General features: G+C 64.4%; 49 protein-coding genes, 1 tRNA gene and 1 pseudogene (1 of these 51 running past the window's edge). 23 read left to right on the forward strand and 28 right to left on the reverse strand.

Annotated elements, in window-relative coordinates; all coding sequences use genetic code 11:
- Positions 1 to 1,518: HNH endonuclease signature motif containing protein (locus tag RY1_RS30325; protein ID WP_245819934.1), on the reverse strand; the 1,518-nt coding region annotated here is incomplete at its 3' end.
- 823 nt (positions 1,519 to 2,341) lie between these two features.
- Between RY1_RS30325 and RY1_RS24460 the strand changes: the two genes are divergently transcribed.
- Positions 2,342 to 3,985, forward strand: a complete 1,644-nt coding sequence (locus RY1_RS24460) for an acyl-CoA synthetase (RefSeq protein WP_072806732.1) — start codon at positions 2,342 to 2,344, stop codon at positions 3,983 to 3,985.
- 95 nt (positions 3,986 to 4,080) lie between these two features.
- Positions 4,081 to 4,233: a hypothetical protein gene (locus tag RY1_RS30230; RefSeq protein ID WP_169914824.1), complete on the forward strand. Its 153-nt coding sequence runs from the start codon at positions 4,081 to 4,083 to the stop codon at positions 4,231 to 4,233.
- A gap of 174 nt (positions 4,234 to 4,407) precedes the next feature.
- On the opposite strand, the gene RY1_RS24465 is transcribed toward RY1_RS30230, so the two are convergent.
- From RY1_RS24465 to RY1_RS24475, 3 genes are all read right to left on the reverse strand, one after another.
- Positions 4,408 to 4,767, reverse strand: coding sequence for an ArsR/SmtB family transcription factor (locus RY1_RS24465; protein WP_072806659.1), 360 nt, complete (start codon positions 4,765 to 4,767; stop codon positions 4,408 to 4,410).
- On the reverse strand, positions 4,685 to 5,980 hold the full coding sequence (locus RY1_RS24470) for an MFS transporter (RefSeq protein ID WP_072806660.1): 1,296 nt from the start codon (positions 5,978 to 5,980) through the stop codon (positions 4,685 to 4,687). The genes RY1_RS24465 and RY1_RS24470 overlap by 83 nt, the downstream gene beginning before the upstream one ends.
- Before the next feature lie 92 nt (positions 5,981 to 6,072).
- Positions 6,073 to 6,146 (reverse strand) — tRNA-Met (locus tag RY1_RS24475).
- Positions 6,147 to 6,737: 591 nt separating this feature from the next.
- On the opposite strand from RY1_RS24475, the gene RY1_RS24480 reads away from it, so the two are divergent.
- Positions 6,738 to 7,379, forward strand: coding sequence for a transglycosylase family protein (locus RY1_RS24480; protein ID WP_072806661.1), 642 nt, complete (start codon positions 6,738 to 6,740; stop codon positions 7,377 to 7,379).
- Positions 7,380 to 7,549: 170 nt separating this feature from the next.
- On the opposite strand, the gene RY1_RS24485 is transcribed toward RY1_RS24480, so the two are convergent.
- The gene (locus tag RY1_RS24485; RefSeq protein WP_174565466.1) at positions 7,550 to 10,525 is read right to left on the reverse strand and encodes a UPF0182 family protein; all 2,976 of its coding nucleotides are present in this window, start codon (positions 10,523 to 10,525) and stop codon (positions 7,550 to 7,552) included.
- A gap of 202 nt (positions 10,526 to 10,727) precedes the next feature.
- Between RY1_RS24485 and RY1_RS24490 the strand changes: the two genes are divergently transcribed.
- Entirely contained in the window at positions 10,728 to 11,348 is a 621-nt protein-coding gene (locus tag RY1_RS24490) for a PPA1309 family protein (RefSeq protein WP_174565471.1), read from the forward strand.
- Between the two features lie 47 nt (positions 11,349 to 11,395).
- Here the strand turns inward: RY1_RS24490 and RY1_RS24495 are convergent, their stop codons facing one another.
- Positions 11,396 to 12,418 (reverse strand): YlbL family protein, encoded by a 1,023-nt coding sequence (locus RY1_RS24495; protein ID WP_072806663.1) that lies wholly within the window; start codon positions 12,416 to 12,418, stop codon positions 11,396 to 11,398.
- Between the two features lie 136 nt (positions 12,419 to 12,554).
- Here RY1_RS24495 and RY1_RS24500 point away from each other — a divergent pair, with 136 nt between their 5' ends.
- The 3 genes from RY1_RS24500 (at position 12,555) to RY1_RS24510 (ending at position 16,334) form a co-directional block, all read left to right on the forward strand.
- A complete protein-coding gene (locus tag RY1_RS24500) occupies positions 12,555 to 13,943 on the forward strand; it encodes a zinc-dependent metalloprotease (protein WP_072806664.1) in 1,389 nt (462 codons plus the stop codon).
- A gap of 142 nt (positions 13,944 to 14,085) precedes the next feature.
- Complete coding sequence (locus tag RY1_RS24505; RefSeq protein ID WP_072806734.1) at positions 14,086 to 14,955, forward strand: hypothetical protein; 870 nt, start codon at positions 14,086 to 14,088, stop codon at positions 14,953 to 14,955.
- Positions 14,956 to 15,017: 62 nt separating this feature from the next.
- On the forward strand, positions 15,018 to 16,334 hold the full coding sequence (locus RY1_RS24510; RefSeq protein ID WP_072806665.1) for an ABC1 kinase family protein: 1,317 nt from the start codon (positions 15,018 to 15,020) through the stop codon (positions 16,332 to 16,334).
- 62 nt (positions 16,335 to 16,396) lie between these two features.
- Here the strand turns inward: RY1_RS24510 and RY1_RS24515 are convergent, their stop codons facing one another.
- The 3 genes from RY1_RS24515 to RY1_RS24520 form a co-directional block, all read right to left on the reverse strand.
- Positions 16,397 to 16,696 (reverse strand): WhiB family transcriptional regulator, encoded by a 300-nt coding sequence (locus RY1_RS24515; RefSeq protein ID WP_371829507.1) that lies wholly within the window; start codon positions 16,694 to 16,696, stop codon positions 16,397 to 16,399.
- Positions 16,697 to 16,928: 232 nt separating this feature from the next.
- Positions 16,929 to 17,207 carry a hypothetical protein gene (locus RY1_RS29840; protein WP_139279978.1) on the reverse strand — a complete coding sequence of 93 codons (279 nt, stop codon included), beginning with the start codon at positions 17,205 to 17,207 and terminating at the stop codon, positions 16,929 to 16,931.
- A 149-nt stretch (positions 17,208 to 17,356) separates the two neighbouring features.
- Positions 17,357 to 19,483 carry an ATP-dependent DNA helicase UvrD2 gene (locus tag RY1_RS24520; RefSeq protein WP_072806736.1) on the reverse strand — a complete coding sequence of 709 codons (2,127 nt, stop codon included), beginning with the start codon at positions 19,481 to 19,483 and terminating at the stop codon, positions 17,357 to 17,359.
- A gap of 91 nt (positions 19,484 to 19,574) precedes the next feature.
- On the opposite strand from RY1_RS24520, the gene RY1_RS24525 reads away from it, so the two are divergent.
- On the forward strand, positions 19,575 to 19,847 hold the full coding sequence (locus RY1_RS24525) for a mycoredoxin (RefSeq protein WP_281250013.1): 273 nt from the start codon (positions 19,575 to 19,577) through the stop codon (positions 19,845 to 19,847).
- Positions 19,848 to 19,890: 43 nt separating this feature from the next.
- Here the strand turns inward: RY1_RS24525 and nudC are convergent, their stop codons facing one another.
- Together nudC and RY1_RS24535 are read right to left on the reverse strand one after the other, a co-directional pair.
- The gene (gene nudC, locus RY1_RS24530; protein ID WP_072806738.1) at positions 19,891 to 20,793 is read right to left on the reverse strand and encodes an NAD(+) diphosphatase; all 903 of its coding nucleotides are present in this window, start codon (positions 20,791 to 20,793) and stop codon (positions 19,891 to 19,893) included.
- Between the two features lie 47 nt (positions 20,794 to 20,840).
- Positions 20,841 to 21,908: a potassium channel family protein gene (locus RY1_RS24535; protein WP_072806666.1), complete on the reverse strand. Its 1,068-nt coding sequence runs from the start codon at positions 21,906 to 21,908 to the stop codon at positions 20,841 to 20,843.
- Positions 21,909 to 22,060: 152 nt separating this feature from the next.
- On the opposite strand from RY1_RS24535, the gene RY1_RS24540 reads away from it, so the two are divergent.
- Positions 22,061 to 22,447 (forward strand): DoxX family protein, encoded by a 387-nt coding sequence (locus RY1_RS24540; RefSeq protein WP_072806667.1) that lies wholly within the window; start codon positions 22,061 to 22,063, stop codon positions 22,445 to 22,447.
- On the opposite strand, the gene RY1_RS24545 is transcribed toward RY1_RS24540, so the two are convergent.
- Together RY1_RS24545 and RY1_RS24550 are read right to left on the reverse strand one after the other, a co-directional pair.
- On the reverse strand, positions 22,396 to 25,896 hold the full coding sequence (locus tag RY1_RS24545) for an ATP-dependent helicase (RefSeq protein ID WP_139279979.1): 3,501 nt from the start codon (positions 25,894 to 25,896) through the stop codon (positions 22,396 to 22,398). The two genes, RY1_RS24540 and RY1_RS24545, sit on opposite strands and share 52 nt — an antisense overlap.
- Entirely contained in the window at positions 25,893 to 29,246 is a 3,354-nt protein-coding gene (locus RY1_RS24550; protein ID WP_072806668.1) for an ATP-dependent helicase, read from the reverse strand. The genes RY1_RS24545 and RY1_RS24550 overlap by 4 nt, the downstream gene beginning before the upstream one ends.
- Positions 29,247 to 29,324: 78 nt before the next feature.
- Here RY1_RS24550 and RY1_RS24555 point away from each other — a divergent pair, with 78 nt between their 5' ends.
- On the forward strand, positions 29,325 to 30,101 hold the full coding sequence (locus RY1_RS24555) for an alpha/beta fold hydrolase (protein WP_084727819.1): 777 nt from the start codon (positions 29,325 to 29,327) through the stop codon (positions 30,099 to 30,101).
- The gene (locus RY1_RS24560) at positions 30,102 to 30,407 is read left to right on the forward strand and encodes an MGMT family protein (RefSeq protein ID WP_072806669.1); all 306 of its coding nucleotides are present in this window, start codon (positions 30,102 to 30,104) and stop codon (positions 30,405 to 30,407) included.
- A 13-nt stretch (positions 30,408 to 30,420) separates the two neighbouring features.
- On the opposite strand, the gene RY1_RS24565 is transcribed toward RY1_RS24560, so the two are convergent.
- The gene (locus tag RY1_RS24565; protein WP_245819930.1) at positions 30,421 to 31,866 is read right to left on the reverse strand and encodes an aminotransferase-like domain-containing protein; all 1,446 of its coding nucleotides are present in this window, start codon (positions 31,864 to 31,866) and stop codon (positions 30,421 to 30,423) included.
- 210 nt (positions 31,867 to 32,076) lie between these two features.
- Here RY1_RS24565 and RY1_RS24570 point away from each other — a divergent pair, with 210 nt between their 5' ends.
- Both RY1_RS24570 and RY1_RS24575 read left to right on the forward strand, forming a co-directional pair.
- The gene (locus RY1_RS24570) at positions 32,077 to 32,511 is read left to right on the forward strand and encodes a PaaI family thioesterase (RefSeq protein ID WP_072806671.1); all 435 of its coding nucleotides are present in this window, start codon (positions 32,077 to 32,079) and stop codon (positions 32,509 to 32,511) included.
- Positions 32,512 to 32,525: 14 nt separating this feature from the next.
- Positions 32,526 to 34,247, forward strand: coding sequence for an NTP transferase domain-containing protein (locus tag RY1_RS24575; protein WP_072806672.1), 1,722 nt, complete (start codon positions 32,526 to 32,528; stop codon positions 34,245 to 34,247).
- Here RY1_RS24575 and RY1_RS24580 read toward each other — a convergent pair.
- The 6 genes from RY1_RS24580 to RY1_RS24605 form a co-directional block, all read right to left on the reverse strand.
- Positions 34,204 to 34,956, reverse strand: a complete 753-nt coding sequence (locus RY1_RS24580) for a sirohydrochlorin chelatase (protein WP_072806673.1) — start codon at positions 34,954 to 34,956, stop codon at positions 34,204 to 34,206. The genes RY1_RS24575 and RY1_RS24580 overlap by 44 nt on opposite strands.
- Positions 34,957 to 36,177, reverse strand: a complete 1,221-nt coding sequence (locus tag RY1_RS24585) for a uroporphyrinogen-III synthase (RefSeq protein WP_072806674.1) — start codon at positions 36,175 to 36,177, stop codon at positions 34,957 to 34,959.
- The gene (nirD, locus tag RY1_RS24590) at positions 36,174 to 36,566 is read right to left on the reverse strand and encodes a nitrite reductase small subunit NirD (RefSeq protein ID WP_072806675.1); all 393 of its coding nucleotides are present in this window, start codon (positions 36,564 to 36,566) and stop codon (positions 36,174 to 36,176) included. The genes RY1_RS24585 and nirD overlap by 4 nt, the downstream gene beginning before the upstream one ends.
- Positions 36,567 to 36,678: 112 nt before the next feature.
- Positions 36,679 to 39,174 carry a nitrite reductase large subunit NirB gene (nirB, locus tag RY1_RS24595; protein ID WP_072806676.1) on the reverse strand — a complete coding sequence of 832 codons (2,496 nt, stop codon included), beginning with the start codon at positions 39,172 to 39,174 and terminating at the stop codon, positions 36,679 to 36,681.
- Between the two features lie 92 nt (positions 39,175 to 39,266).
- Entirely contained in the window at positions 39,267 to 40,667 is a 1,401-nt protein-coding gene (locus RY1_RS24600) for a nitrate/nitrite transporter (RefSeq protein WP_072806740.1), read from the reverse strand.
- A 236-nt stretch (positions 40,668 to 40,903) separates the two neighbouring features.
- Positions 40,904 to 42,169: an MFS transporter gene (locus RY1_RS24605; protein ID WP_072806741.1), complete on the reverse strand. Its 1,266-nt coding sequence runs from the start codon at positions 42,167 to 42,169 to the stop codon at positions 40,904 to 40,906.
- Between the two features lie 126 nt (positions 42,170 to 42,295).
- Here RY1_RS24605 and RY1_RS24610 point away from each other — a divergent pair, with 126 nt between their 5' ends.
- Positions 42,296 to 42,973: a FadR/GntR family transcriptional regulator gene (locus RY1_RS24610; RefSeq protein WP_072806677.1), complete on the forward strand. Its 678-nt coding sequence runs from the start codon at positions 42,296 to 42,298 to the stop codon at positions 42,971 to 42,973.
- Here the strand turns inward: RY1_RS24610 and RY1_RS24615 are convergent.
- From RY1_RS24615 to RY1_RS24625, 3 genes are all read right to left on the reverse strand, one after another.
- Positions 42,970 to 43,824: a TIGR02569 family protein gene (locus RY1_RS24615; protein WP_072806742.1), complete on the reverse strand. Its 855-nt coding sequence runs from the start codon at positions 43,822 to 43,824 to the stop codon at positions 42,970 to 42,972. The genes RY1_RS24610 and RY1_RS24615 overlap by 4 nt on opposite strands.
- 113 nt (positions 43,825 to 43,937) lie before the next feature.
- The gene (gene moeZ / locus RY1_RS24620) at positions 43,938 to 45,110 is read right to left on the reverse strand and encodes an adenylyltransferase/sulfurtransferase MoeZ (RefSeq protein WP_072806678.1); all 1,173 of its coding nucleotides are present in this window, start codon (positions 45,108 to 45,110) and stop codon (positions 43,938 to 43,940) included.
- A gap of 79 nt (positions 45,111 to 45,189) precedes the next feature.
- Positions 45,190 to 46,155, reverse strand: coding sequence for a DUF3152 domain-containing protein (locus tag RY1_RS24625; protein ID WP_371829508.1), 966 nt, complete (start codon positions 46,153 to 46,155; stop codon positions 45,190 to 45,192).
- A 431-nt stretch (positions 46,156 to 46,586) separates the two neighbouring features.
- On the opposite strand from RY1_RS24625, the gene fasR reads away from it, so the two are divergent.
- A complete protein-coding gene (gene fasR / locus RY1_RS24630) occupies positions 46,587 to 47,240 on the forward strand; it encodes an HTH-type transcriptional activator FasR (RefSeq protein ID WP_072806680.1) in 654 nt (217 codons plus the stop codon).
- A 73-nt stretch (positions 47,241 to 47,313) separates the two neighbouring features.
- On the opposite strand, the gene RY1_RS24635 is transcribed toward fasR, so the two are convergent.
- Positions 47,314 to 47,538 carry a DUF3107 domain-containing protein gene (locus tag RY1_RS24635; protein ID WP_174565469.1) on the reverse strand — a complete coding sequence of 75 codons (225 nt, stop codon included), beginning with the start codon at positions 47,536 to 47,538 and terminating at the stop codon, positions 47,314 to 47,316.
- 121 nt (positions 47,539 to 47,659) lie between these two features.
- On the reverse strand, positions 47,660 to 48,409 hold the full coding sequence (locus tag RY1_RS24640) for a ferritin-like fold-containing protein (RefSeq protein ID WP_084727827.1): 750 nt from the start codon (positions 48,407 to 48,409) through the stop codon (positions 47,660 to 47,662).
- Between the two features lie 375 nt (positions 48,410 to 48,784).
- On the opposite strand from RY1_RS24640, the gene RY1_RS24645 reads away from it, so the two are divergent.
- Positions 48,785 to 50,482 carry a DEAD/DEAH box helicase gene (locus RY1_RS24645; protein ID WP_218019855.1) on the forward strand — a complete coding sequence of 566 codons (1,698 nt, stop codon included), beginning with the start codon at positions 48,785 to 48,787 and terminating at the stop codon, positions 50,480 to 50,482.
- An 11-nt stretch (positions 50,483 to 50,493) separates the two neighbouring features.
- The gene (locus RY1_RS24650) at positions 50,494 to 51,768 is read left to right on the forward strand and encodes an Rv3212 family protein (protein ID WP_072806683.1); all 1,275 of its coding nucleotides are present in this window, start codon (positions 50,494 to 50,496) and stop codon (positions 51,766 to 51,768) included.
- Here the strand turns inward: RY1_RS24650 and RY1_RS24655 are convergent.
- Together RY1_RS24655 and RY1_RS24660 are read right to left on the reverse strand one after the other, a co-directional pair.
- Complete coding sequence (locus RY1_RS24655) at positions 51,738 to 52,544, reverse strand: ParA family protein (protein ID WP_072806684.1); 807 nt, start codon at positions 52,542 to 52,544, stop codon at positions 51,738 to 51,740. The genes RY1_RS24650 and RY1_RS24655 overlap by 31 nt on opposite strands.
- 108 nt (positions 52,545 to 52,652) lie before the next feature.
- Positions 52,653 to 54,131, reverse strand: a complete 1,479-nt coding sequence (locus RY1_RS24660; RefSeq protein WP_072806685.1) for a DHA2 family efflux MFS transporter permease subunit — start codon at positions 54,129 to 54,131, stop codon at positions 52,653 to 52,655.
- A 282-nt stretch (positions 54,132 to 54,413) separates the two neighbouring features.
- Here RY1_RS24660 and RY1_RS24670 point away from each other — a divergent pair, with 282 nt between their 5' ends.
- From RY1_RS24670 to RY1_RS24690, 6 genes and pseudogenes are all read left to right on the forward strand, one after another.
- Complete coding sequence (locus RY1_RS24670) at positions 54,414 to 55,046, forward strand: acid phosphatase (protein ID WP_371829506.1); 633 nt, start codon at positions 54,414 to 54,416, stop codon at positions 55,044 to 55,046.
- A pseudogene (locus tag RY1_RS30785) lies at positions 55,043 to 55,237 on the forward strand (GNAT family N-acetyltransferase); the annotation flags it as partial. The gene RY1_RS24670 and the pseudogene RY1_RS30785, both read left to right, overlap by 4 nt.
- Positions 55,238 to 55,295: 58 nt before the next feature.
- Positions 55,296 to 55,652 (forward strand): hypothetical protein, encoded by a 357-nt coding sequence (locus RY1_RS30235; RefSeq protein ID WP_169914822.1) that lies wholly within the window; start codon positions 55,296 to 55,298, stop codon positions 55,650 to 55,652.
- A gap of 681 nt (positions 55,653 to 56,333) precedes the next feature.
- The gene (locus tag RY1_RS24680) at positions 56,334 to 56,540 is read left to right on the forward strand and encodes a hypothetical protein (RefSeq protein WP_072806688.1); all 207 of its coding nucleotides are present in this window, start codon (positions 56,334 to 56,336) and stop codon (positions 56,538 to 56,540) included.
- A complete protein-coding gene (locus tag RY1_RS24685; protein ID WP_072806689.1) occupies positions 56,537 to 57,079 on the forward strand; it encodes a hypothetical protein in 543 nt (180 codons plus the stop codon). The genes RY1_RS24680 and RY1_RS24685 overlap by 4 nt, the downstream gene beginning before the upstream one ends.
- Positions 57,076 to 57,411, forward strand: a complete 336-nt coding sequence (locus tag RY1_RS24690) for a hypothetical protein (RefSeq protein WP_072806690.1) — start codon at positions 57,076 to 57,078, stop codon at positions 57,409 to 57,411. Before RY1_RS24685 ends, RY1_RS24690 begins: the two co-directional genes overlap by 4 nt.
- Positions 57,412 to 57,471: 60 nt before the next feature.
- Here the strand turns inward: RY1_RS24690 and RY1_RS24695 are convergent, their stop codons facing one another.
- Positions 57,472 to 57,671 carry the 3' portion of a recombinase family protein gene (locus RY1_RS24695; RefSeq protein ID WP_072806691.1) on the reverse strand. It continues 370 nt past the right edge of the window, so 200 of the gene's 570 nt are visible here — the last part of the coding sequence; its start codon lies off the right edge, out of view; the stop codon is at positions 57,472 to 57,474.

A 57,671-nucleotide genomic window follows, 5' to 3' on the forward strand; every position in this document is an offset into this window, starting at 1 on the left:
CCCACCCCCCACCCACTCATCGATGTGATGCACCTGCGACCACGACGCCGGCCGAGAACACCCCGGAAAACTGCACCCCCGATCCGAAGCAATCAACACCAACCGCTGATCCGCCGACGCAATCCGCTTCGACCGCCCCAAATACAACGGCCGACCATCATCATCGAAAATCACCAAATAATGATGCGCATGCGAGGCCATCCGAATCGCATCCCGCATCCGCACCAACGACCCCGTCGCCGTCACCGCATGCCCCGACGCCGACTCCAACTCCCTCAACGTCATCGACACCACCGCCGTCACCGGCAACCCCCGATGCTGCCCCAACCGACCCGACGCCAACATCGCCCGCACAATCACCTTCAACGCATCATGCTGACGCCGCCCCTGCCCCCGCCGATCCCGCCCCGCCCGCACCACAGCATCATCACCGGAACCGCCACTGTCTGGATCACCACCAGCCGAACCATCCGAACCATCACCACCTGAGCCACCACCAGCCGAACCACCACCGCCAGGACTGTCACTGCCAGGACCGGCGTCTGGGTCGTCATTGCCTGGGTCGTCGGGGTCGTCTGGGCCGGGACTGTCGTCGGGGTCGTCAGGGCCGGGACTGTCGTCGGGGTCGTCAGGGCCGGGACTGTCGTCGGGGTCGTCGAACAAGGTCGGCCCACCCCGACCGCCACCACCCGAGCCACCGCTACCACTGCTGCTGGTATCGCTGCTACTGGTCCTGCTGGTGTCGCTATTTCTACTGCTACCGCTACTGCTGCTGTCGGTATCGGTGTCGGGTTCGTCGACGACCGGCGACGCATCCGCCGGATTACACATCCCAGGCTTGGCGAACTTCGCGAACGCCGCATCCAAATACGACCGCAACTCCGCATCCACCCGACCAGAAACCCTCGACAACCCATTCTCATCCTGATCACCGAACCGAAAATACGTCTGATCAGCAACCTGATCCTCCGACAACGACCCATCCGGATCCAACGTGTCATACAACCGACGAGCCGCCACCTTGAAATGATCCGGCAACAAATCCCGCGCCAACTGCGCCAACTGCCGCTCCGCACTCTCCAGCGTCTCGACATCGACCTTCGACCCCAACCGCTGAAAAAACTTCCGAACAATATCCTGATGCTCCTCATCGAGCACACCCTCCGACGCCGCAGCCGCCGTCGCCGACGACACCGGACCCAACCGCTCCCCCGTCAACGCCGACCGCGCCCCGAACTGATTCGCATACCGAATCCGCTGCCGCGCACGCTGCTGCGACACACCCAACACCACCGCCACCGCAACCGGCATCGACCCATAAATATCATCGAGACCACGCTGACCCATCAAATCCGCAAGCCAGGTATGCGACAACGCGAACAACGACCGCTGCGCCGCCTCCAACCGCACCACCAACCCCCGACGATCCTCATTGCTCAACCCCACCGAATCCAACCCCCGCAACACCGCCACCCGCTCCTCGATCCCACACACCGCCCCCAACACATCCACATCCACAATCGGCAACACCGCATGATCACGCACCCTCAAACCCAACTTGTCCACATACGACTCAGACTCACCCGACTCGCCCCCACCAGACCCCGAACCACCAGACCCCGAACCACCAGACCCCGACCCAGAATCATCAGGTGCCGCATCATCAGACACAGCATCATCAGACGCGAAGCCATCCGACATCCCATCACCAGGCCCAGCATCACCAGACGCAGCAGCATCGGACCCGGCCAGCACCGACCCATCCGGTGCCGACTCGCTCGGCATCGGATCATTCTCCCCTGCAACGCTATCCCCCGAAAGCATGCACCAAGTCTAACCCAGAAACTGCCACTTGTCGAACACTAGTTCGAATAGAAACTAGAGGATGAATTGACGGTCGACGTACCCATCAGCTCGGCGAGCACCGCTGGACACGCTGTCCCTCAGTCACTTTCGACGAGGCTTTCGCCCGACTGAGAGCCTCAGGTCTCGTCGGCACCTTGCGCACCCGAGCGAGCTCTATCCGGCCCCGTTCGAAAACCCTCGCCTCACCCCAACCCCTACAACCCAGCATGCCGACTCGTTCCTCGCCGAGATGGTCGGGCAACGTTAATCAACCCCCTCGTCGAAACCTTCAGGATTTCGACAAATGAATCGAACAACAGTTCGGTGGTTGGAATTTGCAGCTTTCGCCCCGCCCCTGCTGCACGCCCCATTAGTATCGGACCTCGTACAACGCAGCGTCCGCACGACCGACGCTTCACCGCAAGCACATTCGGCAACACCCGATCGCAGTACTGGCTTCAACCGCTACGACCGAATAGATCTCAGGGGGATGATCATGTCGGTACGGCGAAGCGTCAGTCGCCACAGAACGTTGTCTCACATCATCGATACCGTCGGGGCGGTGCGGGTGATGAACCGCTCGGGACTCATCCCGTTTCCGCGTCTCGATCATGGTGTCGCTTCGATACGGGCGGTGGGAAAGTACGGGCCGTTCGCAGGACCGGTACATGCCCACGCAACTACTCCCGAGGGGGCGTCGACTCCGGCTCTGGTCGATGAAGTGGGAACGTTGACGTATCTGGAGCTGGAGCAGAAGTCCAACGCGCTTGTCCGAGGATGGCTCGACGACGGGCTGGGTGCCGGATCGGTGATGGGGGTGATGGCGCGCAACCATCGATGGCTCGTGCTCACGATGTTGGCTGCCGCCAAAGCCGGCATACGGCTCGTCATGATGAACACAGGATTCGCTCCCCCGCAATTGGCCGACGTCGCAGCCAGGGAACAAGTCGTGTCGTTCGTCTACGACGACGAGTTCGCCGGTGTTGCAGCAGCATTGTCGGCAGGTGTGAAGCGATACATCGCGTGGACGGACAGCCCCGAACCGGAGGTGCCGACTCTGGCGTCGGTCATCGACAATCGCTCCGTCGACACCGTTCCCGTGCCGTCGACCCACGGCGGTTTCGTACTCCTGACCAGCGGAACGACCGGAAGTCCCAAAGGCGCGCCTCGCGATCACACGTCACCTCTGGCGTCGGCTCAATTTCTCGATCGGGTTCCGCTTCGACGCGGTCGGACGATGGTCATGGCTGCGCCCATCTTCCACGGAACGGGTGTGTCGCAATTCGCGCTGGCCTTGGCACTGGGGAACCACGTCGTCATGCATCGGCGATTCGATGCCGAGAACACGGTCGTGCTGATCGAAAAGCATCGCGCGGACGCGCTCGTCCTGGTTCCGACGATGTTGCAGCGGATAGTCGACCTGGGACCGGAGGTGCTCTCTCGCTACGACACTTCCTCTCTGAGCATCATTTTCGCGGCCGGATCGTCCATCTCACCCGATCTGAGTCGTCGTACAGCACTCGCATTCGGCCCAGTGCTGCACAATCTCTACGGATCCACCGAAGTCGCCGTCGCGACGGTCGCGACCCCGGAAGAACTTGCACTCGCGCCCGGCACGGCTGGTCGGCCACCGGTGACATGCCGCGTCGAACTGTTCGACCACGACGGCAACCCGGTCACGGAGACAGGGTCCGTCGGCCGCATCTTCGTCTCCAGTGGTCTCAGCTTCTCCGGATACACCGATGGCCGTGACAAGGAGCGAATCGACGGGATGTTGTCGACCGGCGACGTGGGGCATTTCGACCGAAACGGGTTGCTCTTCGTCGACGGCAGGGACGACGACATGATCGTCTCCGGTGGCGAGAACGTCTATCCACTCGAGGTGGAGAACTTGTTGGCGGACCGAGACGACATCGTGGAGGCTGCCGTCGTCGGCGTAGCCGACCCCGAGTTCGGTCATCGGTTGAAGGCATTCGTGGTTCCGACGCGGTCGTCCGATCGAAGCGTCGCCGATATCAAGACATATGTGAAGGCGAATCTTGCGCGCTTCAAGGTTCCGCGCGACATCGTGTTCGTCGAGGAGTTACCTCGCAACGCCACTGGAAAGGTACTGAGGCGAGCGCTGACCGATCTCACCTAGTCGCCGATTCGCACCGATACCGCATCGGCGCTCCACTCGGCTCGAAGACCTGGTAGAGAAGTGAGGTACACGTCGAAGCGGAGGAGAGTCGAAATATGTCCGATTGGGCGAAGAAGATCAAGGACGAGGCCAAGGGTTTGATTGCGGAGGCCGAGCAGGAACTTACCGTTCTCGAAGGCGGAGACACCGTCGATCTCACGGCAGAGGAGTCCGACGGCGACGCCGCCGAGACCGAGCAGCGCACCTAGCCTTTCGCGACGGCAACGTGGGCAGCCGAGGCGTCGACGACCATCCGATGGTCGTCCGCCTCGGCCAGGCCGGAACCCGACCACACCGGCGAGCGGGCCCGACACACGAATAAGCGCAGCACCGCATGATGCAGAAAACGTATACGTCCTGACGAACTCACCGAGAACGCCGCGTCACAGATGCGGCGGTTCTCCGGTCACTCGGTGGTCGGCGTAGTTGAAGCCCTCACGAATGAGGCGAGAAAGGTGCCCATCGACGATCCGGTAGACGATGCGTCGCCCATCCCTACTGGTATCGACCATCCCCGTGAATCGCAATTTCGCGAGATGTTGGCTGACAGCCGTCCGCGACGCTCCGCTGGCCTCGGTCAGAGCCGAGACGTCCGACGGCCCATGGCTCAGAAGCCACAGAAGCAGTAGTCGTGTCGGGTCCGACAGCATCCGGAACGTCTCACTGGCGGACTCGACCCGAGCGCGGTCCGGCTCCGACGAATGCTCCAGGCTCGGCGAACGAGTCGGAATCGACTCCACCATCCCCGCCTCCTTCATTCGACCTCCACAGCAACAGCGCCGCAATCGTGCCCAGTGTAGCGAGCGCTGCGAGAAGTCCGATCGACAACGGAAGTCCCCAAGTCGCCCCGACCCATCCGGCGATCGGATAGGTCAGCAGAAAGCACGCGTGCGACAGCGAGAACTGCGCGGTGAACAACGGGGACAGTTCTGCCTTCCGCGCGTGACGACGCACGACGCGTGCGGACGGAGTTCCCATCGCCGACGCGGCCACCCCGGCCGATACCCACAGTGCGCCTGCACACAGCCATCCCGCGCCACCCGAGGGCGCCACCAGCGCAAGCACCGTGAACAGGACGAGCACAAGGCAAGCGAAGGCGCATCCGGCCAGCATCACCGTCCGATCCTCGATCCGGTTCAGCAGTCGAGGGAGACCGATTGCGACCGAGATCGAACCGGTTCCGAAGCCGAGCAGCAGCATCGCCACTGCTCCGTCGGCTCCACCGAGCATGTCGCGTGCGAACACCACCGAGTCGACGACCACCACGCTGGTCACCGCCGCTACGACCATGTTGACAGCAGCAAGCCCCCGGAGGCCCGGATGCAGACCGAACGTACGCACTCCCGATGTGACCCGGGATCGAAAGGACGCCGACTCGGTCGTTGTCACGTCCGAAAGATCCGTTCTCGCAACGAGAATCATGGAAACGAGAAATCCCACCGCGGTTCCGGCAAACAACACGTGATAAGAGAGAACGGTCAGCAACGCCGCTGCAACCAACGGGCTGACGATCGATTCCAGGTCGTACGCGAGCCGGGACATGGACACTGCCTTGGTGTACGCACGGTCGCCGGGAAGCACAGCGGGGATGGTCGATTGGAACGCCGGGGTGAATGTCGCCGATGCCGCCTGCAGGATGAACACGAGGACGTAGATCTGCCACGCATGATCGACGAACGGTAGAACCACCGCCACCCCGGCCCGAATCACGTCGGCCGAGACGAGCACCGCCTTGCGGGACAGCCTCGCCGTCACCGCTGCAACCACGGGCGACAACCCGACGTACGCGACCATCTTGATCGCGAGCGCTGTTCCCAGCACCGCGCCGGCGTCACTACCCGCGATATCGAAGGCAGCCAGACTCAACGCCACCGTCAGCAAGCCGGTGCCGACCAGAGCAACGACCTGAGCCGCGAACAGCCGTCGGAACCGCGTCTCGGCGAAAGGACTCGACATACATCGAGCATAGCCGTATATGTGCGCACTAGTGAACATATATCGACAAAAAAACAGGGCCGGCACCTTCCGATGCCGACCCTGTTCTTCAGTAGCGGGGACAGGATTTGAACCTGCGACCTCTGGGTTATGAGCCCAGCGAGCTACCGAGCTGCTCCACCCCGCGTTGCAGGAGCAAAGCTACCGGACGATGTCGAGCAATGGCAAATCAGGTGAACACCCCACGGAGAATGGTCAGCCGCGCACCCGCCGGCTGCCCGGAGAATGCATCGGCCCGGCCACGTGCGACGAATCCCGTCGTGGACCGTTTCGAATCCGATGGAAACCGGGTTCGGGTACTGACAACGACGGAATTACACCCCCATCCTCACGAAATCCAGTGCCATGGGTCACTAAACCAACGTGATCTATGTCACATAACAGCCTAGTAACGAAGCGGATACGAACGCATCGCAACGGACCTCAACCAGCGCGAACAACGTTCTCCATCTCACTATGTGGACAACCGAGCCACCAAACTTTTGTGTGACGTCACGAAAATCCTCGACTACCTTCGCTCTCGGTCCTACAAAACAGGGCCGAAACCGCCTCCGCCGCTGCGACGCTCTGCCCCGCGGAGACCGGTTCCCCGATTTGCACGGGGGCAGAGCCGCGACACGTACGAATTCGTGATCATTCGTACACATCACCGAGAGACATCACGATTCGAGTCTCGCACGGAGAGTTGCGCAGGCAAGCGCGGAGAGGATTCACCCGCATGACCACACACACAACATTCGGCAAGCGTGCACTGGGATGGGCCGCAGTCACCGGCGCCGTCGTTGCGATTCCCCTCGGCCTTTCCATGGGCACCGCCAATGCGGCCGAGCACAACTGGGACGGCGTCGCGCAGTGCGAGAGCGGCGGCAACTGGGGCATCAACACCGGTAACGGCTACTACGGCGGTCTGCAGTTCACGCAGAGCACCTGGGCAGCCAACGGTGGCTCCGGGTCGCCGGAGGGCGCATCCAAGGCCGAGCAGATCCGCGTCGCCGAGAACGTGCTGCAGACCCAAGGTGTCGGCGCATGGCCCGTATGCGGCCAGCACCTCACAAGCGGTGCATCGGCGTCCGAGGCTCCCGCCGCGGCAGCTCCCGTCCAGGAAGCGCCTGCACCGGCCGCTCCCGTGATCGAAGCTCCCGTCACCGAGGCCCCCGCGGTCGTCGCTCCCGTAGCACCGGAACTTCCGGCCGCACCGGAGTACCAGGCCACCGCTCAGCAGTACCTCGACCAGGCCTCGACCGTTGCTCAGCAGGGCCTCGACCAGGCCTCCGCGTTGGCCGGCCAGTACGGACTCAGCGCACAGTTCGAGCAGCTCGTCGCGGCCGGCGCGCCGTTCCTCGCAGCCATCGGTCGCTAGAGCACACGCAGTAGAGTTCCCAGATCGCTGCGCGATCTGCGAAAAACGAAGCGGCGCCATCACTTACGGAAGAGAGTGATGGCGCCGCTTCGTTGCTTCTTCAGTTGTTCACATGCGAGCTGTTCACATGCGAGCTGTTCACATGCGAGCTGTTCACATGCGAGCCGAGATCAGCCACCACCGCTCTGGTACGCGTTGATTGCCTGCTGTAGCGCATCGAACGCTGAACCGAGTCGACCCAGATCACCGCTCTGCTGAGCAGCCTTCACATCGGCCAGCGCGGTGTTCAAGCGTTGCACCGCAGCCTGACTCGGCTGCCCCTGCGTCGATCCGGTTGCAGGCGGTGTGGTCGCCTCCGTGTTGTTCTCGGTGCCCGGTGTCTCGGTGGACGGCTGTGGATCTGCAGCGTCACCGCCGGGTGCAGTGGCTGCATTGCCGGTACCGGAACCGAAGACTTGATCGAGTGCTTCGGACAGCGTCGCCGCATATCCAACTCGGACTCCGCCCCCCGCTCCCGGTTCGCGGTAGCTCACGAGGACCTTCGTCAACTGCGGGAACGTAGAGGTCGACGCCGTACTTCGCTCCGTGTACAGCGGCTCGACATACAGAATGCCGCCGTCGGCAATAGGCAATGTCAGCAAGTTTCCGTACTGAATCGTGTTGGACTGCTGCAACAGAGTTCGGTCCGACGCCACACGTGAGTCCGACGTCATCGAGTTCTGCGCCTGCTGCGGGCCCTGAGTCTGCGTGGCCGTCGGCAACTGCAGCACAGTGAACTTTCCGTAATTCTCCGGATCCGACCTGACCGAAATGTACGCGGACAGCAGTTCACGGTTGAAGCCCACCATGGCGCTGGTGAGTCGGAACGACGGTTTGCCCGTGTCCGGATCACCGATGAGCACGTAGTACGGAGGCTGGTTCAGATCCGTTCCACCGTCGACGGTCGGGTCGCTCGGTACCGACCAGAACGCGTTGTTGGTGAAGAACTCGTTGGGATCGTCGACGTGGTACTTGGCCAACATCTCGCGCTGGACCTTGAACAGATCCTCCGGGTAACGGAAGTGCGAACGAAGATCATCGGAGATGTCCGACGACGGCTTCACGGAGTCCGGGAAGACCCCCATCCACGCGTTGAGTACGGGGTCGTTGTCATCGATCTGGTACAGCGTCACCGTTCCGTCGTATGCATCGACGGTCGCCTTCACCGAGTTTCGGATGTACGAGACCTCTTCCTTCGGAAGGGGACGTCCCGTCGTCGACTCCAGACTGTCCACGGTGAGACCATCGAGCGAGGCACGCTGCGCGTACGGGTAGTCCTTCAGTGTGGTGTAGGCGTCGACGATCCAGACGATCTTGCCGTCGACCACGGCCGGGTACGAATCGCTGTCGGTCGTCAACCACGGCGCAACCTTCTGAACACGCTCACGCGGATCACGGTTGAACAGGATCTTCGAGTTGTCACCGATCGCACCGGAGAACAGAATGTTCCGCTCGGCGTACTTGGCAGCGAAGGCAAGGCGGTTGAACCAGTTGCCCACGGACACACCACCGGCACCGGTGTAGGTGTACCGGGAGTTGTCGGTGTCGTACTCCCGATCCTCGGTCGCTCCCCCGGTTCCGACGATCGCGTAGTCGGGATCTGCCTGAGAGATGACCTCGCCGTAGTAGATGCGTGGCTGATCGACAGGAATGACCTGCTCGGACCCCTGCGATGCGATGTCACTGACTGCGTAGATCGGATAGCCGCTGTTGCTGTTCGCGCCCTCGGCGGTCGGATCCTGTACCGCTTGATTGACGCGGTTGGCGGGAGCCGCGACGAAACCGTTGCCATGTGTGTAGACGGTATGTTTGTTGATCCAGTCGGTCTGGTTACCGGTGAGACTCTCCGGCGACAATTCACGCGCTGCGACGATGTAGTCCTGCAGTTGCCCGTCGATCTCGTAACGATCGACATCGAGAGACTGCGGGAAACCGAAGAAGTTCTTCAGCTGCTGCTGCTGGGTGAACGTTCGCGAGAGAACGTTCGGGTCCAGCAAGCGTGTATTGGCAATCGTCGTGATGTCGGCCGGGCTTTCACGCGGGGACTGCGATCCTTCACCCGAATAGTCCTGATATTCGACGACGTCATCACCGATGCCGTACGCATCGCGCGTGGCAGCGATGTTCCTCTCGATGTACGTCCGCTCCTTCTCGGCAGCATTGGGACGAACCGAGAACTGCTCCATCAGAAGCGGGAAGACCGCGCCGACGAGAATCGACGACAGCACGAGCAGTGCCGTCGCCAACGCGGGAACGCGGAGGTCACGAAGGAATATCGCCGCGAAGAACGCTGCGGCACAGATCAATGCGATCGCAAGCAGGATCAGTTTCGCCGGAAGCACTGCGTTGATGTCGGTGAAGCCTGCACCGGTGAAAGTGGGTTCCTTCCGGCTACTCGACAGCAGCGAGTAACGATCGAGCCAATACGCGATCGCCTTGAACAGCACGAACGACCCGGCCAGCACCGCGAGCTGGATCCGGGCGGCACGCGTGAGCGCCCCTTCGCGGCCGGCAAGCCGTATTCCTCCGAATACGTAGTGCGTCAACAGATTGGCGAAGAACGCGATGAGCGTCGAGACGAACAGCCAGTTGAGAACGAACCGGTAGAACGGAAGGTCGAACGAATAGAATCCGACGTCGAGGCCGAACTGCGGATCCACCTTTCCGAAGTCCTGGCCGTGCAGGAAAAGCTGAACGGTGACCCAGTTGGTCTGCGCGATCAGGCCCGAGATGATGGCGAACACGGCAGGAATGCCGATGCCGAACAGGCGCAGCCTGCTCATGACGGTCGTCCGGTACCGCGCGATCGGATCGTTCGGTCCCGCAACGGGAACGAACACGGGCCGGTTTCGATATGCCAGCAGCAGTGACAGGAACACCACTCCGCCGACGAGCAGACCGACCACGAGGAAGATGACCAGTCGCGTCACCAAGGTCGTCGTGAAGACCTGGCGAAATCCGACTTCGCCGAACCACAACCAGTTCGTGTAGGTATCGATAAGGCGCGGACCGACAAGCAGCAGAGCTGCGAGGACCAATGCCAATACGAGCAGAATCCGACTCCGCCGCGACAGCGACGGTAGACCGGTGGGGGCCCTCATGCCCACGTGCCACACTCCAACTTCGGGCGATACCGTTCGGTATCGCAGATGGCTTCTCCAGCGCACAGCGTGCACTGCATGTCCGATTTGGGAACCACTGTACGGAACGGTTCGACGACTCGGCCACACCCGTCGGGTCCGAGTGACCCCTCGCGCTGTGTTTCGACGTCGATGGGAAGATGAGCACGTGAGCGATTTCAACGACGACCTGTTCGGCGACGGCACGGACCACGACTCGAATGTCGAGGAACTCAGCGCGGCACTGGCACGGTGCGCGAGAGAGGTTGCCGACTTCGTCGACGCCGAAGGCTGGGGTCAGGCACCGCAGATCTTCGCACTCGTGCCCACCTCCGTTCTCGCGGCGGCAGAGCCTGGACTGCTGGAGGAACTCGCCGACGGTTCCACGCTGACACCGATCCAGCAGCACTCGCTCCCCGAGGACATCAGTGGCGGATCACCGGCGCTCGACGAGTTTCTTGCGACCACGAGTTGGCCGGAGGGCGTGGTGGGATGCACTCTCGTCCAGGAGATCGTCGTGCTCCCGCCTGCCGCCGAGTCCGATCTCGACGACGCTCTCGTGCCGCTGCTCGCCGATCGCGATGCCGCCGACGAGGCCGGCAGACTGGCCGCTCGGTCGCATCCCGAGCGTAAGGACGGACGACTGATCGCGGCCGTCATCAAGGACGGTCCGTCGCTCACCCTGCTTCAGATGCAGCCGGACGAGGACACCGACCCGTTCGCCCCGATCGAGTTGCTGATCTACGAGGATCTGGCCCCGAACGTCGTGCACGCCCTGTACGCGACCTTCGACAACGTCGACGAGGACTGAGCCGGCCGGAATCGGGGCGACCGGGGCCTGAACGGCAGCTCGTGCCGTCAGCAGGACGGCGCGTCGCCCCCGGTGCCGATCGACTGCAGTGAGTCGATCGCGCCATCGAGCGTTTCCACCTTCACCAGGCGGAGCCCGTCCGGGGTGTTCGCTTTCGCCTCGTCGCAGTTCTGCGACGGCACGAGAAACGTCGTCGCGCCTGCTTCCCTGGCCGCGATCAGCTTGTACGGGATGCCTCCGATGGGTCCGACCGTGCCTTCCGCGTCGATCGTGCCCGTACCGGCGACGAAGTCACCGTTGCTCAACTCGCCCGGGCTGAGCTTGTCGACGACGGCGAGGCTGAACATCAGTCCGGCGGAGGGTCCGCCGACATCGGCCAGGTTGAACGTGACGGTGAACGGTACGTCCGGCTCCTCGGCTGGTGTCACGCCCAGGTATCCCTTCTCGGCGTCGTCCGGTCGAGCGCCCAACGTCACGGCTTCGTCACGATCCACGCCGTCCTCGGTCACGGTGACGACTATGACGTCTCCGGGTGCCTTGGAGCTGACGACGTCCCGGACACCGGTCACGGTGTCGATGGGCACGCCGTCGATCGCGACGAGTCGGTCACCCTCGTTGAGTAGGCCGGCCGCAGGACCGTCGGGAGCCACCGTGCCGACCGTCAGTACCGCCGGGAATCCCAGATGACGGAGAGCAGCGAGTTCCGCACTGTCCTCGGACTGCTCGAAATCTGCCTGATTGCCCTCCTGGACCTCCTCTTTCGTCTTGTCCGGCGGGTATACCTCCTCACGCGGAACGAGACCCTGCCTGCCGCTGGCCCAGAAGCCGAACGCCTCGAAGATGTTCAACTGATCTCGCACTGCCACCGTCGTCATGTTGAGGTGACCCGTGGTGGGGTCGACGTCGGTGCCGTCGATCTGCACGACCGGTCTTCCGTCGGCATCTCCGAGAGTGTTGTAGGTCGGTCCTGGCCCCAACGCAGCGAACGGAACTGTGATGACGGTCCCTGCCACACCGAGCACGACAACGGGCACGAGGGCTGCAACGAGAGTGGCGATCCTACGATTCACCCGACAAACACTAGAACCGACGCCTGTGGAGCGGATGTGAGACCCCTCTTCAGCGGCGGACGGCGCCTCGATCGTGTTCGCCGTCAGCGTGACGACCAGCGATGCTCGGAGCGCCTGGGCCTTGTACCGTTGAGCTATGAGCAATTTTGGTTTCCAGGGCTCCGACGAGGATCCGGACAAGAAGAAGGACCAGGGCGGAGACGGCACCCCCGGTGGGTTCGGCTTCGGCGGGGAGGGTTTCGATCCCGCCGCGCTCGGCCAGATGCTCACGCAATTCGGCCAGATGCTCAGCGGCATGGGAACTGCAGGCGCCGGCGGCGCCAACGCAGGCCCGGTCAACTACGAACTTGCCACCCAGCTGGCACGCCAGCAGATCGGCACCATCTCCCCGATCTCGTCCGGTAAGAGTGAAGCAGTCGCTGATGCCGCGCACCTCGCCGAACTCTGGCTCGACGGATCGACGACGCTTCCCGCCGGCGCATCGAAGACGGTGGCGTGGACTCCCGGCGACTGGCTGGACAACACGATCGACAGATGGAAGAGGCTGTGCGACCCGGTCGCCGAGCAGATCTCCAGCATGTGGACCGCGGGCCTTCCGCCGGAAGCTCAGCAGGTCGCCGGGCCGATGATGGGCATGCTGACGCAGATGGGCGGGATGGCGTTCGGCTCGCAGCTCGGCCAAGCACTGGGTCAACTGTCCAAGGAGGTTCTCACCTCCACCGACATCGGGATCCCACTCGGGCCGAGCGGGGTTGCCGCGCTTCTGCCCGACGCGATCGCCGGATTCAGCGAAGGCCTCGAACAGCCGGAGCGCGAAGTGCTCGTATTCCTCGCCGCGCGAGAGGCCGCGCACCAGCGTTTGTACAGCCACGTCCCGTGGCTCCGCCAGCGCGTGCTCGCCACCGTCGAGGAATACGCTCGCGGAATTCGGATGGACTTCTCCGCGATCGAAGAAGCAGCGTCCGGCCTCGATCCTGCATCTCTGACCGATCCGTCCAAGATCGAAGAAATCCTGCAGCAGGGCGCGTTCGAGCCGCAGACCACTCCTGAGCAGAAGTTCGCGCTCGAACGGCTGGAGACGCTGCTTGCACTCGTCGAGGGCTGGGTCGAAACCGTCGTCACCGATGCACTCGGTGAACGGCTCCCCGGTGCGGGAGCTCTCAGCGAGACGATTCGTCGTCGCCGCGCATCCGGTGGACCCGCCGAGCAGACGTTCGCGACGCTCGTCGGTCTGGAACTGCGTCCGCGCAAGGTCCGCGAAGCGAGCGAGTTGTGGCGGCGTCTGACCACTGCAGCGGGCATCGACGGACGAGACGGCGTGTGGGCGCACCCGGACCTGTTGCCCGTCTCCTCCGATCTCGACGATCCAGCGTCGTTCATCGACGGAATCGTCGGCGGAGGATCGAGTGACTTCGACGATCCCATGGCCCAGCTGGAAGCAACCGAGGCGCAAGAGCGATCGGACCGAGAGAACAAGCGTCAGGACGGCGAGAACAAGCGTCAGGACGGCGAGGACAAGGCTTGATCCACCGAGAACGGGGGTGAATCGATCGATTTCGATTCGCCCCCGTTTTCTGTCGAAACCGCTGCTGGAGCGACGTGCGCGGGTTGTGGATAACCTCGAATTCTCGGCCGAGGCCGGAGTGGAGATGTGCCACCGTGTGCGCATGCATTCCTTTCCGCTGCGACGACCGAAGCTTCGTGTGTCTGCCTTCGCGCAGCGCGACGGAACCGTTCGACTCGGGTGGGATCCCGACGTGTCGTTCGTCGTCGCAGGACCACCCGACATGGATGCCGAGGTCTTGCTGAACGTTCTTCGGCAACTGGACGGTACGTCCTCGAGAGCCCACATCATCTGGTTCGCCGGCACCCTGGGCGTGAGCGCGAATACGATGTCGACGCTTCTGTCCGAACTCGACGAGTCCGATCTGCTCGTCGAGGGCAGTACTCCGAACGAGACGTCATCTTCCGACAAACTCGCACGTCCGGCGGCGGTGCACCTAGTGGGACGTGGACCTCTCGGTGACGCGATCCGATCGGGCATCACGACGTCGTCGGCTCTCGAACTCCGACACTCGAACTACCCACCCGTCGAACTGCTCCGTCACAACGAAGGCCACTGGCAGAGCGACCTGACAGTTCTCTCCGACGATCTCGTTCCCGATCCACTAGTGGTCACCGCGCTGGTGATGACGAAGACTCCGCATCTCCAGGTTCGTCTGCGCGAAGGAAAAGGCATCGTCGGGCCACTGGTCATCCCCGGAGAGTCCAGCTGCCTTCGGTGCCTGGAACTCGAACGCTGCACGATGGATCCGCAGTGGCCTCACGTGTCGGCCCAGCTGCTCGGACGAGTCGGCGAGGCGGACAGACCGACGGTTCTTGCCACGGCTGCGGTTGTGCTCGCCCAGATCGAGGGCTTCGTGCACCGACGTGCCACGCAGCTGACCGACTCGACCCTGGAGATAGACCTGGATCGACATCGCATGGACACTCGGAGATGGGCCAGGCATGCGCTGTGCGACTGCGCGTTCGTGTGAGTAGCCGGGTGCTCTCACCTGCACTGTGGGCAAGAAGTTGTTCGGTCAGCCATGATGGGGAGGTGTCAGACATTCCGCGTCGGGGATCAGCCCGGACTGCCAAGCTCGCTCGGATCCCCATCGGCATCGCCGGACGGGCAGCGGTCGGCTTCGGCAAGAAGCTTGCCGGGGGCAATCGCACCGAGATCGACTCCGACCTCGCCGCCAAAGCGGCTGAGCAACTGTTCTCGGTTCTGGGTGAACTCAAAGGCGGCGCAATGAAGTTCGGGCAAGCCCTGAGCGTCATGGAAGCCGCAGTACCGGAGGAATTCGCCGAACCGTATCGCGAGGCTCTGACCAAGCTTCAGTCGGCAGCCCCGCCGCTCCCCGCCGCCAAGGTCCACCGCATGCTCGATCGGCAGCTGGGCACCGCATGGCGATCCCGATTCACCTCCTTCGACGACACTCCTGTCGCCTCGGCGAGTATCGGACAGGTCCACAGGGCGGTATGGACCGATGGGCGCGATGTCGCGGTCAAGGTCCAGTACCCCGGCGCCGACGAGGCTCTGCGGGCCGACCTCAAGACGATGTCGCGCTTCGCCAACACCTTCAGCTCGATCTTCACCGGCGCGGATGTCAAGCCTGTGCTCGACGAGCTGATCGCCCGAACCGAGGATGAACTCGACTACCGCATCGAAGCGAGAAATCAACGCGCCTTCGCACAGGAATTCGCCGACGACCCGCAGTTCGCGGTGCCCCGAGTGGTCGCAAGTGCTCCCAAAGTCCTCGTGTCCGAATGGATGACGGGTACACCGCTGTCGTCGATCATCGCCAGCGGGACACCCGATGAGCGTAACAACGCGGGCGCACTTCTTGCCCTGTTCGCGTTTGCCGCACCCGCGCGCGCTGGCTTCCTCCACGCCGACCCGCATCCCGGCAATTTCATGCTCCTACCCGATGGCCGCCTCGGCGTGATCGACTTCGGGGCCACCGCACCGATGCCGAATGGGCTTCCCGCGGTTCTGGGTCGTATGGTGCGGCTGGCTCGAGAAGAACGCTTCGACGAGCTGGTGGCGCTCTGCGTCGACAACGGATTCGTCATTCCAGGGCGGACCGTCACGGCCAAGGAGATCTCGGACTACCTGCGCCCGTTCACCGACCCGATTCGCACCGACTCGTTTCATTTCACCCGGGCCTGGCTCCAGAAGGCCGCGGGCACCGCCGCTGAATTCGACAGTGCACAGTTCCGGACGGTGCGGGCATTGAACATGCCTGCCGAATACGTGATGATCTTCCGCGTTCTCGGAGGGCTCGTGGGAATCTGCGCCCAACTCGACGCCTACGCCCCTTACATGTCCATTCTGACGGAGTGGCTGCCCGGCTTCACCGACGACGTCTGATCTCTCGGCGTCGGTGAAGCCGTGCGCCACACTGGGTTCGGGCCGGCTGTCCACGCGTGTACTCACGCGACCTGCTGGCCTGTGTCCTTTCGCGGACGACCACGCGGCCGCTTCCTGGCGATGACGACTCCTTGGTCGAGGATCTCGCCGCCCCACACGCCCCAGGGTTCGGCGCGGTCGAGAGCTGCGCTCAAACATGTGCGCCGGATCGGACATTCGGCACACAACGCCTTTGCCTGCTCCAGATCGCCAGGGCTGTCCGCGAACCACAGATCGGGATCCGCCGCTCGGCAGGGCACTGCCAAACCTGACACCCCGCTCGCTCCGGCATGTGCAGTTCCGGTATGCGCAGCGGCGGGCACGCCGGCCAGCGATGTTGTTGTGATGGTGGTTTTTTCAGCCTCGTATCGGCATGTCGTCCGGACCGTGACGGTTGACACGTCGGTCTCCTCTACTTTTCGTGCGGCGTGTTTACGGTTCTTGAAGCTGTTGCGAACCAAGGGCCGAACGTTCGAATCCGAGGGGACTCATCGAACGAGAAAGGCCACGGTCCGCGTCTGCGGGTCCGTGGCCTTCGAGGCTGTATCGAAATCTCTACCGAGAGGGTTCTCGATATCGATCTACGATCACGGACGCGCGTGATGCGCGGCGGAAGCGTGTAGCTGGGGATGCCGTCTTGGCTGCCCAGGCCTGCGCCTGAACGGCCCGTTCGCCGCATTTACCTGCGGCAGCAATGAGGTTGTTGGCAGAATCCTGAGCTGCAGACATGCTTGCTGCAGGCATATGTGCAGCGGACATGCTGGGAACGGACAAGCGACCTCGTGCAACGACGACATCAGCGCCGATGTACTGGGCGACAAGTTGATTCTTCACGATTCTCCACCTCCTCATCTGAACTCGCTCCGGACACAATGCTCGCTCGCGGTCTCCCGTGAGCGGTGAAAACAGACTAAACCCCACTGTCTGAACTGCACAAGTTATTTTCTACCTGGGGTTTCTCCGACATGTTCGATCCATCTCGGCTAATTGCTCGACGAATCGCGAACGACAGCCAAGACGTCCTCGCCGAACCGTTCGAGCTTCTTCGCGCCGATTCCGGGAATCGCGACGAGCCCACGATCGTCCTGAGGCTGCTGCTCGGCGATCGCCGTGAGAGTCGTATCGCTGAACACGACGTACGCAGGAACTTTCAGCTCGCGCGACTTGTCCAGTCGCCACGACTTCAACGCGTCGAGAAGGGCAACGTCGACGTCCGACGGGTGGCTCTCACATCGCCCCAACATGGTCGCTGCGGTGCCGATCAACGGCTTGCCGCACAGACGGCACTTCGGTGCGGACTTCTTCGTCGTCGGCGTCGCAATGCGAGAAGCTGGGGAATCCTCCGGGATCAGACCGTTGAGGAACCTCGACCGCCGCCGCGACTTCCGGCCGCCTTCGTTTCGAGCGAGCGCCCACGACAGATGCAAGTGTTCACGAGCCCGCGTCACACCGACGTAGAGCAGACGACGCTCTTCTTCCACTGCGGCGTCGTTGTCGGCGCTCGGATCGTTGCTGAGCGCATGCGAAATCGGCAGGGTTCCGTCGGCGAGGCCGACTATGAACACCGCATCCCACTCGAGACCCTTCGCTGCGTGCAGTGACGCCAGCGTCACTCCCTGGACGACCGGAGGGTGCCGCGCCTCGGCGCGCGCGGCCAGTTCACTCAATAGTCGATCGAGATCGAGGTCCGGATCCTGCCCGACCAATTCCTCGGCGACCTGTACCAGTCCACCGAGCGACGCCCACTTCTCACGGGCCTGTGCACCTGCCGGTTCGGTCGCGGTCAGACCGAGAGGCGCGAGCACAGCGCGCACGAGCGACGGAAGACCAACGCCCGATCTGGACTCCTCGGGGAGGTCGTCGCGCCCGGAAGCAGAACGCAGAGCCGAGATGCCCTGACGCACTTCGGGTCTGTTGAAGAATCCCTCACCTCCGCGGACCTGGTACGGAATCCCCGCATCCGTCAACGCCTTCTCGTGAACTTCGGACTGAGCGTTGATGCGGTAGAGCACAGCGATCTCCGCAGGTTCGACACCCTTGGATATCAGCCGCTTGATCGCCCGCGCCACCCCGTCAGCCTCTGCCGGTTCATCGTCGTACTCGAAGAAATCAGGCTCCGGTCCTGGCTGCCGCTGGCCGATCAACTGCAGCCGCGTGCCTGCGATTCTGCCGCGCGCGGCACCGATGACTCGGTTGGCCAGTGAGACGACTTCGGGCGTCGAACGGTAGTCACGTTCGAGCCGGACGACCGTTGCATCAGGAAAGCGGCGGGAGAAGTCGAGGAGGTAGCGCGGAGTCGCACCGGTGAACGAGTAGATCGTCTGATTCGCGTCTCCGACCACCGTCAGATCGTCTCGCTCGCCCAGCCACGCATCGAGAACGCGCTGCTGCAGAGGCGTCACGTCCTGATACTCGTCCACGACGAAACAGCGGTACCGCTCGCGGAACTCGTCCGCGACTGCCGAATGTTCCTCGAGGGCTGCGGCTGTGTGGAGCAGCAGATCGTCGAAGTCCAGCAGCATTCCATCACCGCCGTGCGTCTTGAGCTCTTCGTAGCCCGCGTACACGGACGCGACCTTGGCAGCATCCATGGGAACTTCACGGCGAATCCGAGCCGTGACGGCCGGATAGTCCTCGGGTGCAACGAGCGAGCCCTTTGCCCATTCGATCTCACCGGCGAGATCGCGGACCGAATCGGTGGACGTGGATACACCCGCTCGGTGAGCCGACTGGCTGACCAGAGCGAATTTTCGATCGAGAAGTTGCCAACCGGTGTCTCCGACGACCTGTGGCCAGAAATACTTGAGCTGCCTCAGAGCCGCGGCGTGGAACGTGCGAGCCTGCACCGGAGGACCTTCACCGCCCACTCCGAGCTCACGCAGACGACCACGCATCTCCCCTGCTGCACGCGCAGTGAAGGTTACTGCCAACACCTGCCCTGCCGAGACGTGACCTGCGGAAACGAGGTGGGCGATGCGTCGAGTGATGGTACGTGTCTTGCCAGTTCCTGCGCCCGCGAGCACACACACGGGCCCACGCGGCGCAGAGACGGCAGCGGACTGTTCGGGATCCAACCCGGCGATTGCGGAGTCCACTGGCATGCGGACCATCATGTCAGCACCTACCGACACTGCCGGAGGCCGGCCACACGGGGCGAGATCACCCGGAACAAGTGGCGAGCGAAGGGTGTTGAATGCGATCGTGACCACACCCGAGAACGCCGCAGCCCTGAACGCCGCAGCCCTGACCATCTACTCCACCACATGGTGCGGGTACTGCCGACGGCTGAAGACTCAGCTCGACGAGGCGGGCATCACCTACGCCGAGATCGACATCGAACAGCATCCCGAGGCTGCCGAGTTCGTCGGCAGCGTGAACGGCGGTAACCACGTGGTACCGACGGTGCTCTACGCGGACGGCTCGACGGCAACCAATCCAACGCTGGCGGCGGTCAAGAGCGCACTGTCGCTCTGAGACCGTGATCGGCCGCGGCCAGGACGTGTCCGGGCCGTGGCCGTCACGCGCCTGCGGCCCAGGCCTCCAACATTCCACGAGCAATGGAGATGGAGCCGGGTAGCAGTAGCCGCGCGTCCGAATCCACGGCCCAGTCCCCCAGCTTCAACGCGGACTGTACGTCGGCGCGGTCGAACCAGTGCGCCTCCGCGATCTCCCCGTCGAGGAATTGCAGCGGGGCTTCGGGATCTGCGGTCGCCGAGAATCCGAGCATGATCGAACGAGGGAACGGCCACGGCTGGCTACCGAGGTAGGTGATGTCGGACACCGAGATGCCGACTTCCTCCTTGATCTCACGCGCGACGCACGTTTCCAGCGACTCGCCTGCCTCGACGAAACCGGCGAGCACCGAGAATCGACGCTCCGGCCAGGCGGGTGCCCGTGCCAACAGCACGCGGTCGCCGCCGTCGTGCACCAAGCAGATCACCGCGGGGTCGGTTCGCGGAAACTCCTCGTGTCCGTTCGACGTACTCGTCCGCGACCAACCTGCCGACGTCGGCGTGGTCGCTGCCCCGTCGATCGCGCTGAAACTCGCCCCCGCATGCCAATTCAGAATCGCGAGAGCACTGGTCAGGATGGACAGCTCGGTCTCGTCGAGGAATTCTGCAAAAGTGCGTAAGTCGGCTAATTTTCCGGTGAGTACACCGACACGTTTGGTCCACAGGTGGCGGCCCTCGTGAACACCGAGGAACACCGCGTCCAGCGCGGGTTCGGCAGCGATATCGGTGGCCGATACGTACACGATTCCGGAATCGTCGACGCGAAGCTGACCGCGATGGTCGATTTCGAGGACGCGCGCAGTGGGCCACCCCGCACGCAACGCCTCGGAGTCCTTACGCAATTCCTCGGCTCGGTGCAACGGAGACCTGGACAGCAGAGGCGGTGAAGAAAGCTCGAATCGTGGCACGTTCAAGACACTATCGCGGCCGGGACCGAAGTCCGATTCTCGTGTGGTCACTCGCCGACCCGACGGATGTACAGCAGCCTGTCGGTGGCCTCGACGGCGTCGACCTCGGGAGAACCGACCCGGAAGAGTTTGCCCCCTCGAACGACACCGAGAACGATGTCGGTCAGGTGTCTGGGTGATCCCCCGACCTCGTCGCGTTCGACTTCCCGTTCGGCGATCGCAAATCCCGCTTCGGGTGTCAGAAGGTCCTCGATCATCTCCACGACGCTCGGAGTCGAAGTCGCGATGCCCAGCAACCGACCAGCGGTCTCCGAGGACACCACCACCGAATCCGCGCCCGACTGCCGCAGCAGATGAGTGTTCTCGGCCTCCCTGATCGCGGCGACGATCTTCGCCTTCGGTGCAATCTCTCGTGCGGTCAGCGTCACGAGGACCGCGGTGTCGTCGCGATTGGTCGCGACGATGATCGCTGCCGCATGCTGGGCGCCCGTGAGCCTGAGAACGTCGGACTTCGTGGCCGATCCGTGCACGGTGACCAACCCCATGTTCGACGCCGTGTCCAACACGGTCTGGTCGGTGTCCACGACGACGATCTCCGATGCCGGAACGCCGTCCCCGAGCATCGCATCGACGGCGGTGCGGCCTTTGGTTCCGAAACCTATGACCACGGTGTGATTGCGCACGCTGCGCCTCCATCGCTGAATTTTGAATGCCTGCCGCGACCGCTCGGTGAGTACCGCGAGCGTCGTCCCGACCAACAAGATGAGGAAAAAGATTCGAAGTGGAGTGATGACGAGGATGTTCACCAGACGTGCGGACGGCGCGATGGGTGTGATGTCGCCGTATCCGGTGGTCGACAGCGAGACCGTCGCGTAGTACAGCGCATCCAGGAACGACAACTCGTTGTCCTGCGCGTCGCGGTAACCGTCGCGGTCGATGTAGACGATGAGGGCGGCAAGCAACAGAGCGCCGAGTGCAACGAGGATGCGCCGGTAGATCGCCCGCCACGGGCTGCTCTGCAATTCAGGGACACGGAGCACTCCTACCAGTGCGAAGTCCGGCTTGTCCGTCAGTGTGTCGCCGTCGCTCATGCGAGCCCGCAACCTACCTGCCACTTGGCCTACCTATGTCGAGATGGTTCACGGCTGGCAGCGTAACCCCCTTCGACGATTTCTTAGCGTTCGCCGGCGATCTCGTTTCGCGGCCGAGCTGTTCGTGGCCGAACTCAGCACACCGCTTTCGCATCCTCGTGTGGCACGGTGTACCCATGACACAGCACAAGAGCCAGGGCGCAGCACTTCGTCTCGCCGTGTTGCTGGGGGGCGCAGGAGTGTTTCATTTCGTAAGGCCTGCATTCTTCGACGATCAGGTGCCGACGGCTCTGCCCGGCGCAGCACGGACCTACACGGTCGTCTCGGGCATCGCCGAGCTCGGTGTCGCCGCCACTCTGGCCATCCCTCGTACGCGCCGCCTCGGTGGTGCACTGGCCGCTGCGCTGTTCGTCGCGGTCTTCCCCGCCAACATCGACTTCGCGCGACGCGCCGTGCAGAATCCCACAACCCCGTTTGCAACAAAGGCAGCCGTTCTCGCGCGACTTCCGCTTCAGATTCCGTTGGTCACCGAGTCGCTGAAGGCACGGCGTAACGCCCCTTGATCTCCTGATTCGGTACCGAATTCGACGGCTTCGGTGCCTTCGATGAGCGCAGCGAGGGCATCGACTCCCGGCAGCGCGTCCGGTGCGACGGTGCGCCCACTGCGGACGTAGTGGAATGCTGCCCGCACCTTGTCCAGGGGAACTGGATCGGCAGAAGACGCCGACATCAGCTCGGCCCACGCAATCCGATAGGCAGCCAGCTGCATCACCACCGACTTCTCCTCCGACGCGGTCGGCTGCTTGCCGGTCTTCCAGTCGACGACCGTCCAGCCTCCGTCGGGGTCCGCGAACACGGCATCGATCCGCCCGCGCAACACCGTTCCTGCGACGGAAGTCTCGAACGGCACCTCGACTTCGATTGGGCTGCGCAGCGACCAATCGGATTCGAGAAACGCGTGCTGCAACGTCTCCAGGTCCACATCGGCCGCCGCGTCGGTGTCGGCGGATCCCGGTAGTTCGTCGAGATCGAGCAGTCTCGTGGCACCGAAGCGCCGTTCGATCCACGCATGGAACGCTGTCCCCCTGCGCGCCAGGGGGTTCGGAGGAAACGGCAGCGGTCTACGCAGCCTCGACGCGAGAGCATCTGGATCCGCAGCGAGATCGACCAACTGACTCACGGACAGATGCGCAGGCAGAGGAACATCGATGGTGGACCGCGATCTCTCGTCTCGCTCGGTGAGCAGCGCATCGACATCGGCCGCCCAGCTCTCGGGGTCGGTATCGACATCAGCGTCCTGCGTGTCGACTTCTGGTTCGACCTCGGCTTCTGGTCCGACCTCGGCCTCTGATCCGCCGTGCGCCAGCCCAGCGAGAGCCTCGACAACCGCGGATGCCCCCGATTCCACGGCATTGCGCCGAAGTCCGAGTGGATCGCGCGGCCACAGTGCCGAATGCGGCTCTGCGCTCAGTGGATTGACCGCACCGTCGTCGGGCGCAGACGCCCACTCGTGCACGACGGCCACTGGATCGGCGCCAGTGCGCGCTCGGTCGTCGACGAGCGACTTCAGCTCGTCGAGGAATTCCGAAGGCCCGCGGGGCTTGCTACTGGTCTCGTCCCAGTGATGCGCAGAGACGAGCAACACCCGTTCGGTTCGAGTGAGCGCCACGTAGAACAGACGGCGGTCTTCGGCCAGTCGCCGTCGCGCGAGCGCATCCTTGTGTCGGTCCACGGCCTCCTGGAGATCCTTGCGGTTGTAGACCTCGTCGAGGTCCAGAACGGGAACCCCTTCGGATCCCTCGCCCTCTTGTGCTCGGTCTCCACGGAGAGGGGGAGGCAGCTCGGCCATCGCACCGAGCCACGTCGAGGACGCCGTCGACGAGGGAAAGACGCCTTTCGAGACATGCGGCACTGCAACTACTTCCCATTCCAACCCCTTGGCGGAATGCACCGTGAGCACCTGAACTCGATGAGGTGCGACCTCGACCTCGCCGGGAGCCAAACCGTTCTCGACGGTCTCTGCTGCCGCGAGGAACGACAGGAATCCGGTGACGGTCGCCGTCGGGTTGTCGGCGTAGTCCGCCACCACGGCGGCGAACTCGTCGAGATGTTCGCGGCCGACCGATCCGCTGGACGAATACGACGTCCGCGCCTGCGCTTCGACGCCGATGCCCATGAGTCGTTCGATGTCGGCGGCGAGTTCGGTCAGCGGCTGACCTATGCGTCCACGCAGAATGTGCAACTCCGTCGCCAAGGCGGTGATTCGGCGATATCCGACCTCGGAGTACCTTTCGGGGCGTCCGGGATCGGAGATGGCGTCGGCAAGTCCGGCCTCCTCGGACAGCTCGCCTGGCAACGAACTCTCCAACGCTGCGTCGAGAGCTGCAGTGTCAGCGACGCTACCGGCTGTGCCGTAACCTCCTCGGATCCCGAGTTCTCGTGCTCGTTGCGACAGCGCAGCGAGATCCGCTGCGCCGATCTGCCATCTCGATCCGGTGAGTATCCGCATCGCCGCACTCCCTGCGAGCGGGTCGGCGACGAGCCTGAGCATGGCGATGACGTCGGCTATCTCGGGAATGTGCAACAGTCCCCCGAGTCCGACCACTTCGACGGGAAGTCCATGTGCGCGTAGCACTTCGGCGATCGGCTCCGCATCGGCGTTGCGACGCACCAGCACGGCAGCGGTCGGTGGTGGCCTGTTGGCGCCCAGGGCCGCGCGGTACTCGGCCGCAATGCGCTCGGCGATCCATTCGCGTTCGTCCAGAACTGTCACCGAGACCGACAACGCAACGTCACCGGGCGTTGCTCCGGGACGAGCACGCAGGGTCTGTACCGGCACGCCGGTCTGCCGGAGCGGAGCGGTCACCAGATTGGCCAGTTCGAGTGCTTCGGGCGGATTCCGCCAGCTCGTCAGCAACTCGAGTCGAGGAGCTGGATCGCCGCCGGACAACGGAAAGTCCGTTGCGAATCGTGGCAGGTTCGCGGCCGACGCGCCGCGCCATCCGTAGATGGACTGCATCGGATCACCGACTGCGGTGAGCGCAAGCGTCGGGTCGGCCCCGCCACCGAACAGCGACGACAGCAGCACGCGTTGTGCGTGGCCAGTGTCCTGATATTCGTCGAGCAGGACGAGCCGGAATCTCTCGCGCTCCGCGCGCCCCACGTCGGCGTGATCTGCAGCCACCCGTGCCGCGAGTGACATCTGACTGCCGAAATCGAGTGCACCCTCCCGGCGCAAGGTCTGAGCGAGACGTTCGACCAAGGGCAACAACGCAACCCGCTTGTGCTGGGCGTCGAGGATGTTCAGCAATTCCTTGGTCGGCCCGCCGCGCTGGCCTGGCCCAGGACCCAAGGTATGGACGAGCTTGTCCAGATCGGTGTGGGCCTCGCGTAGGTCATCGGGGTCGACGAGGTGCTCGGCCAGCTGCCCGGACAGCGCCAGTACCGCCTCGGTGATCGACGTGGGGTTCCGATCCGTGTCGAGGTCACCGTCCCAAGTGCTCACGACCCGGTGCGCAAGTTGCCACAGCTCCGTCTCGGACAGCAGCATCGCCGACGGTTCGATCGGAAGGAGCAGACCGTGCTCGGTCAGCAATCTGCCCGCGTAGGAATGGTACGTGCTGACTTCCGGTTCCCCGCTCAGAATGCGTTCGCGCAGCTGCAGACTCGGGTCGAGTGCACGCACGAGGTCGGATCCGGCCAACCGGGCGAGCCGCGCTCTGATGCGGGATGTCAGTTGCTGTGCCGCTTTCCTGGTGAAGGTCAGACCGAGAACTGCATCGGGGTCGACGAATTCGTTGGCGACCATCCACACCACTCGCGCCGCCATCGTCTCGGTCTTGCCTGCCCCCGCTCCGGCAACGACGAGGGTCGGCCCTTGCGGTGAGGCGATGACCGCGGCCTGCTCCTCGGTCGGTGGATGCTTCTGGCCGAGTGCCCGCGCCAATTCGATCGGATCTATTCGCGCGGCGCGCGGCTCGGCGCGGCGGTCGGCGGCCGTGCGGGGACTCATGTGTCGGTCACCTGCCTCCCGGTTTCGTGTGCAGGACAGCTGGATTTGACCGGGCAGTGCCTACATCCATCGTTGACGAACGCCTCGAATGTCGGCCCCTGGGTCGCCGACGCCGCCCGATGAATCGTCGCACGCCACTCCTCCAACTTTTCGGGGGTCGGCGCCTCCTGGATCCGTTGGGTTGCGCCTTCCTTGTTGTGCGGCTTCGCGACGAACACCAGGCGCGCGCCCCCTGGTTCACCCGCAGGTTCGCCGTCGATCGCACCGACGGATGCTGCCACCTGATAGGTGGCGAGTTGATTGTGGTTGCGTGCATCCTCCTTCGATGCCACCGTCTTGGCGGTCTTGACGTCGATGACGACGGGACGACCGTCTGCGTCGTGCTCCAGCCGGTCGATCCGGCCACGTAATGCCACTGAGGGCTCACCCTCCGAGCGGGACTCGAGGACCCCCGCGACCGTGACCTCGACGCCTGCCTCGGTGAGTTCGCCGCGGGTGCCGCTGAGCCACCTCTCGAACGTCTCCAGCATCGCACCGGTTCGATCGAGCTCGTGACGCGAATACCATCTCGATCCGAGATCGACGGCATCCCATGCAGTTTCGAGCGCACGTCGAACCTGATCGGGTGGCATTTTGCCTGCGACCGCTTGAACCAACGTGTGCACCAATGTCCCGGTCACAGCATGGGTGTTTGCACCGTCGTTGCCCCCGTGCCTGTCCAACATCCACCGCAGCGGACATGTCGTCAACTGCTCCACGGTCGACGGTGACAACGGAACGGGGCCGTCTGCGAGGGTCCAGAGTGCAGCGGCCGTACTGGGGCCTGCCACCCCGAACCACTCGTCGGGGTGCGCACCCCTGACGCCGGCCTTCGCCAGACGGGCGAGCTGGCGTGCAGCACGCGCTCGTTTTTCCGGATCATGTTCTGTGACAGCAGGATCGCACACTACACTGCGCAGCTCGGCGACCAGCATCGGCAGAGCCATGGTGCGCCCGGTCGACTCGTCGCCGCTGCGGTCGTCCGGAAGATCACCGTTCGCTTCGTCTTCGCCGGTCAGCTCGTCGACGAATCTGGATCGGACGAGATCGGAATCCCCGGTGCTCGAGTCGACCGCCGTGACGAGCAGTACCGACCTTGCCCGGCTGCATGCAACCAGAAACAGCCTGCGTTCCTCGGCCAACAACGGTGCCGTCTTGGACATCGTGCCGTCGATCAGTTCCCCTCCGTCGCCGATTCCCGACGCCAAATCGACCAGGACTTCGGTTCCGAGAAGACTTCCCCGCGCGCGAAGACCCGGCCACAATCCCTCCTGGACTCCGGCGACAGCCACCAGTTCCCATTCACGACCTGCTGCCGAATGAGCACTGACCATGGTGACGGCGTCCGGCTGCGCCGCGGCCCGCGCCGCACTCAGTGTCGGGATCTGCTGCTGGGCAATGTAATCGACGAACCCCGCCAGCCGAGCCTGCGGAAGCTTGTCGACGTAGGACGCGGCCGCGTCGAACAATGCGACCACGGCGTCGAGGTCTCGGTCTGCTTGCGCACCCGCCGACCCACCCCACGCCGAGGCCCCGGACCACCGCCGCTCGAGCGCCGACGCTTGCCACGCGGCCCACAACACGTCTTCGACGCCTCGCCCCCGGCGTGCCACTGCGGCAGCTTTGCGAACTACTCCCAGAACCTTGCGCAGCGGCGCCGATTCGACATCAGACAGTTGCGCCATACGAGCCCCAGCACTGGAATCGACGGTGTCAGGGGGTTCGGACGCACCGCCTGCGGTTCGTATGGCCGAACGGAGGAGCTCGGCGGAATCGCGGTCGCCGCCGGCCGCGAGTTCGATGCGCCGCACTCCGCGTCTGAGTCGACGCAGGCTCACCGGGTCCGCACCCCCGATGGGCCCGGACAGCAGCGCGAGCGCATCCTCACCGTCGAAGGTCGGATCGACTATGGCGCGCAGTACGAGCAACAGGCCGACTGCTCCGTGCTGACGGTGCAGCGGCAACTCCGATGCGGGCGCCACGATCGGTACACCTGCGGCCTGCAGTGCACGACGGATCGGCGCGATCGTACGAGGAACGGACCGGACGACGACCGCCATCTCCGACCACGGCACACCATCGACGAGGTGAGCTCTCCGCATCGACGCAGCGATCGACGCGGCTTCCTTCGCCGTCGACGACAGAACCCTGACGTCCGTGCGTGACTCTCCGTAGCGCGCATCGGCCACAGCTTCGGCACCGCGATGACGCCCGATGCCCGCAAGCCTGCCCGCGATACGCCCAGTGATCGAAGCGATCTCGGTGGTACTGCGGTAGTTGCGGTCCAGAACGACGCGACGCTCCGATCCTGGCTCGGTCAGGTCGGCGACGAACGACGGGTCCGCTCCACGAAACACGAACACCGACTGGTCGGGATCGCCTGCGATCACCGTCGATTCGGTGCCGCTGCCGATGAGCCGAACCAACTGAGCTGCCTGCGGATCCAGATGTTGAGCGTCGTCGACGACGAGATGCCTGATACGCACACGTTCGGACCGAAGCAGTTCGGGGTCGGTGGCGAACGCCATGAGGGCGCTCCCGATGAGTTCGGCGGCATCGAGACCGGGAGCGGTCGCACCCGCAGCTTCGACACCGACGGCACCTCGTAGGAGCATGGCTTGCTCGTACCGCGCCGCGAACCTGCCCACCGCCACCCATTCTGGCCGCGAATGGCGTCGGCCGAGTTTGATCAGGTCCTCGGGGCCGATCCCCCGCTCGACCGAGCGCAGCATCAGATCACGCACCGCGGTGGCGAAACCGGACATCACCAGCGCAGGCCGCAGACGCTCGGGCCACTCGGCAGCCCCGTCCTCGATGTCGCCGCGCAGCATCTCGCGCACCACGGCGTCCTGCTCGGCGCCGGTCAACAGGCGCGGCGGCGGGTTTCCGTACGCGGCGGCCTGCAGCCGTAGGACGGCGAACGCATAGGAATGCACCGTCCTCACCAGTGGTTCACGTGTGGCACGCAGTGCTTCGTCACCCGCGAACAGTCCGGCGGTGATCTGCTCGCGTAGGCCTGTTGCGGCGCGCTTGGACTGTGTGAGTACCAACACCGACTCCGGGTCACCCGCGGTGATGCGCGAGACCGCATAGTCGGCGATGAGAGCCGTCTTCCCCGTCCCTGGTCCACCGAGGACCTGCCACGGATTCCACGACGACGCACCTTCTGCGGCTGCGCTGACTGCGTCGGCGTCGTTGGCCAGCAACCGTGCGGCCGATCCGGCCCAGGACCGGCGAGGTGCGGCGATCCTCGGTCCTCGAACGAGCGTGCTGACCGAGCCGTGCTCGGTGAGTTGCCTGCCGCTGTCCATGGGTGAAATTTGATCACGCCCCACCGACATACTTCACCGACGGTGCGGCACACCCTCGACATGCGGCATAGTGAGGCGGTGCCACAGTTGAACTTTCACACCTACGGACCCGTCGACGGCCCCGAGATTCTCGCCCTTCACGGCATGACCGGTCATGGGGCGCGCTGGCGCGACCTCGCAGACAATCATCTCGCCGAGGCGAGGATCATCGCGCCGGATCTCATCGGCCACGGACGCTCACCGTGGACACCGCCGTGGGACATCGCGGCCCAGGTCGACGCTCTGCGCTCCCTGCTGCAGGACCATGCACGGGGGCCGGTACTCGTCCTCGGACACTCGTACGGCGGCGCGCTCGCGATGCACCTCGCAGCTGCCCACCCCGAGCTGGTTCGAGCTCTCGTGCTGCTCGACCCGGCGATCGAACTCGATCCGAGTGATCTGCTCGAGGTCGCCGAGCTGACGGCGAAGTATCCCGACTACACCGATGCCGACGAGGCGAAGTCGGAGAAGATCAACGGCGCGTGGGCCGACGTCCCCGCTGAGCTGCTCGAGCGCGAGGTCGAGGATCATCTGGAGCCGGCCGAGAACGGGCGCGTCGCATGGCGTCTGTCGACAGCTGCCATCGTGGCGTCCTGGGGTGAGCTCGCGCGGCCGCTCGTCGTACCACCTGCAGGCACGGCGACCGTCGTCGTTCAGGCCACGCGAGTTCAACCCCCGTATGTCAGCGACCGGTTCAAGAAGGCACTCGAAGACGGTCTCGGAGATGCGCTGAAGATCGTCGAGCTCGACTGCAACCACATGGTGGCCCAGGCCAAGCCCGCCGAGGTGGCATCGTTGGTGCGCGAGCTGTTGTAGATGGCGTCGATCACCGAGGAGCAGGTCGAGAAGGTGCGTGGGCTCGTCGCGTCCATCCCGAGGGGGCAGGTCTCGACGTACGGCGACATCGCAGCCGCGGCGAACCTGTCGAGCCCTCGCATCGTCGGATGGATCATGCGTACCGATTCGGCCGACCTGCCGTGGCATCGGGTGCTGTCGGCGAGCGGTAAGCCCGCGGCCCACCTCGCCACTCGGCAGCTGGAGAAACTGGCGGCGGAAGGTGTGACCGTGCGCGACGGCCGGGTCAATCTGAAGTCGATCCGATACGTCTTCGCGCCCTGCTGAACCAGGCGCCCTGCTAGACCACGAGCTCGGCCGGTTCCACCGGATGGCCCCGGCCCGCATCACCCGAAACGGTGCCAGCGAGGACCGACACTGCGGCGATTATCTCGCCCGACGGCTTGGTGAACGGAATCCGCAGACGGTCGTCGAACGCGTAGCCCGTGCCGAACCTGGTCCCAGCGGCGAGGAGCAGATCGCGGGCGGCGGCGCGCCGGACGACGTCGTTGGAGGACAGACCGTCGGGCAGTGCGCACCACAGGGACAGGCCGCCGTCGGGAATGCGGAACTGCCAGCTCGGCAGCTCGGCCGCCATGTGCGACGCGAGTAGGTCCCGCTGGCCTCTCAACCACGTGCGCCTGGCGGCGAGAACGTCCTCGAACACACCGAGCAGACGCACTGCGGTCGCCTGTTCCACGATCGAGACCGACAGCTGTCGCCGCGCGTACGTCCTGGCCATGCGCGCAATCAGTTCCGGATCGGACCGAACCCATCCGACTCGAAGGCCGCCCCACACTGTCTTGCTCAACGATCCGATGGAGATGGTCGCCGCGCCGGGCACGGGCGCGCCGTACGGTTCTTCCGGTCCTCCGTCCAACACGAGATCGGCGGCTACCTCGTCGGCGATGGTCAGTACGCCGTGACGGGCGAGGGTGGCAGCCAAACGGCGCCTGCCGTTGCCACTCAGCCTGGCTCCCGACGGGTTGGAGAAATCCGGCATGAGATACGCCAGCGTCGGCGCATTCTGACGCGCGGCCCGATCCGCATCTTCGATGAATCTGTCCGGGTCCGCTGCGTCGATCGGCACCGGTACGGCATGCGCACCAGCACTTTCCAACGCTTCGACGGCTCCTGGATACGTCGGATGCTCGATGAGAACTCGATTGCCGGGCCGTGCGAACGTCTCGAACACGAGGTGCGCAGCGTCCCCTGCCCCCGACGTCACGACGATCTGGTCGGCCGTGGTGGGCAATCCGCGGCGTGAGTATCGGTCCGCGATCGCGGACCGAAGCTCGATCGTTCCGGACGGTGCGTATCCATGACCTGTCGTCCTCAGATTGGCGACCGCATCTGCGTAGGCGCCTGCCAGGAACGGCGACGCCTCGGGTGCCGCGTTGACGAAGTCGAGGACCGGTCCGCCGTCGAGGCGCATCATCGTGCCCCACGACGTTTCCTCGGATGGCGTCGCGACGAACGTGCCTGCGCCGTGCACCGCCTCCGCCCACCCGCTTTCACGGAGTTCGCGGTATGCCGACGTGACCGTCACGCGACTGACACCGAGCGCGATCGACAGCGCTCGCTCGGGCGGCAGTCTCTTGCCCGCGCCGACGGCGCCGTCGGCGATGATGCGACGAAGACCGCCCGCAAGCGACCGATAGAGAGGCTGTCCGTCGCCGCCGACCGGGCCGATGATCTCGGCGAGTGCCGGGGCGTCGATGCCGGAGCCGTCCATATCGAAAACCATCAGGCCATTTTGACACAGAGGACTGCACATAGCTGGGCAATTGCAGTCCACTATCGACCTCATGATCATTACAGGACTGCTTTCCGCGGTAGCTTTGGCATCATTGGCCTGGCTCCCGATCACGATCAGGCGCGGCGGCCGCAGCGGATTCGACGGCCCACCTCGCAGCCGTCGAGCACCGGACTGACCGCACCAACTAACCTCGTCGGTATGAACCTCGGACAGTTCGATCCTCGGCCGACCGCGAAGTACGCCCTGTCCGAGGCGAGCGCGTTCGTCGCCGGTGCGGGCCTGGTCATCGACGGCGTGTCCGGCACGCGGGTGACCGGTCACATCGAGTTGTCCGACGCGCACTTCACCCCCTGGGGCGTCGTTCACGGAGGCGTGTACACCACAGCTGTCGAGTCCGCTGCCAGCATCGGCGCGAGCGAGGCGGTGAAGGATCGAGGCGAGTTCGCCGTCGGCGTTCACAACGGCACCGACTTCCTGCGCGCCAGCAAGGGTGGCCGGGTCGATGTCGTCGCAGAACCGTTGCAGCAGGGCCGCATCCAACAACTCTGGCTGGTGACCATCTCCGCGAGCGACAGCGGCAAGATCATCGCGCGCGGTCAGGTTCGGCTGCAGAACGTGCCACTTCCGACGTGAGCGAAAGCCCCGGCATGGATTTCGATGCCGTCGTTCTCGCCGGCGGATCGGCGAGACGGATGGGCGGGATCGACAAGCCCGGCCTGTCCGTCGGCGGGACGACCCTCGTGCAGCGCGCCGTCGACGCAGTCGCGGCTGCACGCAGCATCGTGGTGGTCGGGCCGGATCGAGACCTCGGACCGAACGTACTGCAAACGCGCGAGTCCCCCGCCGGATCGGGGCCCGTCGCGGCGATCGCTGCAGGGCTGAACGCGCTTGCGCCGCCGCACGCCGATGTCGTCGTCGTGCTCGCTGCCGATCTCCCGTTCGTGAGCTCGGGCGCCATCGACCTCCTGCTGGCCGCACGCGGGATCGCACCTGTCGTCTTCGCCTCGGACAGCCACGGCAGAAGTCAGCATCTGTTCGCGGCCTGGGGTCGGGAGACTCTGGTGAGCGCGATCGCTGCTCTCGGCGCGGCGGAAGGTCGATCGGTACGGTCACTGGTTCCTACAGAGAGCACTGTTGTCGCGATGACCGACGTCGACGACTGCGATACCCCCGACGACCTTCGCCGCGCCCGCGAACGTGCTGCCCTCGGCGCGACGGGAATCGACTTCGCCCGGTCCGCAATCCGAGAGCGTGTGGCACCCATCGCCGTTCGACACGTAGCACCGATCGGGAGCGAGGGCGCCGTGCTCGCCGAGCCCGTGATCGCCGCTGCGCCGCTCCCCCACGTCGACACCTCCGCCATGGACGGTTACGCCATCTGCGGAGACGAACCGTGGACACTCCGCGACGATGTCGCCTACGCAGGCACGTCGGGGCTGCTCGATCTTCTGCCGGGCGACGCGGTGCGCATTGCGACGGGGGCGCGGATCCCCTCCGGCGCTTCGTCCGTCGTGCGTGACGAGCACATCCACCGAGGTGACGACGGACTGCTTCGGCGTCGACCCGCTGCTCCTGTGCGAGACGATTCACGTCGCAGCGGTGAGGACTGGGAGACCGGAACCGAGCTCGTGACCGCGGGCACGCATATCTCCGCCGCCGTCGTGTCGGTCGCGTTGAGCGCCGAGGTGCGCGAACTTGCGGTGCGTGGCCCCGTGCGGGCGCGAACAGTGTCCAGTGGCAACGAGATTCGAGTGTCCGGCCAGCTGGAAGCCGGGCAGACACGTGACAGCATCGGGCCCATACTGTCTCGGTATCTTCGTTCCTGCGGCATCACCGAAACCGACTCGGTCCACCTGGCGGACACCTCGACGGCATTCGACGAACTACTTGCCGCCTCGACCGATGTCGATCTCGTGATCGTCGTCGGTGCGACGGGCGCAGGTGCAGCCGACCAACTTCGAGCGGCCCTTTCTCGCGCGGGTGCCGACACCCTCGTCGATCGTGTTCCGATCCGGCCCGGTGGTTCTCAGATCACCGCGGTGTTGCCCAGCGGCGTCGTGGTGATCGGGCTACCGGGAAACCCGTTGGCCGCCGTGAGCACGCTGCTACTGATCGCTCCCGCCGTGGTGGATGCTCTCACGCAGCGAACGCCCGTCGCCCCGTGGCTCGGCCGATTGACGAATGCAGCGGACGTCGAATCCGACACGGCGCGCATCATCCCGGTCGTGCGAGACGGCGCAGGTTGGCGCGCGGACACAGCGGTGCGGACCGCACATCTGCTTCACCTCGTCGGTCATGACGCATTGGCGGTCGTACCGCCGCACCTCAGTTCCGATGCGCTGGTGGAGCTACTTCCCCTGACACGGTGAGCCTGTCGGCCGACGCGGTGAGCATGGCCGCACCCGCACGGAATCGTTCGACGACGAGGTCGACGATCCCCCGATGCAGTCCGAGCGGGTCTGCGACCCCGTCGCTTCCCGCATCCGCGAGTCTGCTGTGAAAGAGCCCGCGCGCCAACAGATACGACGCCACGAACACCCTCGAATGGCCAGCGCGTCGCAGATCTGCGACGGCGTTCGGGACCGACGGTTGCGCAGTCGCGACATATGCGATCCGAACCGGGACCTGCGCGAGGTCCGCCAACATCGCAGCAGCGCGCCGATGTTCGAGCAACGCCCGCGGATCGGACGAACCCGCCGCCGCGAAGACGATGGCGTCGCCCGACTTCCACCCCGCTGCACTCAGACGTTCCAGCATGACCTTCGCGAACACGGGGTCGGGTCCGAGCGCCCTGGTGACATGAACGCACGTGTGTCCGCTCTCGGCGATCTCGCGGGGAACATCGGTGTGCACGTGGTATCCCGATGCGAGAAACGCGGGCACGACGACGGCAGGACCGTCGAGTACCCGGAGAATCTCGGACGGAGACGGACCGAGCACATCCACGAACGCCACTCGCGTCGTACCGACCTCGCGGCCGACAGCCTCGGCCAATTCGGCGATCATCTCGACGCCTCTGGGATTACGGGTTCCGTGAGCGACCAGCACGAGGGCCGGATCGCCCGAATGAATCTTCATCTAGTACTTGCTCCCTTCGGAGGATCGGGCAGTGTGCCCGGACTGCGTCGACGTCGGCGCATCACTGTCGCAGTCGACGTCCTCGTCGGTCGGATCGAGCGCCAAGCGATATCCGCGTTTGACGACGGTCTGGATGGTCTTCGGTGCACCGAGGGAGGATCTGAGCCGGGTCATCGCCGTCTCCACTGCGTGCGTGTCGTCGCCACCTCCCGGCAGAGAGGCAAGAAGGTCGTCGCGTGAGACCACGCGTCCAGGCCTGGCTGCGAGGGTCTTGATCAGTGCCATGCCAGCGGGCGACACCGGGCGGACCACCCCGTCGACGACGACGCACTTGCCCCGCACGCTGATCGAGTGACCGCCTGCCCTCATCGGTTTCGCTCGACGAGGAAGTTCCTCGGCGATATGTCTGGCGAGCGCACCGAGCCGGGCGCGGGCCGGCTGGGTCGTGGACACCTTCAGCTGTTCCAGTGGCGCCGCGGTGACCGGTCCGACGCACACGGGCAGGACCCGCGAACGAAGGGATTGCAGCAGTGGTTCCAGAACTCCGTTCTCGTCCGCTCGCATCAGCAAGGACGCAACGGCCGGAGCGCTCGTGAAGCTGATCGCGTCGAGGTCCCCGACGATCACCGCTTCGATCATGCGATCCATCGGTGCGCCGTCGTCCGGCGCCGTCCACCGGTACACGGGCACAGGAACCACCTCGGCCCCGGCATGACGCAAGACCTCACAGAAATCGGGAACCGGCTCCCATTCGGTTGTGGCGCCGTGCAATTGGACGGCGATGCGCTTGCCTTCGACTCCCTCGGCGAGTAGGTGTTCGAGGACCTCCGCCGAGGATTCCGATGCCGGTGACCATTCTTCGCGTAGGTCTGCAGCCCGGATGGCACCTTTCGCCTTCGGGCCGCGGGCGAGCAGCCTCGACGACGCGAGAGCACGCCCGAGGCATTCCGCCTGTCCCCATCCCTCTGCTGCTTCCATCCATCCGCGGAACCCGATACCTGTCGTGGCGACGGTGATCTCCGGTGGTGTCTCGATGATGGCTCCGGTGACGCGTTCGAGCTCGGCGTCGTCGGCGAGCGGGATGATGCGTATTGCAGGCGCATGCATCACCGTTGCGCCTCGGCGCAGCAGTAACGTGGCGAATTCCTCGGCGCGGCGTGACGCTGTTATCCCGACAGCAAATCCTGCCAGAGGCTCTCCGGCCTCGGCGGCTTCGCTCATGTCGTTACGCCACGCACGAAGATCACACCGTCGACGACCTTGGTCTCGTACGACCCGAGCACAGCGGTGTCGTCGTCGAGGCAGCGCCCGTCGATGAGTGAGAACACCTGCTTGAGCAGTGGCGAGGCGACGGTGGGCTCGCCTGCCCGGTCGCCGACCAACCCCCTCGACATCACCGCGGCGCGCCCGAACGGGTCGATGTTCCCGACCGCGTGAAGCCCGCCGTCCGGAAGCGCGAACAGCGCCGCCTGTGCGCCTCCGCGCAGGAGCACGGCGACACCTCGCCCGGGGACCAGAGAATCGACGGTGCAGGCCGCAGTCCACTCACGGGCCGTATTCGTGGCCGTCGGTTGTGCGGTGGTGCTGGTACGAGTATCGATGACAGTCATCTTCAGGACCTCCTGGTGCTATTGCACGTTGCCGATGTTTCTTCGTCGTTAAGTAGCGATTACCCGGATGTGCACATGCGATCAGTTCACGCGTCAGCGGGATGTCAGGCCCTCAGGCCCCGAAGCGGGGCATGCCCATCAGGACCGGCACCTTGCGCTCGCCGCTCTCGTCGAATGCGATGGTGGGGTCTGCTTCCTCCGGTGCATTGACGAAGGAAACGAAACGACCGAGCTTCTCCTCGTCCTCCAGCACCCCTGCCCACTCGTCCTTGTAGCCCGCGACGTGGCGCCCCATATCGGCTTCGAGTTCGGCTCCGATTCCGAGGCTGTCCTCGCATACGACCGCCTTGAGGTGATCGAGGCCACCGTCGAGAGACTCGAGCCACGGCGCCGTGCGCTGGAGTCGGTCGGCGGTTCGCACGTAGAACATCAGGTAGCGGTCGATGTAGCTGACAAGTGTCGCGTCGTCGAGGTTCGACGCCAGCAATTGCGCATGCTTGGGCGACTGGCCACCGTTTCCACCGACGTACAGATTCCATCCGCCCTCGGTGGCGATGACACCGACATCCTTGCCGCGTGCTTCGGCGCACTCACGGGCGCATCCGGAGACACCGAACTTGATCTTGTGCGGCGACCGAAGTCCCCGGTACCGGTTTTCCAGGTCGACGGCCATTCCGACCGAATCCTGAACCCCGTAGCGGCACCAACTCGAACCGACGCAGCTCTTGACCGTACGGAGCGACTTCCCGTATGCCTGACCGGATTCCATCCCAGCATCGACCAAACGCTTCCAGATGGCGGGGAGCTGTTCGACGCGAGCACCGAACAGATCGATGCGCTGGCCACCGGTGACCTTGGTGTACAGACCGAAGTCACGCGCGACCTCGCCGATGACGATGAGTTGCTCCGCGGTGCATTCGCCGCCAGGCATGCGCGGCACGACGGAGTAGGTGCCGTTCTTCTGGATGTTGGCGAGGAAGTGGTCGTTGGTGTCCTGCAGCGACGCCTGCTCACCGTCGAGGATGTGATCCGACGACGTCGAGGCCAGAATGGACGCCACGACGGGCTTGCAGATGTCGCAGCCACTCCCCTTGCCGTACTTGGCGATCAGCGACGAGAACGTCCGCGTGTTCGTCGCGCGGACGATCTCGAACAGCTCGGCGCGCGACTGAGAGAAGTGCTCGCACAACGACTTCGACAGCACCACTCCCGACGAGGCGAGGAGGGCCTTGATGGACGGCAGGCAGCCGCCACACGTCGTGCCCGCTGTCGTGCAACTCTTCACGGCGGCAACATCGCACGCACCGTCGGCGATCGCGCCGCAAATTGCACCTTTGGTGACTCCGTTGCACGAGCAGATCTCGGCGTCGTCGGGCAGCGCCCCGATACCGACCTGCTCGGCGGCAGGCGAGATCAGTGCGCCGGGATCTCCTGGCAGCTCACGCCCGACGAGCGGACGAAGCAGCGAGTACGCGGTCGCGTCACCGACGAGGATGCCTCCCAACAGTGTTTTGGCGTCGTCGGATACCACGAGCTTGGCGTACGTGCCCTTGGGTGCGTCGCTGAACACTACTTCGAGAGCGCCTGGGGTCGCGGCCATGGCATCGCCGAAACTGGCGACATCGACGCCCATCAACTTGAGTTTGGTGGACATGTCGGCCCCGGGGAACTCGGCCGAACCGCCGAGCAACCGGTCCGCCACGACCTCCGCCGTCGAGTAACCAGGGGCGACGAGACCGTAGCACCGACCTTCGACGGCAGCGCACTCACCGATGGCGAAGATATCGGGATCCTCGGTGCGGCAGCCGATGTCGACGATGATTCCGCCGCGTTCACCGACCTCGAGGCCGCATTCACGTGCCAGTCGGTCCTGCGGCCGGACGCCCGCCGAGAACACGAGCAGTGCAGCATCGATGACCGAGCCGTCGGACAACTCGACCGAGAGCCCGGCGCCGTCGTTCTCGGTGATCGACGAAGTTCCCACTCCGGTGTGCACGTGTAGACCGAGATCGGTGACCAGACGAGCGAGGAGCGCGCCGCCGCCCTCGTCGACCTGCAGAGGCATGAGCCGCGGCGCGAATTCCACGACGTGCGGCGTCATACCCATCTTCTTCAGTGCGTTCGCGGCCTCCAAGCCGAGCAGCCCACCTCCGACCACGACGCCCACAGCACCGGGCCCTGCCTGGTCCGCACGAGCCCGGATCTTGTCCAGGTCGTCGAGCGTGCGATACACGAAGCATTCCGGCAGATCGTGCCCCGTGATGGGTGGCACGAACGGGTATGACCCCGTCGCGAAGACGAGTGCGTCGTAGTCGACGATGTCCCCGACCGACGTCGTCACGGTTCTCGACGCGCGATCGACGCTGTCGGCGCGCACGCCGATCCGCATGTCGACGGCGGCGTCACCGGGATAGTCGTTGCCTGCCAACGCGAGTTCCTTGTGGTCCCAGGCACCGACATAGGAGGAGAGCCCCACGCGATCGTACGCGGGCAATGCCTCCTCGCACAGGACCGTGATCTTCCAGTCGGCCGACTCGTCACGGGCACGCAGCGCCTCGACGAACCTGTGACCGACCATGCCGTGCCCTACAACCACCGCGTTCTTCATAGCGGGACCTTTCCGAAATGCATTGCTGAACAGTATGTTTCAAGTATCTATAGCCGAGAGGTGACGTCGGAGAAACGGTGCCGCAGGGGTGATCACACCGCGACGGAGACCGCGCTGCTCTCGTCCGCAACCACACGCGGCTTGCGGAGGTACACCGCCCAGGTGACGACTGCGCACACGACGTAGAAGCACAGGAAGACCCAGAAGGCCGTGGTGGCCGACTTCGCGGTTCCCGAGTACGACGCACGGAGCACCAGGTTGATACCGACACCGCCGAGAGCTCCTACCGCACCGGCAATTCCGATCAACGCGCCCGACATCCTGCGTGACCAGTGCTGTTGGTCCTCGGTGGACATGCCCTTCAGTTCGATCGACTTGGCCGCGAAAATCGCGGGGATCATCTTGTAGACCGATCCGTTGCCCAGTCCCGAGAGCAGGAACAAGAGAATGAATCCGACGACGAACAGTGTCATCATCACACCGCTCGCAGCGCCTGCGGTGTTGTCGTCCCACGTGCTCGCCGCGACGAGAATGCCGGTGGAGAACACCATGGCGACGAAGGTGTACATCGTGATCTTGCCGCCACCGATCCTGTCGGAAATCTTGCCACCGAACGGCCGCGAGAGTGAGCCGAGCAGTGGTCCGAGGAACGCGATCTGGGCCGCGTGGAGTGACGCCTGGGCCTGCTGAGCGGCCGTCGCCGGTGCACCATCGGTGAGTCCCGCGAGAAAGTTGATCTGCAGTACCTGACCGAAGGCGAAGCTGAATCCGATGAACGAACCGAAGGTTCCGATGTACAGAAACGCGATCCACCAGGAATCCGAGAACTTCAGCACGTCGATCATCGATCGGCCGTTCGTCTTCTGATTGTCGAGATTGTCCATGTACAGCGCTGCACCGACCGCAGCGACCGCGATGAAGACTAGGTAGACGGCACAGACGATCTCTGGTGCTGTGTTACCGACCGTCGCGATGACCAGCAGCCCGATGAGCTGAATCACCGGAACACCGATGTTGCCTCCGCCGGCGTTGAGGCCAAGCGCCCAACCCTTTTCGCGCTGAGGGAAGAAGGCGTTGATGTTGGTCATCGACGACGCGAAGTTTCCGCCGCCGACGCCCGCGAACGCAGCGACGACGATGTAGGTCGTGTACGACGCGGGGTTGAGCATGAAGTACATCGTCAACACCGTCGGCACCAGCAACACGAGCGCGCTGAAGATGGTCCAGTTGCGGCCACCGAACTTGGCCGTCGCGAACGTGTACGGAATGCGAAGTATCGCCCCGACCAGGGTCGGGACCGCGACGAGGAAGAACTTGCCCGCAGCGTCGATGCCGTAGACGGACACCGGCATGAACAGCACCATCACGGACCAGATCGACCAGATGGAAAAGCCGACGTGCTCGGCAACGACCGACCAGATCAGGTTTCGCTTGGCGATGGCCTTTCCGCCCGCCTCCCAGGCTGCAACGTCCTCCGAATTCCAGTTGCTGATGTGATGGTTCTTCGAGACGGGAACAGTTCCTGGCTCTACCGCACCGGTTTCGGGCGCGGTAGAGGCTGATGGAGCCTCGGGGGTGCTGGTCACGTTGGCCTCCTGATCGGGTGAGTGACCCAAAGATAGGAAAGCCATGTTGCAGCGGCGCTGCCCGCGGTGACTTGACGATTAACTTGGTCTCACCTCGGCCGAACGGACGAAGTGAGGGCACCGGTGCCGTCAGCCCCGGGCGGTCACCAGGTGTCCTCGAGCATGCGCGGCCTGCAGCACAGGTAACCGGCCACGAGAAGCACTGCGACACAACCGGTGAGGAACGCGATCGGGACGCCCCACCCACCGGACAACGTGTGCAGCAGACCGAAGGACAGTGGACCGGTCGCGGACACGACGTAACCGAGCCCCTGGGTGAAGCCCGACAGGCCGGACGACCCAGCCGGAGTGCGAGTACGAAGGTTGATCAGTGTCAGCGACATCGGGAAGGTCATGGTGCCGAGACCGATCGAACAGACCCAGACGACGGTACCGCCGGTCGGTGAGAAATGCAGGCCGGCGAACCCGACGAGGTAGCAGACTGCTGCTGCGAGAACCAAACCGTACGGGTTACGAACCCGGGCGCACAGTGAGGGTGCGACGAGCGAAGAAATGAGCCCCATCGCGCCGAAGGCGGCGACGGACGCCCCCGCAGGCGCTTCACCGATTCCCGCATCGATGAGGATCGTCGGAAGCCAGGTGAGCATCGCGTACGTGATGAGCGACGTCATCGCGAACATCCCGACCATCCCCCACGCGAGGGACGAACGCCAGATGCGGCCGGTGGGCTCCTCGCGGCCCAGCACCGAACCCTCCTCACCCGTCACGTCCTGTGCATCGCCCGAGTGCGGTGCGTCACTTCGACGCTTGGCGAGTACGACACCGAGCCACGGCACGGCAGCGGCCAATCCGACGACGGCCCACACGCCGATCGAGATTCGCCAACCGTGCGCCTCTGCGACCGGCACCGCGAGAAGCGGCGGGACCATCGTGCTGATCTGCAGAGCGCAGATGTACAGCGTGCTGACGACGGCGAGTCGGTCGGAGAAGTATCGCTTGACCAGCGGCGGGATGACGACGTTCCCGATGCCCATTCCGGCAAGTGCGACAGCCGACAGTGCGAGCAGCGACCCCGTGGTCGGCGCGAACGCGCGCGCGGCCATTCCGGCAGTGGTCAGCGCCATCGCGGCCAGGGCAGCACGCTCGAGACCGATCCGCTTCGCGATGACCGGCGTCAGCAGTCCGAAGACGGCGAACATCGCCGGGGGCAGCATTCCTACCACTCCGACCACGGTGGATCCGAAGTGCAGGTCGTCGCCGATCCGGCCGAACAGCGGACTGATCGAGGTGACGGCCGCCCTCAGCGTGAGAGCGGACAGAATGACGGCCGCGAAGACGAGGAGGCGACCGCGAAGAATGTGGGATGCAGCGATGCGGTCGTCGGTATCGGTGGCGGCGCTGGTACTCACGGGGTGAATCATAGGATGACCGGATCACCGGAGGCAAAGCGTTAAAGTTGCATCGACCGCTAGTACTACCCAGAACCACGTACGACCCAGAAAAGACGTACTGCCCAAGACACAGGAGAGCCCCACGTGCAGCAAGTACGACGCTCGAGCCTGATATCGCAGGTGACGGCACAACTGCGTGACGAGATCGTCTCCGCGCGGTGGCCCGTCGGATTCCGAATCCCGAACGAGGCCGAACTCTGCGAGATGACCGGCACCGGACGAAACACCGTCCGCGAGGCCGTACAGGCGCTCGTACACGCCGGAATGGTGGAACGACGACAAGGCTCGGGAACGTTCGTGATGGCGTCGTCCGATCTCGGCGGGACACTCGGCAAGTACTTCGCCGACGCACAGGACCGAGATGTCACCGAGCTCCGCCGCGCCCTGGAGGTCACGGCCGCGATGCTGGCCGCACAGCGGCGCGATGTCGAGGACGTGCGGATACTCAGACAGGCGCTCGCCGACCGAAACGCATCGTGGGCATCCGACACCACCGACGAAGCCGTCGTGGTCGACGCGCAATTCCACCGAGCGATCGTCGCTGCCAGCCACAACGCCATATATCTGGAGTTCTACGACTCCCTGTTACCGGTGATACAGCAGACGATGCACCATCACGTCGTCGAGCACGGGAACGATTACGACGACGAACACACCGCTCTGGTCGACGCGATCGCCGACGGTGACGCCGACCGCGCAGGCGAGGCCGCGCGCGTGTTCTTCCACGAGCTCGGCACACCCGACCGAACCGCTCGAACCTAGAGCAGGAGCCGAACCAGATCCGCGGTTCGTGCCAGACCGGGGAATGCTTCGGGAGTCGATCGCGGATGCAGCGCATGCACGGCGAAGCGGAAGATCAACGCACGCAGCAACATCTGCGGCCACTCCGGCATGTCCTCCCAGCGACCCACGAGCGCGTCGTCGGCACCACCCCACGAGATCGCGTCGACGACGGCCACTGCTGCCGCCCACGACGCGGGTCGCCAGTACGGCGTGATGTCGGTGATGCCCGGCGCCTCGCTGCCCTCGAACAGCACGGTGCCGAACAGGTCTCCGTGCACCAACTGATCCGGCGACGACGCTGGTTTGCGCAGGCTGGCGAGTTGTTTGATCAGCTCCAGGCTCTGCTTGCCGTCGTCGGACACCACCTCCGGTGCCCCTGCGCCGCGCGCTGCCCGCAGAGGTACCGCCTCCCATGCCGCACGATCGGCCACGACGAAGACATCCACATCGGCCCACGGAGCAACGGGGAGCTGCGCTAGAAACCGTGGGCGCTCCAACTGCGACGTTGCTGCGTGCAGTCGGACGGACAACGAGACGACCTCGTCGTGTCGCGGCTCGGGCGAGCCTTCGATGAACGTGTCCGCGCGCCAACTGCTCACCACGTAGCGGCCGTCGGTCGATCGAACGGGACGAGCAAGACGCATACCGTCGACGACGAGATTCTCGCGCACCTTCGCCGACCACGCGGCCCGAGCATGATCGGCGACCGGGGACAGTACGACGTCGCCGAGCCGCCAACCTCCGTCCCAATCCGCTCCGAGTGGCGTGGGAGGCACATCTCGCAGCCCGAACGTGGAGATCACGTGTTGAGGGGGTTCCACTGAGCTCACGATTCTCACGCTACCGCCGACCGACCGCACCCGTCCGCAGGCGCGCGAGGCTCACCGGCAGCGATGAGCAACGCCACCCCGTGCACAGCATCCAGCCACCCCGTGCGCAGCTTCTAGTACTGGGGCAGGCTCGGATCGATCTGCTTCGCCCAGGCGAGGATGCCGCCCTGCAGGTGCACAGCGTCGGTGAAGCCCGCTCTCTTCAGCACCGACAGTGCTTCCGCCGATCTGATACCGGTCTTGCAGTACAGCGCGATCCGGGAGTTCTGAGGCAACTCGGCGAGTGCATCCCCCGAGACGATGCGCCCCTTCGGTACGAGGGTCGCGCCCGCTATCCGCACGATGTCCCATTCCACCGGTTCACGGACATCGATCAACGCGACATCCGAGCTCTTCATCATCGCGGCGAGTTCGGCTGGAGTGACGGCCGAACCATCCGCGGCGTCCGCTACATCGTCCGACACGACTCCGCAGAACGCCTCGTAGTCGATCAGTTCGGTGATCGGCGTCCGGTCGGGGTCGCGCTGCACCCGAAGGGTCCGGTAGTTCATCGCCAACGCGTCGTACACCATCAACCGACCGAGCAGACTCTCTCCGATGCCGGTGATCAGCTTGATCGCTTCGGTGACCATGACCGATCCGATCGACGCGCAGAGCACTCCCAGAACGCCGCCCTCGGCACAGGAGGGAACCATCCCCGGCGGCGGAGCCTCGGGGTAGAGGTCGCGGTAGTTGAGTCCGACGCCACCGGGCGCGTTCTCCCAGAAGACGGACACCTGGCCCTCGAACCGGTAGATCGAGCCCCACACGTACGGCTTGCCCGCGAGAACCGCAGCATCGTTGACCAGATATCGGGTGGCGAAATTGTCCGTTCCATCGAGGATCAGGTCGTACTGCTCGAACAGCGAGACCGCATTCGAGGAATCCAGCCGGAACTCGTGAAGGCGAACCTCGACACCGTCGTTGATCTCGTGGATCGACTCCCGAGCGCTCTGTGCCTTGGATCGGCCGACGTCGGATATCCCGTGGATGATCTGACGCTGCAGGTTGGACGTCTCGACCTGGTCGTCCTCGACGATTCCCAGTGTGCCGACGCCTGCGGCGGCGAGATAGAGCAGCGCGGGTGACCCTAGCCCGCCTGCGCCGACCACCAGAACCCGCGCGTTGCGCAGGCGACGCTGACCGTCGGTTCCGACGTCGGGAATGATCAGATGCCTGCTGTATCGCGCGACGTCGTCGAACGACAGCTCTCCTGACGGCTCTACCAGCGGGGGCAGCTGGGGCATGATTTCTTCGCTCCTCGTGGGGCAGGCCGGTGGTGACGGGGTGTCACGCGCGTGCCTCGTCGATTATCCGCCCCTGGGTTCAGCTCCGCGGATACGGCCAAGGGTTGAAGCGACACGTCTTGCCGTCCATGGGCACCACGCCCGCCGGATCGAGACGCGCGATGTCGTCGTTCGCAGTTCCGAACGTCTGCTGCATCATCACCGGGGCCAGCCCGCCGTCGGTCTCGCACGGCTGATGCTGCTGGTACCCGATGGCGTGTCCGACCTCGTGGTTGATCTGATATTGCCGATACGACCCGATGTCACCCTGGTACGCGATGGCGCCGCGAACCCACCGAGGCTCGTTGAGTACCACTCGTTCGATCCCGGGGTTGTAGCAGGACACTTCGAGTTGAATGTCGTACCCGCACGCGTCGCGAATGGTCATCTGCGATGTCAGCGAAATGCGGAAATCGACGTCGCCCGAGTCCACCCGGCGAAACGCGAATCGCGGATCGTTCGTCCAACTCTTCGGATTCGCCAGTGTCTGGTCCACCAGACGCCCGAACGATTCCTCGCCGCCGAACCCGACCGTGTCGACTCCGTCCTCTACCTCGACGGAGTACGTGAACACCCGCTCCGTGCCTTGACCGACCTGAGCCGAGTTTCCCGGCACCGTATGCCATGTCCCCGCGCCCTGGACGGTGTACGCCCCGCCGTCGGGCAACTCGCCCGACGGTATCGACGCGGCGAAGTTTCCGTCGGCTGCAGGCGGTACTCCGATCACATCTGTCGACCCTCCTGTATCGGTACTCAGTGCTCCGAAACCGGGGTCGGCTGGTTGTGTCGGGCTGCCCGCGGTCGTAGTGGACGGATCACCGGTTCGAACCGCGTCGAACACCACGAGTGCGGTCACGACGAGAAGGATGGGGATGGCATAGGCGCGCCACCCGTACACGGCGGCGAACTTGCCGAGTTTGCTCTGCTTCTTCGCCTGCCTCGCCGGGCGCGGCGCGCGGGGCCTGCGGGGTTCGGCTCGACTCGTCGGATCCCACTGTGCTCGCAACGGTTGATGCGAGCCTCTGCCGCCGACCTCGCGTGGGAAATCCTCCGGGTCACGGCCGTCTCGATCGTCCTCGCTCGCGAGGTATCCGTAGCCACGGGAATCGTCGGCGCTCACCCCATTCCTTCCGCTGCGCCGCGGCCCGCCTCGGTCAGTCACCCCGTCAGAATCTCACAGACGGCGACATCCGCTGCCCGCCGCGCCGAAATTGTCGGCCTCGAACAAACCGTGGGACCGAAAGGGCGGCTCGATCACGACCGCTGCGCTGATTCGTCGTCGATCGAACCGTCCGGTCACGGACCGTCGTCACCGCCGCATCGAGAGCGAGAGGTATCGTAGCCACGATCTGCACTAACCCGGCTCACGGTGTCGACGAAGACCTCCGAGAGTCCCCACACACCGGTGCAGTGACGATGCGGATGGGATCAACCACTATGACTGAACTCGCGGATCGGACGTCCTCGGACCGTCCGGCCCCCACGGCCGGCCGTCGAAGCGCGCGGTTGCCCCGCGAGGCCCGACGCGCGCAGCTCCTGGCGGCGGCGAGCGAGGTGTTCGTCACCCGCGGATATCACGCCTCGGGAATGGACGAGATCGCCGAATGCGCGGGCGTGAGCAAGCCTGTCCTCTATCAGCACTTTCCCGGGAAGCTCGAGCTGTACCTCGCGGTGCTTCAGAGCTACGTCGACACGTTGATCTCCGGTGTGCGGCAGGCACTGCGATCGACGACGGACAACCGCAAGCGCGTCCGAGCCGCAGTGCTCGCGTTCTACGACTTCGTGGACACGGACACACAAGGGTTTCGCCTCGTGTTCGAGTCCGATCTCATGGGCGATCCTCAGGTCAACGCGCGAGTGGAGCAAGCAACCGAGGCCTGCGTCGACGCCGTGTTCGACCTCGTCGCTCACGATTCCGGACTCGATCCCTACCGCGCACGCGTTCTTGCCGTCGGGCTCGTGGGAGCCAGCCAGTTCACTGCTCGCTACTGGCTGGAGGCCGATCGACCGATCTCCAAGGAAGATGCAGTGGACACGACAGTGTCGCTGGCATGGGGCGGTCTGTCGCACGTGCCGCTGCAGTCCCCCTAGATCATTGAACGAACAACGAACGAGGCCCCGTATCGACACTCGATACGGGGCCTCGTTCGTGAGCCAGGTTCTTCTAGGTCGCGAATCCGACCTTGCGAGAGTCGGCAGGGCCGATCTCGACGTAGGCGACCTTCGACGACTGGATCAGGTACTTGCGCCCCTTCTCGTCGACGAGAGACAGCACGCCGTCCTTGCCGTCCAGAGCCTTCGCGACAAGTGCTTCGACCTCGTCCGGAGACTGCGCACTGTTCACCACGAGCTCGCGAGAGCTTTCCGACACACCGATCTTGACCTCCACGGCCAACCTCCGAACTCATAGACAACTTCAGCTGCTTCGCCCAGGCTAGTGCAGTCCGGCTCCCCGACGCGCACCCCAGGCACGTGCTGTCAGCGAACAGCACCCCGGTGCATCGCTGCGATCAGACGAGCCCGAGAACCTTCATGCGCTCGGCATGCTGTTCCTGCATCCTGTCGAACAGAGCAGCGACACCGTTCAGATCTCCCGACGCCGTGATCACCAGATCGGTCAGACCCTCACGTTGCGCGAGCACGTACTGCGCCTGCGTGATCGCCTCGCCGAGCAGACGACGGCCCCACAGCATCAGCCGCGCCTTGTCCTGCGAACTCGCCTTCACGCGCGAGGACACTTCCTGGACGACGAATTCGGAGTGCCCGGTCTCGGCGAGAACTTCACGCACTGTCGCAGCGACCGCCGGGTCGAGAGTATGGGCGATCTCCCGGTAGAAGTCAGCGGCCAAGCCGTCGCCGATGTGCGCCTTGACCAGCGTTTCCATCCATGTCGACGGGTTGGTCGACGCATGATATTCATCGAGGGCCCGAACGAACGGGTCCATTGCCGAGTACACATCGATTCCACGGTCGGACAATGCTCGGACCAAGGTCTCGAAGTGGTTCATCTCTGCTGCGGCCATGCTGGCCAACGCCACACGCCCCTGCATCGACGGCGCCATGCGCGCGTCCTCCGCAAGCCGGTAGAACGCCGAGATCTCGCCGTATGCCAGAACGGCAAGGAGCTCCGCCACCCCTGGGTGGTCGTATGCGATCAATGCAACTCGGTCGGTCCGGTCGGTCCGGTCGGTTTCGGCGGCGTCGGCAGGCCCTGGTGTCGGTCGATCGGAGGTCACGGCGTCGGACGAATGGGCTCCCATGCCGATGATCGTAGTCGCGTCGTCGGAACTCACATCGGTCATGCACCCATGCGAAATTTCACACTCCGACTAGTGCCCCCTGGGCGAGCAGACATCGTTCGATACGCGTTTCGGCGGTTCGGCAAGCTACCATGGTGCTCGGATCACCGCGCGGACCGATGCAACCGGGCTTCACAGCTAGGGCTTCACAGCTACGGACCGAACTTCACACGCGAAGATCCACGACAATGTGTACGCACCTGACCCGGGTCGCTACGACTGCCTCGCCGATCGTGTTCTATCACCGACACGGCTGAGGCTCGATGCGACATCACATCGGGTCGAGGGCATCGACTTCGGCCGGCAATAGGCCTGTGTCCTTCTTCGTGCGTACGTGTGACCACGAGGAAGGCCAGTCCCCTGAGCAAAGTAATCGTCGACCAAGAACCCGAGACCGGCGACACCACACTGTCCGCCCAGCTCGACGACACCCATGTACCCCCCACGTTCGCCGAACTCGGCGTTCGCGACGACATCGTTCGATCATTGAACGACCTCGGGATCGAGCGCACGTTCGCCATCCAGGAACTGACGCTGCCTCTCGCCCTCGCGGGCGACGATCTGATCGGCCAGGCACGTACCGGCATGGGCAAGACGTTCGGTTTCGGCGTCCCGCTGCTGCATCGCATCGCCACGGCCGACTCGGGAACGGCCCCGCTCGACGGGACTCCCCGTGCGTTGATCATCGTGCCGACCCGCGAGCTGTGCATCCAGGTCAGCTCCGACCTGGAGAACGCTTCGAAGCACCTGACGTCGACCAACGGACCGGTCAAGGTTCTGTCGATCTACGGCGGTCGTCCGTACGAAGGCCAGATCAGCGCGCTGCAGAAGGGCGTCGACGTCGTCGTCGGCACCCCTGGGCGTCTGCTCGACCTCGCAAAGCAGGGTCATCTGATTCTCGGCAAGATCGGCGTACTCGTCCTCGACGAGGCCGACGAGATGCTGGATCTCGGGTTCCTGCCCGACATCGAACGCATTCTCGGCATGGTTCCCGACGGTCCGTCTGCTCGTTCCGCCGGCTCAACCCGAGGCCGCCAGACTATGCTGTTCTCGGCCACGATGCCCGGACCGATCATCACTCTCGCCCGCACGTTCCTCACCCAGCCCACGCACATTCGCGCCGAGGAAGCCGAGTCCTCCGCGGTACACGACCGCACCGCGCAGCACATCTATCGGGCGCACGCACTCGACAAGGTCGAGATGGTCGCGAAGGTCCTGCAGGCCAACGGCCGCGGCGCGACCATGATCTTCACCCGAACGAAGCGCACCGCGCAGAAGGTCGCCGACGAACTCGTCGAGCGCGGCTTCGCCGTCGGTGCAGTACACGGTGACCTCGGGCAGATTCAGCGCGAGAAAGCGCTGAAGAAGTTCCGCACCGGTGGCATCGACGTCCTCGTCGCTACCGACGTCGCTGCACGAGGCATCGACATCGACGACGTCACCCACGTCATCAACTACCAGTGCCCCGAGGACGAGAAGACCTACGTCCACCGGATCGGTCGTACCGGGCGTGCCGGGCGCACCGGCATCGCCGTGACACTGGTCGACTGGGACGACATCCCTCGCTGGCAGCTCATCGACAAGGCGTTGAACATCGGCATCCCCGATCCCGTCGAGACGTACTCGAGTTCCCCGCATCTGTTCGAGGAACTGGATATACCGGCAGGTGTCTCCGGTTCCGTCGCGAAGACGGCCACTTCTGCCTCCGGAAGTACCAAGGAAGGCAGTATCGACAAGAGCGATGTCGAAAAGAGCGGTGCGGCTGCAGACTCCGCCTCGGACGAGGAGCCGACCGAACGCAAACCTCGCCGTACGCGGACGAGGACCCGCACGAGGGCAGGTAAGCCGACGACCGAATCGCCGAACGGCGCAGGCGCATCGGAGACGGTGAGCGAGACTGCGGGCACCACCGAAACCAGCGCCGTGGCCAGTGGTGACACCACCGACGACGCTGCAGGCACTGCACCGCGCAAACGTCGCCGCCGTCGCCGCTCCCCCGCGTCGGCCGCATCCGGTCAGACCGCGTCGGAGTAGTCTGTGCGATTGTGCTTGCACCGGAACGGCGACGACGATCGGACCTGGTCGCCGCAGCGCTGATTCTGGTGTTGACCGTGCTCGCTCTCGGGGTCGTATGGCTTCGGAGCGACGCACGGGGTACCAGTTACACGCCCGCGGAATCCCCTCTGCCCCAGGCGAACAACGCCACATCGGTGCCGACGTCTCTGGCCGAGACGTGGCGCGCGTCGAGCCCGGTGACCACGTCGCCGGTCACGACCGGTTCGGCCGTCATCGTCGGGTCCGGCGGAACCGTCGATGGACTGAACCCCGTCGACGGTTCCATTGCATGGTCGTATGCCCGCGATCGCGACCTGTGCGATGTGACCGACGCGTGGAACACCGCAGTGGCAGTGTTCCGGGACGATCGCGGATGCTCCCAGGTGACCGAGCTCGACGGCGCGACCGGATCACGCACGGCGCAGCGGACCTCGGATGCCGACAACGAGATCCGCACGAGCGACGACGGCACGTATGTCACCTCGCGAGGTGATACGCGTATGGAGCTGTGGCGCTCCGATCTCGTTCGCACCCTCGAGTACGGTCGCGTGGATGCACCGGTCAACCCTGGCAGTCAGCCGAGGTCGGGGTGCACGTTGCTCTCCTCTGCTTCCAACAGCTCACGCGTCGCTGTCCTCGAGCAGTGTCCCGGCGAAGGCGCCGCACGCCTGACAACGCTGAATCCGGCACCGAAAGACTCACAGCAACCCGAGGTCTACGGCTCGTCCGTCGTTGCCGCTCTCGAAGGCCCAGCCGGAACCATCAGCGGTGCAACCGTTCTCGTCGCATCGGGTGATCGTGTGGCCCTAACGATTCCTGCCTCCGGAGCATCGCCTGCGCGCATCGGGATCTACGACGGTAACGCAGAACCAGTGGCGGAGTTCGACATTCCCCAGCAAGCAGTGGGCACCGATCCATTTCCCGATTCGCAACCCATCGTCAAAGCCGCATCGGTGTTCAGTTGGTGGACGGGAGCGGGAACTGTCGCATTGCGCCTGGACAATCTTGCACCCACATGGTCGTTTCCTGGCGCGCTCGGACCGGGAGCAGTCATGGCCGGACGCCTGTTGATCCCGGTACCGGGCGGAATCGCCGTCGTCGATGCTGCGACAGGCACGGTGGACCACACCATCGCGGTCGACCGATCCGGGTACACCGGCCCCGTCGGAACGGCCGTGGTCGGTGACGTCGTCGTCGAGCAACGCGGCGACAGCATCGTCGCGCTGTCCTCGAATCAGGCTCCGACGCCCTCGGCAGGCGAATAGGTCTTCACGGCCGACCCATCGTTCCAGTGGGCCAACAGATTGACTGCGAGGTCCCGATATGCCTTCGCTCCCTTGCTCTTTCGTCCCGACAGCACTGTTGCACCCGATGCGGTCGCCTCGGCGAATCGGACGGTCCGCGGAATGGGCGGATCGAGAACGGGCAACTGATAACGATCGGACACATCGGCGAGTACGTCGCGACTGTGCGTGGTTCGGGCGTCGAACAACGTCGGCAAGGCTCCGAGCAATGCAAGATCCGGGTTCGTGATCTGCTGGACCTCGGATACGGTCCGGAGCAACTGCCCGACGCCACGGTGCGCAAGAGTCTCACATTGAAGTGGCACGAGCACGGACTGTGCAGCAGTCAATCCGTTCAGTGTGAGCACTCCCAGCGAAGGCGGGCAATCGATGATAACGACGTCGAAGTCGCCTGTCACCGAAGCCAGCGCGCGCTTGAGTGCGTACTCGCGCCCGGGCCGCATCAACAACAGCGCCTCGGCACCGGCAAGGTCGATGGTCGCCGGTAGAAGAACGATGCCCTCTTCAGTTTCGACGAGAACGTCGGCGACACCGATGTCACCGGTGAGGACGTCGTGGACCGACTTCTCCAGCTTGTCCGGGTTCTGGCCGAGCGAGAACGTCAGACATCCCTGGGGATCGAGGTCGACCACGAGAACTCGCTGATCCAGCTCGTGCAGTGCAGCCGCAAGTGAAGCCACTGTCGTGGTTTTTGCGACGCCACCCTTCTGATTGGCAACCGCCAGTACTGTCGTCACAGCCCTGATCCTTGCGCACATCGACGTTCAGAGCCAGGCGAACAAGGCTGTGGGCGCGTCGGACTCTGCGTCCGACGCGCCCACACGTGCCCGAAGTGACTACCGAGCTCAGTGCAACATGACCTTGTCGACGGGTGCGACTCCCTCTGCAGGCGTGACCTTCTTACGCGGCAGGAAGAAGGCAGGCACGAATGTCAGCACGATCAGGACGAGAGCGACCATGAAGGTGGTTCCGAAGGCGTCGGCCGAGATGTCCAGCGCGTCCGTGGGTGACGTGGCTCCGACAGCGTTCCGGAGCTGATTCGTCAACACCACGGACATGACTGCCGTCCCGATCGATCCCGCGGTCTGCTGCACGATGTTCATCAGCGTCGAGCCCCGTGCGACGTTGTGGTCGGTCAGAGTCTGCAGCGCCGCGGTCATGAGCGGCATCATCGTCGCACCGAGACCCATGCCCATCACGAACAGGCCTCCCAACAGAATCCAGTACGACGTACCCGCCCCGACCTGCGTGAACACCGCCATTCCTGCGGCAATCGCGGTGAGGCCGGTCAGGACGATCTTTCCCGGCCCGATGCGGTCCGCGAGTGTGCCCGCGATCGGCATCGTCAACATCGCGCCGAGGCCCTGAGGAGCGAGCAGCAACCCGGCGGCAAGCGTGGTCTCGCCTCGGATCTGGAGGAAGTAGCTCGGGAACAGCAGTCCTGCACCCATGAACGCCACCATGAACAGCGTCGTGGTGATGACCGCGACGGACAACGCCCTGTTCTTGAACAGCCGCAGGTCGATCAGCGGATGCGCGGTACGAAGCGCGTGGAAGACGAACGCGACGATCAGCGCAGCGCCGACGATCGCAGGTACGAGGACACGCGCGGCCGCGACCGTTCCAGTTTCGGGGATCGAGGACACACCGAACAGGAACAGCGCGAGGCCTGGAGAGAGCATCAACATGCCGACGAAGTCGAAGGATTCGGCAGATGTCGGTTCGTCTTTCGGGAAGATCACGATGGCGGCCACGAGGGCGACAGCACCGATGGGCACGTTGATCAGGAAAATCCAATGCCAGCTGGCCGCCTCGATCAGCCAGCCTCCGAGTATCGGGCCACTGATCGGTCCGAGCAGCATCGGAACACCGAGAACTGCCATCACGCGGCCGATCCTCTCGGGTCCTGCTGCACGCGTCATGATCGTCATACCCAGCGGCATCAGCATGCCGCCACCGAGCCCCTGCAGCACACGGAACGCGATCAACGTGGTGATGTCCCACGCGAAACTACAGAGCACCGATCCGAGAACGAACAGGATCAAAGCAGTGATGTACAGCCGTTTGGTTCCGAACCGATCCGCCGCCCATCCGGTCAACGGAATGACAGTGGCGAGCGCGAGTGTGTAACCGGTCATCGTCCATGCGACGGTGGCGTACGTCGCATCGAAAACCTCCATGAACGTCGGCAGCGCAACACTGACGACAGTGACATCGAGGATGGACATGATGGCGCCGAGCACGACGACGCCCGCAACCTTCAAGACCGCGGAGTCGAGCTTGTCCGGCGTACCGGTGGGCGGTGACGCTCCTGGCTGGGTCATGGGCACGTTCCCTTCGAGATCGGTTGGCGGAACACTCCGGTCCGGCGGATCCACGCATCGACGCGCGAGGAGAGGAGCTGTCGAGACTTCATCGTCGCGGAAGGGTCCGACAAGAAACCGCGAGTGGACGCGAATCCTGCAACGACGAGTGCGCCGTACAGAGCAAGTGCGCGGTACGAATCAACGCGTACCAGTATCCCTGTTCCGCACCGCTCACTCAATCGGATTTCGAAACGGAATCCGGCAGAAGGCTGTGAGACCGAACACGGCAGGATGGGCACCATGAGTGCAGCAGCCCCCGAAGGCACAGGACGCGTCGTACTACTGCGCCATGGCGAGACCGAGTGGGCGAGAACAGGCCGTCACACCGGCACCACCGACGTTTCGCTCACTGCCGTGGGCGAAGAGCAGGCGGTCGCGGCAGGTGAACTGGTCGGAGAACTGAACCTGCGGAACCCACTGGTACTGAGCAGCCCTCGGCTTCGAGCACAGCGAACCGCGCACCTGGCGGGCCTGACGGTCGACCGCGAGTGGGACGCTCTCGCCGAGTGGGACTATGGCGACTACGAGGGTCTCACTTCGCGCGAGATCCAACAGACGGTGCCGCACTGGACGGTGTGGACGCATCCGTGCCCGAACGGCGAGACCGTGGACGAGATCGGAGCGCGCGCTGATCTGGCGCTGTCGGTCGCACTGGCAGCTCTGCCCGAACAGGACGTGGTGTTGGTGGGCCACGGGCACTTCTCACGCGCCTTGCTCACCCGCTGGATTCAGCTTCCGGTAGCCGAAGGCAAGCGATTCGCGATGTCTCCGGCAGCGTATTCGGTTCTCGGATTCGAACATTCGTATCGACAGATTTCGGTGCACAACATCCACCCCTCGGTCCGAACCGGACAAAGGAAGGTCGCCCCGTGATCCGGCGAGCGCTCGACAATGACGTCGACGCGATCACCTCGCTCGTGTACGAGCTGGCCGAGTACGAGAAGGCCTCGGACTCGTGCACCGTCCAACCCGCTCAGATCCGGTCGGCGCTGTTCGGCGCCAACCCGTCGGTGTTCGCCCACGTCGCAGAATCGGACGGCGTCGTCGTCGGTGTTGCGTTGTGGTTGGACAGTGCACTATTGGGACCGAAGGTAACCGCGCCTCGCGACCCCAGGAGAACTCATGATCACCATCGGAAGCCCCGCTGCCACACTCAAGTTCGGATCTGTCAGTGTGGAAACGGAAAGGATCGAGAACGACACCGCGACACTATTCGCCAGTGTCGCCTCACACGTTATCGATCCGGCGGACCTCGCACACCCGTACATCGTTCAGTTCGTCGGCACCCGCGACGATGCCGCGCAACAGTCAGAGGACGTTCAGATAATAATCTCGAGAAACGGACAACCAGTGTCGAGTTTCCCAAGCCACCTCGCTTCAAGAATTGGTCTGGCGATCATCGAGCAGGGTGTGCAGGGGGAGTTGTTCGCGGACCCGCACATGGTCGACAACGAACAGTTGGACGCGTTCCGACGCTGACCTCTCCGATCGACTAACGGCCCTCGGTCCTCAGCGGATCGGGGGCCGTTTGCGCATACACGCCCATACGGTTATTGTCAATGCGACGGCAGAGGTCTGCCACCGGCCCCACAACCATCCACGGTTGCGGGGCTTTTCTCGTCCCCTGGGAGGGTTGCCGTGCACGTCGACACCGAATTTGAGTCAATCACCTCCTGCGCGGCCCGAACCGGCATCTCCGCAGGCATTCTGTACCGTCACATCCGCGACGGGCGATTAACCCCGTATACGTTCTCGAACACCACAATTCGCCGACTACGGGTTGCAGATGTCGACGCACTGTTTGTCGCTGAACCGGCCTAAATAGGCCCCCTGAAATCTTCCCCCCTGCGTTGGCTCTGAGGTCCGTAGGCAGGGAACGCTCACCTGGCCCGCTCGCTCACGTGGACGCCTGGCGGTCACCACGACAGCCCTGGGGCCGGGTGAGCACCAACAACTTCATACGGAGGAAACCATGCCGGTCGATGACGCATACGACGCTGACCCCGAATCTACGGAGCATGAGGACTATCTTCAACGCCTCGTTGACCTACGGGCATCCCAGTTTGCGCGCGAACAGCCAATTGACCGACACCTGCCGGCCTCGGGGCAGGCCCGCGGCGCTAACACAGCATTCCCGACGCGATACGTCAGGCCAACTAAATGAACTTGGATGACATCACGGTCGAGAACTCCGCATCGGTGCCGTACGTCTCCCCGAGCGCCCGCGCACGCGAGGCTACCGCAGCATCGAACCCGCACGTCATAAACCGTGACGCCCACCTCGACAGGCTCGCCGACCAGCAGGCCGACGCCGAAGCCGAAGAACGAGCCATAGACGAGATCCGCCAACAGAAGGAAATTCCATGACAGCCACACCAACCGCCTCAGAACGGCTGACCGCTCTCGAGAACGCTGCCCGCGCCGGAGAACACGTAGAAGCCGCTGCACTCGCCGAAGCACGCCAGCAGGCCGACGCCGAAACGACCATCGCAGACCTCACCGAGCAGGGGCAGACCGAACGGCGAATTGCAGCCCAACGAGCCATGGCACTGACGGCACGCGAAGATGCAAAAGCTCAGGTACGGGCTGGTATCGCCGATTCCGAGGAACGCGCTGCCAGCGCCCAGCGGAAAGCCGGATACGCCCTCCTCGCATTGAACGAGGCGAGCGAGGCATACGCCGCCGACCTCCTCGAATACCGCCGCATCCTCTCCGAGAGCGGACTCGATTCCTGGGACAATTGGAACAACCCCGAAACCCCGCCGGCCAGTGACACGTTCGACCCTTCGGTCTACTCGCCTTCATCCACTCTCGGCGTCCATGTCGACGGTCGCTACTTCGAACCCGTGTCCTTCGAGGAGCGCATCAAGGCAGTCACCATCGACGTCAAGGATGCCCTGAAATGAACTCCGACAACGAGATTCGCGCGCACCAGACCGCGCAAAAGAACTTCACGCACGCCACCTTCGAGGTCAAGCAGGCATTCGTCCAGGCTACGGGTGACATCTCGAACCCGCTGAAGCGATCCGCCTACCGAGCTGCCCGCGATACGCACGAGACCGCCCGCCTTGCACTCCTCGAAGCGCAGAAGCACGTCACCGTGCTCGGTGGTGCCATCAACCCGCCACCGTTCGGCTCAGCAGGGCCAGCCATCACTGACACTGTACGACGCGCACGAGCAGGAGAAGCGGCGCGCTACGACGCCGACAAAGCACTGCACGACGCCCTCGAAAACTGACACGCCGACCAGGAGCGAATAAGTCACTCCCGGTTGACGTAGGTACGGTGCGGATCATACCTACGTCGCGAGGTAGCGATAGATGGTTGCACGGGAGCATCCGAGCACCTTACCGACCTCCCCAGCGCTCATCCCCTGGTCGCGTAGCTCTCGCGCCCGTACGGCGTCGGACTTAGCGAGCTTCCGCGGCCTGCCGGTGTGCTGGCCTCGCGCCGCTGCTGCCTCACGTGCTGACGAAGCACGCTCAGCCTTGAGGTCGA

Origin of the sequence: Rhodococcus yunnanensis NBRC 103083, assembly GCF_001895005.1 — a bacterium.
GTDB classification, from domain to species: domain Bacteria; phylum Actinomycetota; class Actinomycetes; order Mycobacteriales; family Mycobacteriaceae; genus Rhodococcoides; species Rhodococcoides yunnanense.

Bases quoted from the DNA above. Each gene is read 5' to 3' on its own strand.
- RY1_RS24585 (WP_072806674.1), bottom strand. From the start codon at position 36,177: ATGAGCGAAGCCGCCGAGGCCGGAGAGCCTCTGGCAGGATTTGCTGTC.
- RY1_RS24565 (WP_245819930.1), bottom strand. From the start codon at position 31,866: ATGGTTTTCGATATGGACGGCTCCGGCATCGACGCCCCGGCACTCGCC.
- RY1_RS24520 (WP_072806736.1), bottom strand. From the start codon at position 19,483: ATGGTCCGCATGCCAGTGGACTCCGCAATCGCCGGGTTGGATCCCGAA.
- RY1_RS30235 (WP_169914822.1), top strand. From the start codon at position 55,296: ATGATCACCATCGGAAGCCCCGCTGCCACACTCAAGTTCGGATCTGTC.
- moeZ (WP_072806678.1), bottom strand. From the start codon at position 45,110: ATGCCCCAGCTGCCCCCGCTGGTAGAGCCGTCAGGAGAGCTGTCGTTC.
- RY1_RS24465 (WP_072806659.1), bottom strand. From the start codon at position 4,767: ATGGTGGAGTCGATTCCGACTCGTTCGCCGAGCCTGGAGCATTCGTCG.
- RY1_RS24560 (WP_072806669.1), top strand. From the start codon at position 30,102: ATGGCGTCGATCACCGAGGAGCAGGTCGAGAAGGTGCGTGGGCTCGTC.
- RY1_RS24690 (WP_072806690.1), top strand. From the start codon at position 57,076: ATGAACTCCGACAACGAGATTCGCGCGCACCAGACCGCGCAAAAGAAC.
- nirB (WP_072806676.1), bottom strand. From the start codon at position 39,174: ATGAAGAACGCGGTGGTTGTAGGGCACGGCATGGTCGGTCACAGGTTC.
- RY1_RS24670 (WP_371829506.1), top strand. From the start codon at position 54,414: ATGAGTGCAGCAGCCCCCGAAGGCACAGGACGCGTCGTACTACTGCGC.
- fasR (WP_072806680.1), top strand. From the start codon at position 46,587: ATGACTGAACTCGCGGATCGGACGTCCTCGGACCGTCCGGCCCCCACG.
- RY1_RS24540 (WP_072806667.1), top strand. From the start codon at position 22,061: ATGACACAGCACAAGAGCCAGGGCGCAGCACTTCGTCTCGCCGTGTTG.
- RY1_RS24460 (WP_072806732.1), top strand. From the start codon at position 2,342: ATGTCGGTACGGCGAAGCGTCAGTCGCCACAGAACGTTGTCTCACATC.
- RY1_RS24550 (WP_072806668.1), bottom strand. From the start codon at position 29,246: ATGGACAGCGGCAGGCAACTCACCGAGCACGGCTCGGTCAGCACGCTC.
- RY1_RS24470 (WP_072806660.1), bottom strand. From the start codon at position 5,980: ATGTCGAGTCCTTTCGCCGAGACGCGGTTCCGACGGCTGTTCGCGGCT.
- RY1_RS24575 (WP_072806672.1), top strand. From the start codon at position 32,526: ATGGATTTCGATGCCGTCGTTCTCGCCGGCGGATCGGCGAGACGGATG.
- RY1_RS24680 (WP_072806688.1), top strand. From the start codon at position 56,334: ATGAACTTGGATGACATCACGGTCGAGAACTCCGCATCGGTGCCGTAC.
- RY1_RS24660 (WP_072806685.1), bottom strand. From the start codon at position 54,131: ATGACCCAGCCAGGAGCGTCACCGCCCACCGGTACGCCGGACAAGCTC.
- RY1_RS24545 (WP_139279979.1), bottom strand. From the start codon at position 25,896: ATGAGTCCCCGCACGGCCGCCGACCGCCGCGCCGAGCCGCGCGCCGCG.
- RY1_RS24500 (WP_072806664.1), top strand. From the start codon at position 12,555: ATGAGCAATTTTGGTTTCCAGGGCTCCGACGAGGATCCGGACAAGAAG.
- RY1_RS24480 (WP_072806661.1), top strand. From the start codon at position 6,738: ATGACCACACACACAACATTCGGCAAGCGTGCACTGGGATGGGCCGCA.
- RY1_RS24570 (WP_072806671.1), top strand. From the start codon at position 32,077: ATGAACCTCGGACAGTTCGATCCTCGGCCGACCGCGAAGTACGCCCTG.
- RY1_RS30230 (WP_169914824.1), top strand. From the start codon at position 4,081: ATGTCCGATTGGGCGAAGAAGATCAAGGACGAGGCCAAGGGTTTGATT.
- nirD (WP_072806675.1), bottom strand. From the start codon at position 36,566: ATGACTGTCATCGATACTCGTACCAGCACCACCGCACAACCGACGGCC.
- RY1_RS24580 (WP_072806673.1), bottom strand. From the start codon at position 34,956: ATGAAGATTCATTCGGGCGATCCGGCCCTCGTGCTGGTCGCTCACGGA.
- RY1_RS24685 (WP_072806689.1), top strand. From the start codon at position 56,537: ATGACAGCCACACCAACCGCCTCAGAACGGCTGACCGCTCTCGAGAAC.
- RY1_RS24640 (WP_084727827.1), bottom strand. From the start codon at position 48,409: ATGGGAGCCCATTCGTCCGACGCCGTGACCTCCGATCGACCGACACCA.
- RY1_RS24505 (WP_072806734.1), top strand. From the start codon at position 14,086: ATGCATTCCTTTCCGCTGCGACGACCGAAGCTTCGTGTGTCTGCCTTC.